The 57,671-nt window shown below is 67.8% G+C and carries 45 protein-coding genes (1 of these 45 running past the window's edge); 17 read left to right on the top strand and 28 right to left on the bottom strand.

Annotated features, from left to right (window positions below; translation table 11 throughout):
* The 5 genes from ACFVHY_RS22665 to ACFVHY_RS22645 all read right to left on the bottom strand — a co-directional run.
* The coding region annotated (locus ACFVHY_RS22665) for an amino acid adenylation domain-containing protein (protein ID WP_390275594.1) crosses the window boundary (this coding region is incomplete at its 3' end): on the bottom strand, nucleotides 1-9,781 show 9,781 of its 11,717 nt. Its footprint begins 1,936 nt before the window's first position.
* A gap of 58 nt (nucleotides 9,782-9,839) precedes the next feature.
* Nucleotides 9,840-17,975: an amino acid adenylation domain-containing protein gene (locus ACFVHY_RS22660; protein WP_390275593.1), complete on the bottom strand. Its 8,136-nt coding sequence runs from the start codon at nucleotides 17,973-17,975 to the stop codon at nucleotides 9,840-9,842.
* Between the two features lie 342 nt (nucleotides 17,976-18,317).
* Nucleotides 18,318-19,136, bottom strand: coding sequence for an ABC transporter permease (locus ACFVHY_RS22655; RefSeq protein ID WP_390275591.1), 819 nt, complete (start codon nucleotides 19,134-19,136; stop codon nucleotides 18,318-18,320).
* Complete coding sequence (locus ACFVHY_RS22650; protein ID WP_390275596.1) at nucleotides 19,133-19,909, bottom strand: ABC transporter permease; 777 nt, start codon at nucleotides 19,907-19,909, stop codon at nucleotides 19,133-19,135. Before ACFVHY_RS22650 ends, ACFVHY_RS22655 begins: the two co-directional genes overlap by 4 nt.
* A 62-nt stretch (nucleotides 19,910-19,971) precedes the next feature.
* Entirely contained in the window at nucleotides 19,972-21,411 is a 1,440-nt protein-coding gene (locus tag ACFVHY_RS22645) for an ATP-binding cassette domain-containing protein (RefSeq protein WP_390275589.1), read from the bottom strand.
* A gap of 599 nt (nucleotides 21,412-22,010) precedes the next feature.
* On the opposite strand from ACFVHY_RS22645, the gene ACFVHY_RS22640 reads away from it, so the two are divergent.
* The 3 genes from ACFVHY_RS22640 (at nucleotide 22,011) to ACFVHY_RS22630 (ending at nucleotide 24,193) form a co-directional block, all read left to right on the top strand.
* Nucleotides 22,011-22,856 carry a glycosyltransferase gene (locus ACFVHY_RS22640; RefSeq protein WP_390275588.1) on the top strand — a complete coding sequence of 282 codons (846 nt, stop codon included), beginning with the start codon at nucleotides 22,011-22,013 and terminating at the stop codon, nucleotides 22,854-22,856.
* 462 nt (nucleotides 22,857-23,318) lie between these two features.
* On the top strand, nucleotides 23,319-23,816 hold the full coding sequence (locus ACFVHY_RS22635) for a phosphoribosyltransferase (RefSeq protein ID WP_311277082.1): 498 nt from the start codon (nucleotides 23,319-23,321) through the stop codon (nucleotides 23,814-23,816).
* Complete coding sequence (locus ACFVHY_RS22630; RefSeq protein ID WP_390275587.1) at nucleotides 23,813-24,193, top strand: GNAT family N-acetyltransferase; 381 nt, start codon at nucleotides 23,813-23,815, stop codon at nucleotides 24,191-24,193. Before ACFVHY_RS22635 ends, ACFVHY_RS22630 begins: the two co-directional genes overlap by 4 nt.
* 2 nt (nucleotides 24,194-24,195) lie before the next feature.
* Here the strand turns inward: ACFVHY_RS22630 and ACFVHY_RS22625 are convergent, their stop codons facing one another.
* From ACFVHY_RS22625 to rpsJ, 13 genes are all read right to left on the bottom strand, one after another.
* The gene (locus ACFVHY_RS22625) at nucleotides 24,196-25,299 is read right to left on the bottom strand and encodes a hypothetical protein (protein WP_390275586.1); all 1,104 of its coding nucleotides are present in this window, start codon (nucleotides 25,297-25,299) and stop codon (nucleotides 24,196-24,198) included.
* The gene (locus tag ACFVHY_RS22620; RefSeq protein WP_390275584.1) at nucleotides 25,296-26,615 is read right to left on the bottom strand and encodes a sensor histidine kinase; all 1,320 of its coding nucleotides are present in this window, start codon (nucleotides 26,613-26,615) and stop codon (nucleotides 25,296-25,298) included. Before ACFVHY_RS22620 ends, ACFVHY_RS22625 begins: the two co-directional genes overlap by 4 nt.
* A 215-nt stretch (nucleotides 26,616-26,830) precedes the next feature.
* Nucleotides 26,831-27,121 (bottom strand): 30S ribosomal protein S17, encoded by a 291-nt coding sequence (gene rpsQ / locus ACFVHY_RS22615; RefSeq protein WP_058252339.1) that lies wholly within the window; start codon nucleotides 27,119-27,121, stop codon nucleotides 26,831-26,833.
* Nucleotides 27,118-27,351, bottom strand: a complete 234-nt coding sequence (rpmC, locus tag ACFVHY_RS22610) for a 50S ribosomal protein L29 (protein ID WP_004020547.1) — start codon at nucleotides 27,349-27,351, stop codon at nucleotides 27,118-27,120. Before rpmC ends, rpsQ begins: the two co-directional genes overlap by 4 nt.
* Nucleotides 27,351-27,767 carry a 50S ribosomal protein L16 gene (gene rplP, locus ACFVHY_RS22605; RefSeq protein WP_004020548.1) on the bottom strand — a complete coding sequence of 139 codons (417 nt, stop codon included), beginning with the start codon at nucleotides 27,765-27,767 and terminating at the stop codon, nucleotides 27,351-27,353. Before rplP ends, rpmC begins: the two co-directional genes overlap by 1 nt.
* A gap of 3 nt (nucleotides 27,768-27,770) precedes the next feature.
* The gene (gene rpsC / locus ACFVHY_RS22600) at nucleotides 27,771-28,577 is read right to left on the bottom strand and encodes a 30S ribosomal protein S3 (RefSeq protein WP_004020549.1); all 807 of its coding nucleotides are present in this window, start codon (nucleotides 28,575-28,577) and stop codon (nucleotides 27,771-27,773) included.
* Between the two features lie 2 nt (nucleotides 28,578-28,579).
* Complete coding sequence (gene rplV, locus ACFVHY_RS22595; RefSeq protein ID WP_004020550.1) at nucleotides 28,580-28,990, bottom strand: 50S ribosomal protein L22; 411 nt, start codon at nucleotides 28,988-28,990, stop codon at nucleotides 28,580-28,582.
* Nucleotides 28,990-29,271: a 30S ribosomal protein S19 gene (rpsS, locus tag ACFVHY_RS22590; protein WP_004020551.1), complete on the bottom strand. Its 282-nt coding sequence runs from the start codon at nucleotides 29,269-29,271 to the stop codon at nucleotides 28,990-28,992. The genes rplV and rpsS overlap by 1 nt, the downstream gene beginning before the upstream one ends.
* A gap of 17 nt (nucleotides 29,272-29,288) precedes the next feature.
* Nucleotides 29,289-30,125 carry a 50S ribosomal protein L2 gene (gene rplB / locus ACFVHY_RS22585; protein ID WP_004020552.1) on the bottom strand — a complete coding sequence of 279 codons (837 nt, stop codon included), beginning with the start codon at nucleotides 30,123-30,125 and terminating at the stop codon, nucleotides 29,289-29,291.
* 30 nt (nucleotides 30,126-30,155) lie between these two features.
* Complete coding sequence (rplW, locus tag ACFVHY_RS22580) at nucleotides 30,156-30,461, bottom strand: 50S ribosomal protein L23 (RefSeq protein ID WP_058252341.1); 306 nt, start codon at nucleotides 30,459-30,461, stop codon at nucleotides 30,156-30,158.
* A gap of 1 nt (nucleotide 30,462) precedes the next feature.
* Nucleotides 30,463-31,152 (bottom strand): 50S ribosomal protein L4, encoded by a 690-nt coding sequence (gene rplD, locus ACFVHY_RS22575; protein ID WP_058252342.1) that lies wholly within the window; start codon nucleotides 31,150-31,152, stop codon nucleotides 30,463-30,465.
* A complete protein-coding gene (rplC, locus tag ACFVHY_RS22570) occupies nucleotides 31,149-31,805 on the bottom strand; it encodes a 50S ribosomal protein L3 (protein WP_058252343.1) in 657 nt (218 codons plus the stop codon). Before rplC ends, rplD begins: the two co-directional genes overlap by 4 nt.
* A 19-nt stretch (nucleotides 31,806-31,824) precedes the next feature.
* Nucleotides 31,825-32,130, bottom strand: coding sequence for a 30S ribosomal protein S10 (gene rpsJ / locus ACFVHY_RS22565; protein WP_003938093.1), 306 nt, complete (start codon nucleotides 32,128-32,130; stop codon nucleotides 31,825-31,827).
* 405 nt (nucleotides 32,131-32,535) lie between these two features.
* Between rpsJ and ACFVHY_RS22560 the strand changes: the two genes are divergently transcribed.
* From ACFVHY_RS22560 to ACFVHY_RS22515, 10 genes are all read left to right on the top strand, one after another.
* Nucleotides 32,536-33,012, top strand: a complete 477-nt coding sequence (locus ACFVHY_RS22560; RefSeq protein ID WP_390275580.1) for a hotdog fold domain-containing protein — start codon at nucleotides 32,536-32,538, stop codon at nucleotides 33,010-33,012.
* A 121-nt stretch (nucleotides 33,013-33,133) separates the two neighbouring features.
* Nucleotides 33,134-34,933, top strand: coding sequence for an N-acetylglutaminylglutamine amidotransferase (locus ACFVHY_RS22555; protein ID WP_390275578.1), 1,800 nt, complete (start codon nucleotides 33,134-33,136; stop codon nucleotides 34,931-34,933).
* A complete protein-coding gene (locus ACFVHY_RS22550) occupies nucleotides 34,930-36,843 on the top strand; it encodes an alpha/beta hydrolase family protein (RefSeq protein ID WP_390275576.1) in 1,914 nt (637 codons plus the stop codon). The genes ACFVHY_RS22555 and ACFVHY_RS22550 overlap by 4 nt, the downstream gene beginning before the upstream one ends.
* A gap of 8 nt (nucleotides 36,844-36,851) precedes the next feature.
* Entirely contained in the window at nucleotides 36,852-37,544 is a 693-nt protein-coding gene (locus tag ACFVHY_RS22545; protein ID WP_390275575.1) for a GntR family transcriptional regulator, read from the top strand.
* 122 nt (nucleotides 37,545-37,666) lie between these two features.
* Nucleotides 37,667-39,310, top strand: a complete 1,644-nt coding sequence (locus tag ACFVHY_RS22540; RefSeq protein WP_390275574.1) for an NCS1 family nucleobase:cation symporter-1 — start codon at nucleotides 37,667-37,669, stop codon at nucleotides 39,308-39,310.
* A 138-nt stretch (nucleotides 39,311-39,448) separates the two neighbouring features.
* Nucleotides 39,449-40,456 (top strand): alpha/beta hydrolase, encoded by a 1,008-nt coding sequence (locus tag ACFVHY_RS22535; RefSeq protein ID WP_390275573.1) that lies wholly within the window; start codon nucleotides 39,449-39,451, stop codon nucleotides 40,454-40,456.
* On the top strand, nucleotides 40,453-41,313 hold the full coding sequence (locus ACFVHY_RS22530) for an SDR family NAD(P)-dependent oxidoreductase (RefSeq protein ID WP_390275571.1): 861 nt from the start codon (nucleotides 40,453-40,455) through the stop codon (nucleotides 41,311-41,313). Before ACFVHY_RS22535 ends, ACFVHY_RS22530 begins: the two co-directional genes overlap by 4 nt.
* Before the next feature lie 43 nt (nucleotides 41,314-41,356).
* Complete coding sequence (locus ACFVHY_RS22525; protein ID WP_390275570.1) at nucleotides 41,357-42,316, top strand: ferritin-like domain-containing protein; 960 nt, start codon at nucleotides 41,357-41,359, stop codon at nucleotides 42,314-42,316.
* 10 nt (nucleotides 42,317-42,326) lie between these two features.
* The gene (locus ACFVHY_RS22520) at nucleotides 42,327-43,820 is read left to right on the top strand and encodes a flavin-containing monooxygenase (protein ID WP_390275569.1); all 1,494 of its coding nucleotides are present in this window, start codon (nucleotides 42,327-42,329) and stop codon (nucleotides 43,818-43,820) included.
* A gap of 4 nt (nucleotides 43,821-43,824) precedes the next feature.
* Nucleotides 43,825-44,640 (top strand): MerR family transcriptional regulator, encoded by an 816-nt coding sequence (locus tag ACFVHY_RS22515; RefSeq protein WP_390275567.1) that lies wholly within the window; start codon nucleotides 43,825-43,827, stop codon nucleotides 44,638-44,640.
* Here the strand turns inward: ACFVHY_RS22515 and ACFVHY_RS22510 are convergent.
* From ACFVHY_RS22510 to mftE, 5 genes are read right to left on the bottom strand one after another with little or no spacing between them, the layout of a single operon-like run.
* Complete coding sequence (locus ACFVHY_RS22510) at nucleotides 44,599-45,255, bottom strand: hypothetical protein (protein ID WP_390275565.1); 657 nt, start codon at nucleotides 45,253-45,255, stop codon at nucleotides 44,599-44,601. The genes ACFVHY_RS22515 and ACFVHY_RS22510 overlap by 42 nt on opposite strands.
* Nucleotides 45,242-45,673, bottom strand: coding sequence for a PPOX class F420-dependent oxidoreductase (locus tag ACFVHY_RS22505; protein ID WP_390275563.1), 432 nt, complete (start codon nucleotides 45,671-45,673; stop codon nucleotides 45,242-45,244). The genes ACFVHY_RS22510 and ACFVHY_RS22505 overlap by 14 nt, the downstream gene beginning before the upstream one ends.
* A 56-nt stretch (nucleotides 45,674-45,729) precedes the next feature.
* Nucleotides 45,730-47,070: a mycofactocin system GMC family oxidoreductase MftG gene (gene mftG, locus ACFVHY_RS22500; RefSeq protein ID WP_390275561.1), complete on the bottom strand. Its 1,341-nt coding sequence runs from the start codon at nucleotides 47,068-47,070 to the stop codon at nucleotides 45,730-45,732.
* Nucleotides 47,067-48,596, bottom strand: a complete 1,530-nt coding sequence (gene mftF, locus ACFVHY_RS22495) for a mycofactocin biosynthesis glycosyltransferase MftF (RefSeq protein WP_390275559.1) — start codon at nucleotides 48,594-48,596, stop codon at nucleotides 47,067-47,069. The genes mftG and mftF overlap by 4 nt, the downstream gene beginning before the upstream one ends.
* Entirely contained in the window at nucleotides 48,593-49,303 is a 711-nt protein-coding gene (gene mftE / locus ACFVHY_RS22490; RefSeq protein ID WP_390275557.1) for a mycofactocin biosynthesis peptidyl-dipeptidase MftE, read from the bottom strand. The genes mftF and mftE overlap by 4 nt, the downstream gene beginning before the upstream one ends.
* A 179-nt stretch (nucleotides 49,304-49,482) precedes the next feature.
* Between mftE and ACFVHY_RS22485 the strand changes: the two genes are divergently transcribed.
* Nucleotides 49,483-50,595 carry a CaiB/BaiF CoA-transferase family protein gene (locus tag ACFVHY_RS22485; protein ID WP_058252357.1) on the top strand — a complete coding sequence of 371 codons (1,113 nt, stop codon included), beginning with the start codon at nucleotides 49,483-49,485 and terminating at the stop codon, nucleotides 50,593-50,595.
* 393 nt (nucleotides 50,596-50,988) lie between these two features.
* Here ACFVHY_RS22485 and ACFVHY_RS22480 read toward each other — a convergent pair whose 3' ends face one another.
* The 5 genes from ACFVHY_RS22480 to mftA form a co-directional block, all read right to left on the bottom strand.
* Nucleotides 50,989-51,801, bottom strand: coding sequence for a mycofactocin-coupled SDR family oxidoreductase (locus ACFVHY_RS22480; RefSeq protein ID WP_390275556.1), 813 nt, complete (start codon nucleotides 51,799-51,801; stop codon nucleotides 50,989-50,991).
* A gap of 76 nt (nucleotides 51,802-51,877) precedes the next feature.
* Entirely contained in the window at nucleotides 51,878-53,077 is a 1,200-nt protein-coding gene (gene mftD / locus ACFVHY_RS22475) for a pre-mycofactocin synthase MftD (protein ID WP_390275555.1), read from the bottom strand.
* A 102-nt stretch (nucleotides 53,078-53,179) separates the two neighbouring features.
* Nucleotides 53,180-54,475 carry a mycofactocin radical SAM maturase gene (gene mftC, locus ACFVHY_RS22470; protein WP_058252360.1) on the bottom strand — a complete coding sequence of 432 codons (1,296 nt, stop codon included), beginning with the start codon at nucleotides 54,473-54,475 and terminating at the stop codon, nucleotides 53,180-53,182.
* Nucleotides 54,476-54,548: 73 nt separating this feature from the next.
* Complete coding sequence (mftB, locus tag ACFVHY_RS22465) at nucleotides 54,549-54,899, bottom strand: mycofactocin biosynthesis chaperone MftB (protein WP_390275553.1); 351 nt, start codon at nucleotides 54,897-54,899, stop codon at nucleotides 54,549-54,551.
* Nucleotides 54,899-55,006, bottom strand: a complete 108-nt coding sequence (gene mftA, locus ACFVHY_RS22460) for a mycofactocin precursor MftA (RefSeq protein ID WP_058252362.1) — start codon at nucleotides 55,004-55,006, stop codon at nucleotides 54,899-54,901. Before mftA ends, mftB begins: the two co-directional genes overlap by 1 nt.
* A 158-nt stretch (nucleotides 55,007-55,164) precedes the next feature.
* On the opposite strand from mftA, the gene mftR reads away from it, so the two are divergent.
* The 3 genes from mftR (at nucleotide 55,165) to ACFVHY_RS22445 (ending at nucleotide 57,414) form a co-directional block, all read left to right on the top strand.
* Nucleotides 55,165-55,782, top strand: a complete 618-nt coding sequence (gene mftR, locus ACFVHY_RS22455; protein ID WP_390275551.1) for a mycofactocin system transcriptional regulator — start codon at nucleotides 55,165-55,167, stop codon at nucleotides 55,780-55,782.
* Nucleotides 55,783-55,913: 131 nt separating this feature from the next.
* On the top strand, nucleotides 55,914-56,972 hold the full coding sequence (locus tag ACFVHY_RS22450; protein WP_390275549.1) for a 2Fe-2S iron-sulfur cluster-binding protein: 1,059 nt from the start codon (nucleotides 55,914-55,916) through the stop codon (nucleotides 56,970-56,972).
* Between the two features lie 52 nt (nucleotides 56,973-57,024).
* Nucleotides 57,025-57,414: a hypothetical protein gene (locus tag ACFVHY_RS22445; RefSeq protein ID WP_390275547.1), complete on the top strand. Its 390-nt coding sequence runs from the start codon at nucleotides 57,025-57,027 to the stop codon at nucleotides 57,412-57,414.
* Nucleotides 57,415-57,671: the final 257 nt, after the last annotated feature.

Here is a 57,671-nt window from a genome sequence, read left to right as displayed (position 1 = left end):
CGGTTCCCGCGACGTTGCCGAGGTAGTTGAAGCCGATACTCGGCAACGGTCGCCGGGACAGCTCGGTGTCGCCGTAGCGGAGGAGTCCGTAACCGATCCCGTTGTCGGGCTGGCCGACCCGCTCCTCCTTGGCGAGCTTGACCGTGTGGACGGCGTCACCGCGGACGTCGACGGCCATCGGCGCGATGGTCGTGAACCACCCGACGGTCCGGGACAGATCCACGGTCCGCGGATCGGTTCCGCGTAGCAGGGTTTCCTCGTATCGGCCGTGACCCTCGAGCAGGATGGTCACCGGCCGGTCGTCGGCGATGCCCCGGGCCTGCTGCCACGACCGGACAGCGCGCGCCAGAGCAGCCACGAGAGCGTCGTTGACGTTGCCGCGGAAGGCGGTCGGCACCGACGTCAGCAGCGCCTCGGTCACCGACGAGCCGACCGTGTGCACCACGGTCTCGGTGGTCGACATGCGGTCACGCGTGCGGTCGACCTCCGCCCCGAGGTCGGTGACCCGTTCCGGCGACCGTTCGAGCCAGTAGCGCAGCTCGTCGGATCGCCCGGCCCGCTGGGCATCGAGCGCGGCGGTGAAGGCGCGCGCCGAGGTGACCTCCGGTCGCAACGAATACGCCTGACCGCCTTGATGTTGCGCCCACGCGGTCAGCAGGTCCTCGATGATGACCCGCCACGAGACGGCGTCGACGCCCAGGTGGTGGATGACGACGACGAGCCGTGCGGCGGCGTCGGGGTCGGTGACCAGAACGGCCGCGACGAGCTGCCCGGTGGTCGGGTCGAGACGCCGCGAGGCGTCCTCGAAGGCCGCGACGACGGTGTCGGAGAAGCCGAGGTCGGCGGTCCGTACCGGACTCGCGAGGGCGGTGACGGCGCCGGGATGCAGTGGGGCGACGCCGGTGCGCATGAGCCATTCGCCATCGGCCTGCCCGGGTTCGACCGCCGCGCTGAGCATCGGATGCACGGACACGACCTGCGCGAGGAGTTCCTGCGCGATCTCGACGGTGAGTCCGGCCGGCGCGGTCAGCACCATGGACTGGGAGAAATCGGCGAAGTCGGTGACCACGTCGGTCTGATCGAGGATCCACGAGACCACCGGCGGCACGGCCATCGGGCCGATCCCGCCGCCGGCCGGTTCCTCGAGGGCGGGCACCCGCTCGCCACGGGCGCCGACGGCGCGGGCAATCGCCCGAACGGTCTTGTGCTCGAAGATGTCTCGAGGCGACACATCGATCCCGGCGGCCCGCGCGGCCGAAGCGACCTGAATGGACATGATGGAATCGCCGCCGAGGGCGAAGAAGGAGTCGGTGACGCTGACGCGTTCGAGACCCAGGAGTCCGGCGATGATCGTGGCGAGCTGCTGCTCGACCGGCGTCTCGGCGTCGACGTGATCGGAGTCGACCTCGATGGTCGGCGCGGGGAGTGCCCGACGATCGAGCTTGCCCACCGGGGTCAGCGGCAGTGCGTCGAGCACGACGATCCCGGCCGGCACCATGAACAACGGCAACCGGTCGGCGAGATGCTCACGCAGCGTGGCGATGTCGACTGCGTCGCGCAACACCACGTAGGCGGCGAGCGCCGCGACGACCGACTGTCCACTCGCGGCGAGCCCGCCGTCGGAGTCGACGCCGACGACGACCGCGGAGGCCACCGCGGGGTGATCGCCGAGCGCACTCTCGATCTCGCCGAGTTCGATACGCAGACCGCGAAGCTTGATCTGGTCGTCGCTACGACCGACATAGTCCACCGAGAGCGACCCGTCGCGGTCACGGGCCCAGCGGACGATGTCCCCGGTGCGATAGATCCGGTCGCCCGGCGCGCCGAAGGGGTTGGCGACGAAGCGCTCCGCGGTCAGACCGCGGCGCGCGCGGTAGCCGCGCGCCAGGGCCGGGCCGCTCACGTACAGTTCGCCCGCCACCCCGACCGGAACGGGGCGGAGCCGGGAGTCGAGCACCAGCAGGTCGACGCCGCCGATCGGCGGTCCGACGAGGACCGGTTCCTCGACCCGCATGGGCGGGCCGATCGCGACACCGATCGTGGTCTCGGTGGGTCCGTAGAGGTTCTGGAAGCGCACCAGTGGTGCCCAGCGGTCACGCAAGGTGTCCGGGACCGCCTCACCGCCCGCGTAGACGGTGTGCAGATCCGGGAGGTCGGCCGGATCGAGGGAGGCGAGCACTGTCGGGGTGAGGAATGTATGGGTCACGCGGTGCTCGCGCATGAAGTCCGCGAGCGGTGCACCGGCCACCGCGTCGCGGTGCCGGTACACGACGGAGGCACCCACGGTGAAGGCGAGCAGATACTCGAGTACGAAGGCGTCGAAACTGGGTGAGGCGAAACCCAGGACGCGTGAGTCCGGGGTGATTCCGGATTTCTCCGCGGCCTCGACGCCGAAGTTGCGCAGGCCGCCCGCGGTGACCTCGACGCCCTTGGGCGTACCGGTCGATCCGGACGTGTAGATCACGTAGGCCGTGTCGTCGGCCCCGACCGCGCTCGGCCGGTCGGCGTCGGTCACAGGCGAATCACTGGCCGCCGCGACGGCTTCGATGAGCTCCGGCGAGTCCAGTTCCAGCCACTCGCTGCCGGGAATCCCGGGCCCGGCCACGTCGCCGAGCGTGAGCCCGAGCCGCGCACCGGAATCGGTGATCATGTGCGACACGCGATCCGCCGGGTAATCCGGGTCGATCGGTACGTACCCGGCCCCGGTCTTGGCCACCGCCCAGATCGCGACCATCAGTTCCGCCGACCGCGGGATGAGCAGCGCGACCAGGGTGCCGCGGCCGATGCCCCGATCCAGCAGGTGACGAGCCAGCCGGTTCGACGCGGCATCGAGCTCGCCGTACGTCAATGACCGCTCGGGGTCGACGACCGCGGTCCGGTCCGCTCCGCCGCGCCGGACCGCGACGGCGAACAGCTCGGCCAGCGGCACGGCCGGCGTCGCGGGCTGACGGCCCACGGGGGTCAGCAGCTCGCGCTCGTCGGTGTCGAACAGGTCGGCGTCACCGACCGGCACGGTCGCGTCGGTGACCAGCTCGTGCAGCAACCGCGCGAATCGATCCATCATCCGCGCGACCGTCGCCTCGTCGAACAGGTCCGTGGCGTAGTTGACCCGGCCGATCCAGGACCCGGCGCGACCCCCGCGGAGTCCGACCGTCAGGTCCACCTTGGCCGAGTTCTCCTCGGTCTCCACCACTTCCACCGCGAGCTCGTCGATGTCGGCGACGAGAGTGGACGGATCCGCGGGAGTGGGGTCGACGGTCAGCAGGATCTGCGTCAGCGGCGCGAAGGCCTCCGAACGTGACGGCGCGAGTGCGTCCACGACCGCCTCGAAGGGGGCATCGGCGTGGGCGAAGGCGTCGAGATCGGTGACCCGCACGGCGTCGAGAAGGTCGGCGAACCGCTGCGCCGGGTCGACCACGGTCCGCAGCACGAGCGTGTTCACGAACATGCCGACCAGCGGATCCAGCGCGGCGTCGCCGCGTCCGGCGATCGGGGTGCCGATGGCGATGTCGTCGGTGGCCGAGAGTCGCGACAGCAGCACCGCCAGTGCCGCATGGATGACCATGAACTCGGTGACACCACGCTCGGTGGCGAGATTTCGGACGAGATCTGCTGTCGCCGAGTCGATCTCGAAACCGACTTCGGCGCCGGCCATCGACGCGACCTTCGGACGCGGACGGTCGGCGGGGAGTTCGAGCACCTCGGGAAGCCCGGCCAGCGCGGTGCGCCAGTAGTCGACCTGCGCCGAGACCCGCGAATCCGGGTCGTCGATCGAACCGAGCTCACGACGTTGCCAGAGCGCGACGTCGGCGAACTGCACCTCCAGCTCGGCGAAGTCGGGCGAACGACCTTGGGAGCGCGCGACATACGCGGTCACCACGTCGGTGACGAGCGGGCGCATCGATTCGCCGTCGCCGGCGATGTGGTGGATCACGATGAGGACGATGTGCTCGAGGTCGTCGACGCGATGCACGCGGATGCGGATCGGTCGCTGCACGGCGACGTCGAAACCCGCACCGGCGGCGGCGAACAGGTCGGATTCCTCGTCGACGACAGCCCAGTCGAGTTCGGCGCCCACACCGGTCGCGTCCCCGATGACCTGTCGCGGTGCGCCGTCGATCGACGGGAACACCGTGCGGAGCACTTCCTGACGCTCGACGACGTCGACCATCGCGGCACGCAGCGCGGCGAGGTCGAGCTTGCCACGCAGGCGCAGGGCAATCGGGATGTTGTAGGCCGCCGAGCTGGTGTCGAACTGGTTGATGAACCAGATACGTTGCTGCGCATAGGACAGCGGGATCTTATCCGGGCGCGGGCGCACCGCGGTGACCGGCGGGAGGCCGGGTACGCGGTCGGCGACGCGCTGCGCGAGCTCACGCACGCTCGGTGCGTCGAAGAGGTCGCGGACGCTGACCTCGACGCCGAGCGCCGCACCGGCGCGGGCCGCGACCCGCATCGCGGCCAGGGAGTTGCCGCCGAGATCGAAGAAGGAGTCGACGACCGAGACCCGCTCGACCCCGAGGACCTCGGCGACGACAGCGGCCAGGGCCTGCTCGGCCGGCGTCGTCGGCTCGACGATCTCGGACTTGGACACGGTGGGCGCCGGCAGCGCGCGCCGGTCGACCTTGCCGGAGGCGTTACGGGGCATCTCGTCGAGGACGACCCACAGTGTCGGGCGCAGGTGGGTGAGCAACCGTTCCGCGGCGAAGGCGCGGACCGTGTCGACGTCCACGGTGTCGCCCGGATGGCCCGTCAGGTAGGCGACGAGCGCATCACCCGCGGAGGTGGTGGTCACCGCGGCAGCAGCGGCGACCACGCCCGGCGCGGCGGACAGGACTGCCTCGGTCTCGCCGAGTTCGATGCGCTGTCCGTGGATCTTGACCTGGAAGTCGGCGCGGCCGAGATACTCGAGTTCACCGTCGGCGCGCCAGCGTGCGAGGTCGCCGGTTCGGTACAGCCGCGAGCCCGCTGGGCCGGCCGGGTCGGCGACGAACGCCTGGGCGGTCAGCGCCGGCGCGCCGGCATACCCGCGGGCCATCTGCGCGCCACCCAGGTACAGCTCGCCGGGAACGCCGGGCGGCACCGGGCGGAGGCGGTTGTCGAGGACCCGGGCCGTCACGCCCGGTGCCGGGCGGCCGATGGTGACGACCTCGACCGGTTCGACCAGGGGCCGGATCGTCGCGTCCACCGTCATCTCGGTCGGCCCGTACTGGTTGACGACCACCGCGTGCGGGGCGGCCGCAAGCGTCTCCTGCGTCACCGCGGGGGTGAGTGACTCACCGCCGGTGAAGATCTGACGCACCGAGGACAGACCGGTGGCGGGATCGAAGCTCTCGTCGAGGAACACCGCGAGCAGCGATGGCACGAACTGGACGGAGGTGACCCGCTCGTCGGCGATGACGCGGGCGAGATGCGCCGGATCACGGTGGCCGTCGGGTGCTGCGACCACGGCGGTGGCGCCCGCGACGAACGGCCAGAACAGCTCCCAGACCGAGGCGTCGAAGGTGTAGGGGGTCTTCACCAGCACCCGTTCGTCCGCCGGGTCACCGGTGTAGGCCCCGAACCAGGACAGCATGTCGTGCAGGCCCCGGTGGGTGACCGTCACACCCTTGGGCTGTCCGGTCGAGCCCGAGGTGAACAGCGTGTAGACCGGGTGCCCGGCGCGCAGCGCCACCGGACGATCCGCGGGGGTGAGGGGAGCCGACGCAGCGGTCGCGAGCGCGTCGAGATCGACGGTGACGAAGGTTTCCGGAACGGCGGACGCGGCCTCGGCCCAGCTCGGACGTGCCCCGGCGACGACCACCGTCGACGCACCGGACAGCGCCAGCTGCCGGCGGACGACCTCGGCCGGCGCCTCTGGGTCGATCGGCACGTAGGTTCCGCCGGCGAGCACGATCCCGTGGATCGCGACGAGCATCTCGACCGACCGCGGAACGGCAACCGCGACTGCCACATCCGGCCCGACACCCTGCTCGAGCAGTCGTCGTGCGAACGCGTGGACCAGCGCACCGTACTCGGCATGGTCGTAGGTGCGCCCGCCCGCGCGAACGGCGGGGCGGGAAGCGTTGCGGACGAACGAGTCCGCCAGCGCATCCGCGACCGTGACGACCTGCCCGGGACCGGCGTCGGTGTCAGCCGCACCGACCCATCGTTCGATCGCCTCGTGCTCGGCCGAGGTCATCAGCTCGGCGTCGCCGACAGGCGCATCCGGGTCCGCGGTCAGGGCGTCGAGAAGGCGGACGAACCGATCGGCGAACAGGCGCACCGATTCCGCGTCGTACAGGTCGGTCGCATAGAGCACCGAGCCCTGCCAGTTGTCGCCGTTGTCGGCGATGCCGACGGTCAGGTCGACGCGCGCGGAGAGTTCGTCCGGTTCGGCCGGGGTCACGGCCAGGCCGCCGGCCTCGCCGATCGTCCCCCCGCCGATCGTCAGCGTCTGCGAGGCCAGGTCGGCGATGGCGGACTGGTCGAAGGCGAGCCACACCTGCGCGAGGGGCGCGTAGGCCTCGGTGCGCAGCGGGTTCACCCGTTCGACGACCGCCTCGAAGGGGATGTCCGCGTTCGCGAAGGCCTCGAGATCGGTGCGGCGGACGTCGTCGAGCAGCTGGCCGAAGCCGGCCGAGGAGTCGACTCCGGTCCGGAGGACCAACGTGTTGACGAACATCCCGACCATCGGGTCGAGGATCGACTGGCCACGACCGGCGATCGGCGTTCCGACGGTGATGTCCTCGGTCGCGGACAGGCGCGACAGCAACACCGCGAGCGCCGCATGCGCGACCATGAACGGGGTCAGCCCGCGATCGCGGGCCAGACGCGCAACGCGCTCCGAGACCTCCTGCGGCACACTGAATTCGACGCGTGCACCGCGCTGTGAGGCCACGGCCGGACGTGGACGGTCGGTGGGCAGCTCGAGCACGTCGGGCGCGCCGTCGAGTTGCCGCGCCCAGTACTGGAGCTGTGCCCCGATGAGCGAGGAGTCGTCGGTGGCGGCGCCGAACACCCGACGCTGCCACAGCGCGACGTCGGCCATCTGGACCGGCAGCGGTTCGAACGCGGGCGCACGCCCGGCGACCCGTGCGGTGTACGCGGTGATCAGGTCGGTCACCAGCGGCGCCAGTGATTCGCCGTCACACGAGATGTGGTGCACCACCATGCCGAGGACCGCCTCGGTGTCCGAGATCCGGGAGAACCCAACGCGCACCGGCAGTTCCGCGACCAGGTCGAACCCGCCGAGCATCACCTGCGGCAGCGCCGCTTGCGGCACCTCGCGCCAGTCGAGCATCGCAGCCGCCGCCGAGGGGTCGTGGACGAGTTGGTAGGCGTCGCCGTCGGCTTCGGGATAGGTGGTCCGCAGGACCTCGTGGCGCGTCATGACGTCGAGCAACGCCGCACGCAGCGCGTCGGCGTCCACGTCGCCCGACAACCGCAGGACCATCGGGATGTTGTAGGCGGGCGAGGCCGGGTCGAACCGGTTGATGAACCACATGCGCTGCTGTGCAAGCGACAGCGGGATGCGGTCCGGACGGTCGGCGACGGGCTCGATCGGGGGCAACCCCGGGCGCTTCGACGCCGCGGCCAGTGCGAGGTCGCGAACCGTCGGGGCGTCGAAGAGGTCACGGACGGTGAGGTCGACGCCGAGCGTCTCCGCGGCGCGGCCGACGATGCGGGCGGCCAGCAGCGAGTTACCACCGACGTCGAACACCGACTCGACGACACTGATGTCCTCGAGACCCAGTACCTCCGCGAAGATGTCCCGCAGGGCCGCCTCGGTGTCGTTCTCGGGCGCGACGAACTCGGTCGTCGACGCCAGCACCGGCCGCGGCAGTGCGCCGCGGTCGAGTTTGCCGTTCTGGGTCAGCGGCAGCCGCTCGACCGCCATGACGACGTCGGGGACCATGTATTCCGGCACCGTGGTCGCGACTCGGCGGCGGACGAGTTGTTCGTCGAGTTCGACGCCCGGCTCGGGAACCACGTAGGCGGCGAGGATCTCGCCACGGTCGGGCAGGTCCACGACGTTGGCCGCACCCGCCGAGATCCCGTCGAGGCCCAGCAGCGCGGCCTCGACCTCGCCGTATTCGATGCGGAAGCCGCGGAGCTGGACCTGGGCGTCGCCCCGACCGAGGTACTCGATGTCGTCGCCGACGCGGCGCGCCAGATCGCCGGTCCTGTACATCCGGTCGCCGGAACCGTTGGACGCGAACGGGTTCGCAACGAACCGGGTGGCGCTCAGACCGGCTCGACGCAGATAACCCTGCGCGAGTTGCGTTCCGGTGACGTACATCTCGCCGATGACACCCTCGGGCACCGGCCGCAGCCGCGAATCGAGGATGTGGATGTCCAGCGACGACAGCGGCCGTCCGATGAACGACGCGTCACCCGCCGACACCGCGTCGCGGTCCAGCGCGCGATAGCTGACGTGCACCGTGGTTTCGGTGATGCCGTACATGTTGACCAGCTGCGCACCGTCGGCCGGGTTGTCGTCGAACCACCGCCGGACCTGTTCGAAACTCAGCGCCTCACCACCGAACACGATGTAGCGCAGCGCAAACGAGGCCTGCTTGTGCCGCTGTGCGGTGATGAGCTGGTAGAAGGCCGACGGCGTCTGGCTCAGCACCGTGACCCGCTCGGTCTCGAGCAGCTCGACGAAGGCGTCCGGATCGCGCGTGGTGTCCTGGTCGACCACGACGACGCGTCCGCCGGTGACCAGCGGTCCCCAGATCTCCCAGACCGAGAAGTCGAACGCGTAGGAGTGGAACAGCGTCCACACGTCGTCCGGACCGAACGAGAACTCCTGCGCCGCGGCCTTCATGAGCGCGACGACCTCGTGATGCGAGACGACGACGCCCTTCGGCCGGCCCGTCGAACCCGAGGTGTAGATCAGGTAGGCCGGCAGCCGCTCGTCGAGGGCCTCCCCCGCTCCCTGAACAGCCCCGGAGCTTGCGGAGGGGCGTGCCTCCTCTGCCCCCTGAGGAGCCCCGTAGCTTGCGGAGGGGCGTGCCTCCTCTGCCCCCTGAGGAGCCCCGGAGCTTGCGGAGGGGCGTCTCGAAGGGTCCCCGGCCGCCAACTCCTCGGGCGCCGCGAACCGCACGTCGATGACGTCCCACGCCGCGGCGAGGTCTGCGTCGGCGAGCACCAGCAGCGGTGCGGCGTCGTCGATGATCGACTGCGCGCGCGCGACCGGCTGGGAGCGGTCGAGAGGAAGGTATGCGGCCCCGGTCTTGAGGACGGCGAGCAGGGCCACGATCAGCTCGGCACGGCGCGCGAGCGCGACGCCGACGAGGCCGCCCGAACCTGCGCCGATGGCGCGGAGTGCGCCGGCCAGCACCTCGGAACGATCGTCGAGCTCGCGATAGGACAGTACGGTGCCGGTCGCGTCGCTGACCGCGGGCCGGTCGGCGTGGCGGGCCACGGCGGAACGGAAGAGCCCGGGCAGTGAGCCGAGGTCGGTACTGCCGATCAGCTCCAGGGCCCGCTCTCGGATCAGCGCGATCGCGCGCCGGGTGGCGTCGGCGATCTCCGCGGGCGCGCGACCGGCGGCGGCCTCGGTCTGGGTGACCCCGGCGCCGACGGCTGCCTCGGTGTCGAGCCCCTGCGCGATGAAGATCTGGGCCGTTGCCGAGACGCGTGCGTACAGCTCACCGAAGGTGACCGGACCGGACGCCGCCTCGTAGGCGGTCTCGGAGGGTGCGACGCCGGCCGAGAAGGCGATCAGGTGCAATGTCGAAGGCCGCGAGCCCCAGGTGAGAGAAATGTTGGAGGCCGTTGAATCGACATCGGTCACGTCTGAGTCATTCCTTTGGTCGACTGCACTGCTTCGTTCCCGCGGGACCCGCCTCCGGTCACGGCGCGCCATCCAGAACCCGGAGGGCGTTGGTGCGGAGCTCTCCCAGTACGTCACCGAGTGCGTCGGGCCCCGACACCGCGAGGCCGGGCAACAAGCTCATCAGCGCGGTGGTGAGGGCAGAGTCCGGGTCAGGGAGTGCGGCAGCCATCGCATCACTGATCGACGACAGCACCGTGAACGTTACCTGCGCATCCTGATGTGCGGCCGCCACCGCATCCGGCTCTGCGACGGTGGCACGGGCCACCAGATCGGGGAGCGAGACGGCGCGTTCGGCGTCGGCGATGTCACCGGCCGCCGCCTGTTCGGCCGCGGTGACGATGTCGATGTCGCCCACCAGCACCTGCGGGTTCTCCGACACCTCCTCGAGTACTCGCAGGTACCGCTGCGCACAGCTCTCGACCGTGTTCTTGGTGAAGATGTCGGCGGCGTAGATCAACTGGCCCGTCATTGAATCAGCGTCCTTTGCTGCCGGTGCACCGAAGTCGTTCGGGAACAACGTGAGCTGGAGATCCACCTTGGCTGGGGTCAACTGCTCGGATACCGGTGCGATCGTCATCGAGTCCATGTCGAGCGAGGGGATGGTGAAGTTCTGGTAGGCGAACATCACCTGATAGATCGGGTTGTAACTGGTGGGCGGCGAGGAGAGAACAGATGACACGATCGTATCGAACGGGATCTCGGCGTTCGCCATGTCCGCCAGGTCCTCGTCGCGGACCCGCTGCAGCAGCTCGGCGAACTTCTCTTCGTCCTGGAGCCGCGACCGCAGGGCCAGGGTGTTGACGAACATGCCGACCACGCCGTCGAGTTCGGGCTGACCCCGCCCGGCGAACGGGGTGCCGATCACGATGTCGCGCTGGGTGGTCAGCCGACTCAGAAGCACCACCAGTGCGGTCTGCATCACCATGAACAGTGTCGCGTTGTGCTGGCGCGCGACCGCCTCGAGCTTGTGCACCAGGCCGCCGTCGATGTCGAAGCGCACCTCCTCGCCGACGAAGGACGGCGTCCGCGGGCGGGGACGGTCGGTTGGCAACTCCAGCCGGGCCGGCGCGTTGTGGAGCCGGTCGGCCCAATAGGCGAGCTGTCGGTCCGCCTCGGTCGTCCCGTCGGGCCCGGGGACGGCAAGGGCCTCCTGCTGCCACAGCGTGTAGTCCAGGTACTGGACCGCGAGCGGCTGCCACTCCGGCCGGCGGCCGGCCGCCCTCGCCGAATAGGCGGTCATGACATCGGTGGCCAGTGGCAGCATCGAGGCGCCGTCCGCGGTGATGTGGTGGACGACGAAGACCAGGATGTGCTCGGTCTCGGTGAGCCGCAGCAACATCATCCGCAGCGGCGGCGCGATCGTGACGTCGAAGCCACGGCCGGTGAACTCCGCGATCACCGGCACGGGGTCGCCATCGACGTCGACGACGCTGCGCTCGAGCAACTCGAGTGCCGCGTCCCGGTCGAGCACGAGCTGGATCGGCTCGCCGTCGATCAGCGGATAGCGCGTCCGCATCGACTCGTGGCGGTCGATGAGGTCCTCGATGGCGCCGCCGATGGCGTCGGTGTCCAACTGTCCCGACAGTCGCAGCGCCATCGCGACGTTGTAGGCCGGCGACGCCGGATCGGCCCGGTTGATCAACCACATGCCGCGTTGTACGGCGGACAACGGCGCGCGGTCCCCGTGCGTGCGAGCCACCAGACGTGGCCGGCGCGAGGGAGTTCCGTGGTCGCTGGCGAATGTCGCCATCGCGCGCACCGACGGCGCGTCGAACACCGCGGCGACGGGGATGTCGACCTCGAGGTCGGCCGACAACCGGGCCGCGACCTTGGTCGCGCTCAACGAGTTCCCGCCGAGGTCGAAGAACGACTCGGCCACGCTGATCCGGTCCACGCCCAGGACATCGGCGAACACCCGGGCGATGACCCGCTCGGTCGCGGTGCTCGCGGGCACGAATTCGGCGGTCTCGATCACCGGCGCGGGCAACGCTTTTCGATCGACCTTGCCCGCCGAGTTGAGCGGCATGCCCGACAGCGGCATCCAGATCGTCGGCACCATGAACTCCGGCACCGTCCCGGTCAGATGCGACTGGGCCTCGGCCGGGCTGACGGAGTCGGGCGAGTAGTAGGCCACCAGGCTCTGTCCGGCGGCGAGGTCGGCGACCGTCACCGCCGTGTGGACGATGCCCGGCACCGACATCAGCGCCGACTCGATCTCGCCGAGCTCGAGGCGCTGACCCCGAAGCTTGACCTGGAAGTCGTTGCGGCCCAGGTACTCGATCTCTCCGGCGGGGCTCCACTTGCCGAGATCGCCGGTGCGGTAGAGCCGCGACCCGGACGGCCCATACGGGTCGGCCACGAAGCGTTCGGCGGTGAGCCGGCCCTGCGAGACGTATCCACGCGCCAGTTGGACGCCGCCGAGATAGATCTCACCGGGCACGCCGACCGGGAGCGGACGCAACCGGTGGTCGAGGACGTGGATCGTCGTGTTGGGCACCGGTCGCCCGATCGGTACGACCGTCTCCGAACCGCGGACGTTGTGCTCGGTGACGTCGACCGCGGCCTCGGTGGGCCCGTACAGATTGTGCAACCCGACGGCGGGCAGCGCGGTGCGCAGGCCACTCGCGGTCGAGGCGGTCAATGCCTCCCCCGAGGTGAACACCTGACGCAACGAGCTCAGTTCGGCCAGCCGGTCCGCACCGACGACGTCGAGGAAGGTCGACAGCATGGACGGCACGAAATGCAGTGTGGTCACGTCCGCGTCCTGGATGATGTCCACGAGGTACGACGGATCCCCGTGCCCGCCGGGCTCGGCGACCACCAGCCGAGATCCGGAGATGAAGGGCCAGAACAATTCCCACACCGACACATCGAAGGTCACCGGCGTCTTCTGCAGAACCACGTCGCGCTGGGTGAGCGTGTAGTTCTCCTGCATCCAGTCGAGGCGGTTGACGATCGCGCGATGCGACACGACGACACCCTTGGGGCGTCCGGTCGACCCGGACGTGAAGATCGTGTACGCGGCGTTCTCCGGACCGAGCGGCCCGCGACGCTCGGTCGAGGCGAGCGGTGCCGCGCCCGGATCGACCTCGGCCGCGGCGTCGACCACGGTGACCGTGACGCGGTCGGCGAGGTCGTCGACCACGGCGGGGCGGGGCCCTGGTCCGACGAGTACGCGCCGGGTACCGGCGGTCTCGAGCATGTAGTCGGCGCGATCGACCGGCGCCTCGGTGTCGAGCGGAACGTACTGACCACCTGCCAGCACGATGGCGTGCACCGCGACGAGTAGTTCCACCGAGCGCGGGACGCACACGGCCACCGCGACGTCCGGACCCACACCGTCGTCGATCAGCTGTCGCGCGAGAGCAGTTGCACGAGAAGCGAATTCGCCGTAAGTGACCTCGCGGCCCGCGAAGACCAACGCCACCGCGGCGGGATCCCGCCGATATCCGGTCAGCAGCGCAGCCGACAGATCCGGCGCGGACAGTTCCCGCGCGGCGCCGCGGGACCAGCCCCGGACCGTGTCCACCTCGGCCTCGGGGAACGCGAAGAGATCATCGACGCGCAGCGCTTGTCCGGCATCGTCACGCCCGAGCGAGCCCGCGATCGTCCCCAACACATCGTGGAGGTAGCGTGCGAACCGTTCGATCGTGCGCTCGTCGAACAGATCACGCGCATATCCGAACGCCACCGAGATCTGACCGGCGTGGTCGCCGGCGTCGGAGAACTCGACGACACTGAGCGAGAGGTCGTACTTGGCGAACGGTGCCCGCGCGTCGATGAGGCTGATGCCGGCCTCGTCCTCGAACAGCCGCTCGACCTGATCGTGCTGCATCACCAGCTCGACCTGGAACAGCGGCGAATGCGAGGTGGAGCGGCGCGCACCCACCGCGTCGACGACCTGCTCGAACGGCACATCGGCATTGCTGAGGGCCTGCGCGCGAGTGTGATTGGCCTCGCGCAGCAGACTGTTGAGATCGGTGTCGGGGTGCACCCGGGTGCGCAGCACCAGCGTGTTGACGAACATGCCGATCAGGTCGGCGAGTTCCGGCTCGTCCCGCCCGGCGATCGCGGTCCCGATGGCGACGTCGTCGCTGCCGCTGAGACGCGACAACACCACGGCGAGCGCAGCATGGAAGATCGCGAAGACGGTCACCCCGTGCTGAGCGGCCACCGCGTGCAACCGGGCGACGGTGTCGGCGTCGAGGAGGGTGTCGACGTAACCGCCTGCGCCGGAGGGCCTGATGGGCCGAGCCCGATCGGTGGGCAGCGAGATGAGCTCGGGCATCCCCGCCAGTTCGGCGCGCCAGAAATCGAGCTGCGCCGACATGAGCGAGGTGTCGTCGGCGGCCTCCCCCAGGACGTCGCGCTGCCACAACGCGTAGTCGGCGTACTGCACCGGCAGCGGGCGCCATGCAGGCTGCTCGTGAGCGAGCCGCGCGGCGTAGGCCGTCAGGACGTCGGTGATCAACGGTCCCAGCGAAGCGCCGTCGCCCACGATGTGGTGCATGACGACGATCAGGACGTGATCGAGCGTTCCGTCGGGCGCCACGGAGCGGAAAAGTCGTGCGCGGACCGGATATTCGTAATTCAGGTCGAAACCGGTCACCGCGAAGTCGGCGAGCCTGCGTTCGGTGTCCGCGGGTGCCACATCGACCACGTCGAACAACCGGGCCGCGGCCGCCGCCTGCGCCGAATGGATGAACTGGTAGGTCTCCCCGTCCTCGTCGGGGAACGTCGTCCGCAACGGCTCGTGCCGCGCGATGACGTCGTCGATCGCCGCGGCCAGCGCGGTGGCGTCGACGTCGGCGCCGAGCCGCACCGCTCCCGGGATGTTGTAGGCCGGCGAGGTCGGGTCCAGACGGTTGATGAACCAGAGACGACGTTGGCTGAACGCCAGCGGAATCCGGTCCGGGCGCGCCTGCGGCACGAGCTCCGGCCGGCGCGCGGCGGCGTCGTCGGTCACCGGTGTCGCAACCCGGATGATGTCGCCGAGGCTCTGACTCTCGAAGACGTTGGCCAGCTTGATGTCGAGCCCGACGACGGTGCGCAGGCGCGACGCCAGTCGGGCCGCGGTGAGCGAGTCCGCGCCGAGGGCGAAGATGTTGTCCTGCAGCCCGATCGGCTCGATGTCGAGCAGCTCTTCGACGATGGCGACCACTTCGCGTTCCCGCGGAGTCGACGGCGCGACGTAGGCGACCCGTTCGTCACGCGCGAACACCGGCGCGGGCAGCGCCTGCCGGTTCAGCTTGCCGTTCGCGGTGAGGGGCAGCTCGTCGATCAGCATGACGGTGTCGGGCACCATGTATCCGGGCACATGGGCGCGGACCTGCTCGCGGATTTCGGCTTCGTCGAGCTCGCAGCTGTTTTCGGCGACCGCGTATCCCACCAGTTTCGCCCCGCCGACCGATGCCGCGTCGGTGACGACCGCAGCGGCCGCGGCGACGCCGTCGACGGCACGCAGCGCCGTCTCGACCTCGCCCAGTTCCACACGGAATCCCCGCAACTGCACCTGGGTGTCGGCGCGCCCCAGATACTGGACATCGGTACCGATCCGCCGGCCGAGATCGCCGGACCGGTACATCCGCTCGCCGGTGCCGTACAGGTCGGCGACGAATCGGGTCGCCGTGAGGCCGTGGCGGTTGCGGTACCCGCGCGCGAGTTGTCCGCCGACGACGTAGATCTCGCCGACCGCACCCTCGGGCACCGGACGCAGGCGGTTGTCGAGGACCCGCAGGCCGAGCGAGTTCAACGGACGGCCGATGAGGCTCGCACTCTCATCGCGCACCAGATCGGGATCGAGCGGACGGTAGGTCACGTGGACCGTCGTCTCGGTGATGCCGTACATGTTGACGAGTTCGATCTCGTCACCGAACGCCTCGTACCAGTTGTGCACCTCGTCGAAGCGCAGCTCCTCGCCACCGAAGACGATGTAGCGCAACGCCAACGACGTTCCCGTCCGGCGCCGGACGTCGGCCACGATGCTGAACGCCGAAGGCGTCAGGGACGCCACGGTGATCTGCTCGTCGGCGAGCAACTGCAGGAACTCGGCGGGCGCGCGGGCGACCATTCGGTCCACGATCACGGCACGACCGCCGGTGAGCAGCGGGCCGAAGATCTCCCACACGGAGAAGTCGAAGGCATAGGAGTGGAAGACCGACCACACGTCCTCGGGCGTGAACTCGAAGTCGGCGGACGCCGCGTCGAGCAGCGTGGCGACGTTCCGATGAACGATCTCGACACCCTTGGGCGCCCCCGTCGATCCGGAGGTGTAGATGACGTAGGCCGTCGCCTCCGGGGTCCGCGGGCCGCGCGGTACCGAGACCGCGGCGACTTCCGGAGTCCCCGCCTCGTCGAGGAGATGTCCGGCCTCGACGACCTCGCACTCCCCCGCCCACCCGGGCCGATCGCCGTCGGAGACGATCAGGCACGCCGGCGCGGCGTCGTCGACGATGTAGCGCAGACGCTCTTCCGGATTGCCGGTGTCGAGTGGCAGGTATCCCGCTCCCACCTTCAGCACGGCCAGCATCACGACGACGAGACTCGTGTCGCGCGCCGTCGCGACGCCGACCAGGTCGCCTGCTCCGATACCGCGAGCGTGCAACGATCGCGCCATCGCGTCCGAGCGGCTCGCGAGTTCGGCGTAACTGAGGGTCGTGCCGCCGGCGTCGGAGACCGCGCCCCGGTGACGATGAGCGGTCGCGACCTCGTCGAACATCTCGACGAGGGTCGGCGTGGTCGCCCGCGGTCGTGGCTGTGGAAGTGCCTCGAGCAGACGGCGATCGGTGTCCACGAGCAGGCCGACGTCGGCGACGGGGGTGTCGAGTGCCTCCTCCGACAGGAACCGGTCCAGGAACGTCAGGAATCGCTGGTGCAGAGCGTCGAGTTCGGCCGGTGCGTACAGATGCGGGTTGCCGTGCAGGTCCACGACGAGCGGTGCGCCGGGGCTCGACTGGTACAGGTTGATCAGCAGATCCTCGAGGATGCCCGAAGTCAGGATCCGGTACTCCATCTCGGTGCCGTCGATGGCGACCTGCTCGTCGAAGAACACCATGTTGATGGTGGGTCCGAACGAGACCGAACTCTGATCGAGACCGGCGTCGCGGCGGATGTCGTCGGAGCGGTAGCGCTGGTGCCGCAGTGCGCCGGTCAGTTCGAGCTGCGCGGTCTGGATCAGCTCTCGCACCGACTTCGAGGCCACCTCACGCAACCGTATCGGCAAGATGTTGGACACCATGCCACCGGAGATCTTGATCTTGGCGGTGGCCCGGCCGGTGACCGGGAGGCTGAGGACGATGTCGTCGTGGTTGCTCATGCGCGCCAGGAACGCGCCGAACGCCGAGGTCATCAGGACGGCCAGCGAACTGTTCAGCTCACCGGCGAGGGCCTCGTACCGGCGTTGCCGGTCCGGGTCGAGAGCTGCACTGGCCACGACATTGTCGAACGACAGCGAACCGGTGGTGCCGACCTTGGACAGCGTCACCCGCTCCGGCAGGTCCGCGACGCGTTCGAGCCAGTGCGCGCGGTCGGTTTCCCGCCGGGTGCTGCCCTGGTACGCCTCCTCGTAGGCGACGATGTCGGCCATGGTGGCCGGCGACTTGTCGCGCGGTTCGTCCCCTCGGCGGAGAGCGTTGTAGCGGTCGACCGTGCGCCGCAAGATCGACAGCGCGGCGTAGCCGTCGATGATGATGTGGTGGGCGCGGTTGTACCAGAACGTGCGATCGTCGGCGATCAACAGGATCGAGACGACGATGAACTGGTCGGTGAGGAGATCCACCGGCTGGCGGTACTCGGCCTGCATCCAGGCCATCGCCGCGGCGACCGGGTCGGCCTCGGAACGGAAGTCGAGGATGTCGACGGTCTGGTCGAAGTCGACATCGACGTACTGCATGGGGATGCCGTCGATCTCGGTGAGACGGACGAACGGCGACTCGACGAGTTTGCCGACCTCTTCACAACACCGGGCGAAGAGGTCGATGTCCAGTCCGCCCGGCGCGTGGCGGATGTCCACGTACTGGGCGATGTTGACCGAGTATTCGGACGACAGCGATTCGGCGAACCACATGCCGCGCTGCGCCGCGGTGAGCGGGAGGACCTGAATGGTCTCGTCCACGTCACCCGGCGTACCGGCACGGTAATCGGCGATTGCCACGTCCTCTGAACACTCCCTCGTTAGTCCTGCAGTCGATCAGGACCTCGCACGATCCCGGCCGGTGAACCATCGAACGCACCATTCCGAACGCCTACACAAGTATTCGATCCTATTTCACTTACGGGTGGGTGCCGCGCCCGGGAGCGTCGGGTGACGCCTCTATCTATCGTGCATGGTAGGAGCACCGTTACAGCGGAACCGTCAGCTCATCGACTTACCCACCAGGTGGAATAGCAATCCCCCTTTCACGGTCCGATGTCGGCGGTTACGACACTATGGTCTTTTTCCCGTTCCAGAGTGCAGCACCACGCACGAATGGCCCAAGTCGCGTCGAACATCGACTCATCGATCGCGCGCGGCTTTCCGATAGCCGCGCAGCGCGGGATAAACGGATAAAGAGAGAATCACCAAAACCCAGATCGTGACCTTCGTCAGGCTCTCGGTGAGCGGCCCACCTGCCGCGAGACTTCGCATCGCGTCGATCGCAGGTGTCATCGGCTGATTGGCCACTACCGGCTGAAGCCACGACGGATACGCCTCTACCGGCGAGAATCCGGAGTTGAAGAACATCAAAAGGCTGGAGAACAGGCCGAGATATGGCACGAGTGGGGCGCCGGGTCGCGTGTTCACCGCGAGAGCCAGGGTCATACAGGCGAAAGCCGCCCCATACGCCAATGCGACCAGGAAGAGTCCGATCGCCGGACCCAGGCCCTGGGTAAACCGGAACCCGATGAGGTGCCCGGCTGCCAGCAACGCGGCAGTAGTGAACAGAATCCGGATCATCTCAGAGGCTACCCGGGACGTGAGATCCGCCGCGCGGTTGATCGGCAGCACATACAGCCGCGCCAGCAGACCAGTCGATCGTTCACGGTTGAGCCGCGTGGCCGATGCGATGGAACCGAACATCGCCGCGACAAGGATCACCAGGGGGACGGTGCCGTATGCCGAGTTCTGCCCAGTGGCCGCACCGATCGTGTCGCCGAGCACCACTTTGAACATGACCATACTCAACGCGGGGAACAGCAGCGACTGCACGAGCGTCGGCCAATCCCGGAGGTACACCAGAACCTGCCGGCCGATCAGCGGCCGCGTATGCGCCAACCATCCAGAGAACGAGCTCTCCGAAGCCGGGCGAGCTGCCACCGGCGAGTGTGTCGTCATGTCTGAATCCTCCGGTTACCCAGAGCCAGGAGCGCGACCGCGGCGGCGGCCAGCCCCGCGCACCACCAGACCGATGGGCGAAGCAGCTCCCAGGTCGCCACTCCACTGTCAAGCGCTCTCATCGCCGTGGTCAGTTGGGAGATCGGCTGGTTCCGGACGAATGGCTGAATCCATTCGGGGAACTGTGAGAGCGGCACGAACCCGGTCGAGAGCATCCCCAGGATGAGCGTCGGAAGTGCCATTGCCTGGCTCGTCGCCTCAGGTGTGCGGGCCACCAGACCGATACCGTCGGCGAGGAGCGCAATCAGGATGCCGATCAGACCGGTGAGCGCAAACAGCGCGACGGTGTCGACCGGGCCCCCTTGCGGTCGCCATCCGATCACGATGCACGCGACCGCGCCGCACGCCAGCGAGATTGCAAGAAGTGACGCGTTGGTCGCCGTTCGAGCCAGCATCGGGACGGCAGCGGGCATCGGCAGCACGCGGAAGCGGGTGTTGATGCCCTCGGCGCCGTCGAATGCGGCACGCATTGCTGCCGAGGACGCGGCGAAACCGACCGACTGAAGCAGGATGATCGGCATCAGGAACTGCCCGTAGTTCATGCCCGGAGCGGCATCCATGATGTTGCTCAACGGGAGGTAGAAGCAGACGGCGAGGAACATCGGTGAGATGAACGCGAAGACCGCCTCGCCGTTACGGAAGACCTTGGAGACCCCTCGGCCGGTCAGCGCCCACCACTGCTGCACGGGACGCGTTCGTGCGACGGAACCCATTTGCGTCGGATCGATCGGCGAAGGAGTCCCGGTCGCGCCGGCTGTGTCTGGCACACCGACCATCATGGCGACGGTCTCCGGTCGCGCCGGGGATCAGTGAGCGCAAGGAACACCTCGTCCAGAGACGGCCGCCGCATGGCCACGTCCGACAGCTCGATGCCCTCCTCGGAAGTACGCCGGATGACCTCGACGAGAGTCTGCGGTCCACCCGGAGCAGGCACTGCGACCACGTGCAGATCTCCCGTCGACTCGGCGGGCCGTGGATTCAGATCGGCCAGGACGTCGCGCAGGCGGGCGAGATCGAACGCGTGGGAAGGGGTCACCTCGCAGTATGCGGCGCCGATTGATTCTTTGAGCTCGTCGGATGTGCCCTCGGCGATGACGCGTCCCTTATCGATCACCACAATGTTGTCGGAGAGGGTGTCGGCCTCTTCTAGATACTGGGTGGTCAGCAGGATCGTCACACCGGAGCTGCGAAGCGTCTCGACAAGCGACCACACCTCTTGCCGACTGCGCGGATCGAGACCAGTGGTGGGCTCGTCCAGAAACACGACTTTCGGTGACGTCACCAGCCCGCAGGCGATGTCGATGCGCCGACGCATGCCGCCGGAATACTTGCCGACCTTCTTCGAGCCGGCATCCACCAAAGAGAACGTGTCGAGCAGCTCGTCCGCCCGGGTGCGGGCAGCCTTCTTGGACAAGCCGAGCAAGCGACCGAACAGGATGAGGTTTTCCCGGCCGGTGAGCGATTCGTCCAGCGCTGCGAACTGGCCGGTCAACATGATGGAACGGCGGACCGCCGCCGCCTCGTGCTGTACGTCGTGGCCATTCACCGACGCGGATCCGCTGTCCGGCTTGAGAAGGGTGCACAGCATGTTGACAGTGGTGGTCTTACCGGCGCCGTTGGGCCCCAGGATGGCGACGATGGTGCCCGGAGCTACGGAGAAGCTCACGTCTTCGACTGCCACAGTGTCTTTGAATCGCTTCTGCAGGTTGGTTGCCTGGATGACAGGCCGATCTGACGCCGGGCGCTCGACACCGGGGACGATCGCGCTCAGGTCGGCCGTGGGTGGGGCCGTTGACAGTGCAACGCTGCCGTTCGGTGGCAATTTCGCACCATTGAAACCGAGGGCAGATGCGGCTTTCGGGGATGGCCCGCCAGCCAGCGGGCCATCGAGCCGGGCTGGCGACACCGACGGGTTCGTGACGAATCTAGACCGCTCTGTGGCCTCGAAGTGAGTGGTCGGTTCGGCTGACTCGCGCGTGTCCGACCCAGACCTCGGCGGGGAGAGATGCGGCGCAATCCGCGCCGCGTCACCCGGACGGTCTTGCTGAATGACTTCTGCATCATCACTAGAAGGATCGCCGTGCCTCGACCGCTCGTCTCTCCATTGACGCAACTTCTCCGCCACCGGGTCCGGCACAGCAAACGGGTCGGACCCACCTTCCGTTCGCTGATGCCGCGGCCTGTATGTCTCAACCGGCTCTGTGGCCTCGGGCATGACTTCCTAACGCTCGCACGGACTGATCATCAGGACACCCACAACTATGATCGCTGGCTACCCCAGACTAACCACTAGCGAATGGAGTACCGAGGTAAGACACAAGACCGACGCGCATCCATACGATCTTGCCAGCGAGCACGGCTCGGACGCCTGTCCGAAGATCGCAGCGGCACCGCCACCTCGTTACAAGAGTTGTGCACCCGCGACCTCTTGCCCTGCACAGTCGTAGTCGGCGAGGTTTGGCAGATCGCCGGGCTATTGGCCCTGGTCCATCCCATGTGTGTGGAGATTCGCACTCGAATATTGAACGGCCCCCACGGCCGCTGTACATTCGCTTCCCTCACTCTCGTGGCCTTCAGATTGCCGGCCCTGAGATCTCGGAGCGGATCATCGGTGATCTCCGCGCGGGCGGCCGGTAGCGTCTGACGTCGGACAGACGTCACAGACCTGGGCTCCACTGCGACTAGAACACCGATTCGATGCGCCTGAAGCCGCCCACGACTCGACGCTTCAGACCGCCGTGTCTACTGTCTGAGCGTTCGGCGGACGTTACGCTCACAGCACACCTTGGACAACGTCCCGACGATGGAGAAGATATGCGGGTCAGTATCGTCATCCCAGTCTTCAATGAAGAGGCCGCAATTCGCGATTGTCTGTCGTGCATCGTGAACCAAACCGTTCCGGTTCACGAGTGCGTGATCGTAGACAACAACTCAACGGATCACACACTCGAAGTAGTCAAAGAGTTCGCGCAACTATTACCGTTGGTCATAAGATCAGAAGACCGACAAGGCGTTGCGTGGGCACGACAAAACGGCATGTCGGCGGCCTCCGGGGATCTGCTGGGTCAGATTGACGCCGATTCCCGTCTCGAATCGGACTGGGTAGAGGCCGCCTCGAAGTACATGTCCGCCAATCCGGACGTAAGTGGCGCCAACGGTCCATTCTATTTCTTTGATTCTCCGTTCACACCGAAGGCGCGCGCCGCAGTCCGTGCGGCATCCAGCAAGTACGAACTCCGAGACGTCGGCCGTGCGTCGGGCCTATCAGGCGGAAACTCAGTCGTCCGGCGCGAGGCGTGGCACGCCGCGAGCCGACACTTGATAAATGCCCCGGGAACTCACGAAGACGTAGACCTTTCTTATGCGCTCAAGCGGTCGGGAGCAGACATCCGGCAGCTTCCGGCGATGATCGTCTCCATCTCGACGCGCCGCTATCGAGCATCACTGGTTTCGAACTGGAAGTACCTGAGAGCGACGATACGCACCCAGCGCGTACACGGGGACGTCCGGGCGGCAATGTTTCAGACTCTTGTTCTCCCCATCAACCTCGTGCAGTTCTCGATCGCGGGCGTCATCTTCCGGAGTTACGATTCAGACTCGGGGCGCTGGCGCCTGTTTGGTCGACAACGACGAGAACGGACATCGCCCGTCACCGAGTAATTCCCGCAATTGTTGCGCTCCGCTTCAGAACCTCTCACGTTTGAGAGGTCCGCGGGACACCCCGAGCGCCAGTCTTGTCGAGACCTGAGCACCCGCCTCACCACCGGCAAGCGTGCGCCGACGCTGAAGCTGCACCACGAAACATTCGGTCGTCGTCTGTATGTTCCGCGTCTGATCCCACGGAAACAAGAGCTGTCGCATCCGAGGTGGATGTGCGCACGCGGCAACACCTGTTGATTGGCGGTGCCCAGGTCCGTCGATTCTTTTCGAGATCAGTTGTGAATCTGCAGGCCCAAATCAGACTCGGCCGGCGATCGTCACGATGTATACGACAGCGTGAAGATCCGTTTTCGGATGGAAGAGACGGGCGGGGCTGGTTCCCTCTACCGGCGTCGGGGCCAGTCGCCGTCGCGTATCCACTCCGACACCCCCTGCCGAACAGACTCTGGAAGAGTGTCTCCCATGACCACTCCATCTCCCGAGCGCGAGGTGCTCACCTGGGAGCTCAACGGCGTCGCCTGCCGTGAACTCGCCGAGCAGGTGGCCGCCGACGCGTTCGTCCCGGACATCATCCTCGGCATCGCCCGCGGCGGCCTGATCCCGGCCGGCGCCCTCGCCTACGCCCTGGACTGCAAGCTGATGATCTCGTTGAACGTCGAGTTCTACACCGGCGTCGGCGAGACACTGTCCGAACCGGTGATGCTGCCCTCGCTCCTGGAGTCGAGCGGTCTGACCGACCAGCGGGTGCTCGTCGTCGACGACGTGGCCGACACCGGCAAGACCCTCAAACTGGTCAACGATTTCTGCCAGGAGCAGGGACGGGTCGCCGAGGTCCGCAACGCCGTGCTCTACAAGAAGCCGCACACCATCACGATCCCCGACTACAGCTGGCGGACCACCGACAAGTGGATCGACTTCCCCTGGTCCGTGCACGGCCCGATCGTGGCGGTGCAGCGATGACCGCGGACAAGACCGGCGCCGAGACCACGGTCGGCGACAACCCCGCCGAACGCCGCTACGACATCCACGTCGACGCGCCCGGTGGTGAGGCACTGGCCGGCTTCGCCGAGTACCGCGACCGGGCCTCCGGGACCGACGACGCTCCGACGACCGAGCGGGTGTTCTTCCACACCGAGGTCGACCCGGCGTTCGGCGGACGCGGTCTCGCGACGATCCTGGTGCGCGAAGCCCTCGACGACGCCCGCGCACGCAACCTCACGATCGTCGGCGTGTGCCCGCTGGTGGCCGCATTTCTGAAAAAGCACCCGGAATATGCCGACGCGACCGCTCCGGTGACGCCGGCCGTCCTCGAGTGGTTACGCAACGACGGCGCCTGACATCACCGACCCGACGCGGGCGTCCCCTGCTCGGTGGCACCGACGAGGATGACCCGTCGATCGAACTCGATGCGGTCGGTCCGTCGGTCGGAGTCCACTCCGACCGACGCGAGCACATCGCGCCCCGGTGGTTGGATGCGTACCGTCACGCGGCCGTCCTCGACCTCGTCCAGCAGCTCGGCGACCGCGTTCGCCAGCCGTTCGCGCGCCACGTCCGCGTACGCGTCGTCGAGCTCGGCCAGCCCGCCGTCGTCGAGCAGAACGACGCGCACACCCCGCTGACGCGCCCGCCACGCCGCGTCCCGGACCATCGGGAGGTCGAGCCCGGAGGCACGGATGCCGTCGCGCAACTGCGCCTCGAGCAGTCGGGCCGTGGCCACCTCGTCGGCGGTGAAGGTCTCCCGGCGCGCGATGCGTGTGAGGACGGGGCGTGCGCGTTCGTCGAGAGCGGCGAGACGTCGGTCCCGCACCTCGGTGGCCGCCGCGGCTGCGGCGTCGAGCGCCACCTGGCGCTCGTTGGCCTCGCGTAGTTCGTAGATGGTGCGGGCCATCGGGCGCAGCATGACGGAGAACAGCGACCCCATGATCATGATCGCGTATCCCGGCAGGGTGATCGACAGTCCCCACACCGCTCCCGCGGTCGAGACGGCGCCCCACACGCCCGCGATGACGCTGATGCAACCGCTCGCGAGCCACGCCGCCAGGGGACGACCGCGCACCGCGACGAAGGCCAGGATGATCACCGATGCCCCTATCGGCGGCCCGGTCTGCATCACGTGCGACGGCGGCGACGGCAACGAGAACAGCGTCACGGCCACGGCCGAGACTGTCATCGCGGCGATGACGGAGGTCGTCGAACCGGGCAGCGGATCCCCGGGCGAATCGAGGATCGTCATCCCGGCCACGACGAACAACACGAAACCGGCGAACACCCCGGTCCACTGCCACCACCCGGTGATGGACGAGTCGGCATAGAGCGTCACGGCGAAGTAGCCACACGCGAACGCGCCCATCATCAGCCACAGGGGCCGCGACCCGATGCCGAACGCATTGACGACCTCGCCGCGTTCGGCGTCGTCGACGCCGCGAGAACACTCTCGTCTCACGGCCGCACCCATCGGATCTGGACCGTGGTCCCCCGCCCGGCGCGACTGTGCACCCGCGCGTGGCCGCCGGGCAGCCTCGCGAGACGACCGCGGATGCTCACCGCGATTCCCAGCCGGCCGACCGCCACCGACTCCGGATCGAACCCGACGCCGTCGTCGACGACCGCCATGCTCAGCGCGTCGGGAGCCAACTGCACGATGACGGCGCATTCGGCATCGTCCCCGGCGTGGCGCAGCACGTTCCGCAACGACTCCGACATCGCCTCGACGACCGCGTCGAGGACCTCGACGGGATACGAGGCCGCCTCGGCGCGCGAGTCGTCCACGCCGTCCTGGTCACCGGGGTCCGGGTCACCGGGGTCCTGGCCATCGGGGTCCTGGTCATCGGTGTTCTGGCCACCCACGACCGCCACGTCGAAACGTTCGGAGATGTCGGCGGCGGCCGACCTGATGCGCCGGACCACCTCGACATCCGTCACGGTGTCCGCATCCCCGGGTCCCGGTACCCGGGCGAGTTCGTCGAGGGCCGACGCGGCCTGGGCGGCGAGCCGCTCATCGGGACGCCCCGGCCGGACGGCCAGGAGTGAGGCGATGACCCGGTCGTGCACGATGGCATCGAACCGCTCCTTCTCCACCTCGCGGGCCGACGCCGCGGCCACGCTGGCCGCGGTGCGGTAGGTCTCCTCACGCGTCTCGTCGAGCTCACGGCCGGTGCGGGTCGCGACCATCACGACCGCGAGGAACACACCGGTGAACACCAGCGACCACAGGATCTCCACGGGCGCATCGGAAGTCACCTCACCGAACCGGCCGAGCTGCTGGGAGATGTGCGCGAGTGTCGACGACACGAGCAGACCCGCCACCGCGAGACGCGGCCGCACGAGCATCAGCACCATGCTCGGCATACCGCAGAAGGCGACCATCCACTGCGCCGAGTCGTCGGGATTCGTCAGGGTCTGCCCGTTCCAGGCCACGAACCACAGACCCAGGCCGAGGATGTACCCGGCCCAGCTCGTGAGGGCGAGCGGGGTGAGCCACGCCGTGCCCGGTCGAAAGGTCGCCGCGATCAACAGGATTCCCGGTCCGACCGACAGCAGGATGCTCAGCGGTGGCCACCAGGTGTCGGTCAGCGGCGCCGAGGCGAGGATCGACGCGGCGGAGACCACGGGGTAACCGATGAAACCCAGGCCCAGGAAGCGGGCGCCCACCCGGCGGACGCGGTCCAGATCCGGCTCCGCCGAATCCGATTCGAATGCGCGCCGCACCCAGGCGGGTCGTGCGGGGGTGTCGCCGCTCGCGAGATCGGTGGTGGGCATCGCATCTCAGCCTCACACCGTCCGGCTCGACCGGTCAATCCCCTGTTGAGACCAACCCTTCGTGACGCTCCTCCGCAAGCTCCGGAGCTCCTCAGGGATCGGAAGCACACACTCCTCCCCAACGCTCCCGGAGCTCCTCAGGGATCGGACAGACGAAACCGGCCCGCTCCATGTGGGGAACGGGCCGGTGACGGTAGAACTCGTTGGGAGAAGCCTTACTTGGCCTTCTCCAGCACCTCGACGAGACGCCAGTGCTTGGTCGCCGACAGCGGGCGGGTCTCCATGATCCGCACGCGGTCACCGACGCCGGCATCGCCGTTCTCGTCGTGGGCCTTGACCTTGCTCGTGGTCCGGATGATCTTGCCGTAGAGCGGGTGGCTCTTACGATCTTCCAGCTCGACCACGATGGTCTTCTGCATCTTGTCGCTGACCACGTAGCCGATGCGCTCCTTGCGGCGTGCGCGCACCTCGGTCTGGGTTTCGGTCACCTTCTGGTCCTCACTCATGCGTCATCACCATCCGGTCCGGACGCCAGGCCCAGCTCCCGCTCGCGCATCACGGTGTAGATACGCGCGATCTCGCGACGCACGGTCCGCAGGCGACGGTTGTTGTCGAGCTGGCCGGTGGCCATCTGGAACCGAAGGTTGAACAGTTCTTCCTTCGACTCTTTCAGGCGATCGACCAGATCAGCGTCGTTGAGCTCACGAAGCTCGTTCGCAGCAACTCCGAGTGCCATCAGAACTGCTCCTCTCTGGTCACGATCCTGGTCTTGATGGGGAGCTTGTGCTGCGCGCGACGCAGGGCCTCGCGAGCGATCTCCTCATTCGGGTAGGTCATCTCGAACAGCACGCGACCCGGCTTGACCGGGGCGACCCACCACTCGGGCGAACCCTTACCCGAACCCATGCGGGTCTCGGCCGGCTTCTTGGTGAGCGGGCGGTCCGGGAAGATGTTGATCCAGACCTTGCCGCCACGCTTGATGTGCCGGTTGATCGCGATACGAGCGGACTCGATCTGACGGTTGGTGATGTACGCGCCTTCCAGAGCCTGGATGCCGTAATCGCCGAACGTCACCTTGGTGCCGCCCTTGGCCTGCCCCTTGAGGCTGGGGTGGTGCTGCTTGCGGTGCTTGACCCGACGTGGGATCAACATGGCCTAGCCCTCCTGCTTCTCAGCCGCACCAGCGGTGGCCTCGGCGGGAGCGGCCTCGGCCGCGCGAGCGGCGTCGGTGCTCGTCGCAGTGGTGCCCGAGGCACCGCTACGCCGGGGCCGGCTGGGCCGGCGCGGACGGCGATCCTCGGCTGCCGGAGCGGCCGCGGCCAGCTCACGACGTCCACCGACGATGTCGCCCTTGTAGATCCACACCTTCACGCCGATCCGGCCGAAGGTGGTCTTGGCTTCGTAGAGTCCGTAGTCGATGTCGGCGCGCAGCGTGTGCAGCGGCACGCGACCCTCGCGGTAGAACTCACTGCGGCTCATCTCAGCGCCGCCCAGACGACCCGAGCACTGGACCCGGATGCCCTTCACGTTCGGCTGACGCATCGCCGACTGGATCGCCTTGCGCATCGCGCGGCGGAACGCCACACGGTTGCTCAGCTGCTCGGCGACGCCCTGGGCCACCAGCTGCGCCTCGGACTCGGCGTTCTTGACCTCGAGGATGTTCAGCTGGACCTGCTTACCGGTCAGCTTCTCCAGGTCGCCGCGGATGCGATCGGCCTCGGCGCCACGGCGACCGATGACGATGCCCGGACGCGCGGTGTGGATGTCGACGCGAACCCGGTCACGGGTGCGCTCGATCTCCACCTTCGCGATGCCGGCCCGCTCGAGCCCCGTGGAGAGGAGCTTGCGGATGGCGACATCCTCTTTGACGTAGTCCGCGTACTGCTTGTCGGCGTACCACCGCGACTTCCAGTCGGTGGTGATGCCCAGACGGAAGCCGTGCGGGTTGATTTTCTGGCCCACTACTAGGCTCCCTTCTTCTTCGGCTGACGCGAACGGCCACGGCCCCCGGCTGCCTTCTCCGGCAGGCTCTCCACGACCACGGTGATGTGGCTGGTGCGCTTGCGGATACGGAACGCACGACCCTGCGCGCGCGGCTGGAAGCGCTTGAGGGTCGGACCCTCGTCGGCGAACGCGGTGGCGACGACCAGGGTCCGGCGATCCAGATCCAGGTTGTTCTCCGCGTTGGCCACGGCACTCGCCAGGACCTTGTACACGGGCTCGGACGCCGACTGCGGTGCGAACCGCAGGATGTCGAGGGCCTCGTCCACGTTCTTGCCGCGGACCAGGTCCAGGACACGACGCGCCTTCATCGGCGTGACGCGCACGAACTTGGCGGTCGCCTTTGCTGTCGGATTATCGGTCTGCGTAGTCATTACCGGCGCTTCGCTTTCCGGTCATCCTTGATGTGACCCTTGAAGGTACGGGTGGGGGCGAACTCGCCCAGCTTGTGCCCGACCATCGAATCCGAGATGAACACCGGCACGTGCTTGCGGCCGTCGTGGACGGCGAAGGTGTGACCGATGAAGTCGGGAATGATGGTCGAACGACGGGACCAGGTCTTGATGACCTGCTTGGTGCCCTTCTCGTTCTGGACGTCCACCTTCTTCAGGAGGTGGTCGTCGACGAACGGGCCCTTCTTGAGGCTGCGTGGCATTCTCTTACCTCCTCCTGTTATCGCTTGTTCTTGCCGGTACGACGGCGGCGGACGATCAGCTTGTCGCTGGCCTTGTTCTTGCGGGTACGGCCCTCGGGCTTGCCCCACGGGCTGACCGGGTGGCGACCACCGGAGGTCTTGCCCTCACCACCACCGTGCGGGTGGTCGACCGGGTTCATGACCACACCACGGACGGTCGGGCGCTTGCCCTTCCACCGCATACGGCCGGCCTTGCCCCAGTTGATGTTGCTCTGCTCGGCGTTGCCCACCTCGCCGACGGTGGCGCGGCAGCGCACGTCGACGCGACGGATCTCGCCGGAGGGCATACGCAGGGTGGCGTAGGTGCCTTCCTTGCCCAGCAGCTGGATCGACGATCCCGCGCTGCGGGCCATCTTCGCGCCGCCACCCGGACGCAGCTCCACGGCGTGGACCTGGGTACCGGTCGGGATGTTGCGCAGCGGCAGGTTGTTGCCGGGCTTGATGTCGGCGGTCGAGCCGCTCTCGACGACGTCGCCCTGCTTCAGGCCCTTGGGCGCGATGATGTAGCGCTTCTCGCCGTCGACGTAGTGCAGCAACGCGATCCGCGCGGTGCGGTTGGGGTCGTACTCGATGTGAGCGACCTTGGCGTTGATGCCGTCCTTGTCGTTGCGACGGAAGTCGATCAGACGGTAGGCGCGCTTGTGGCCGCCACCCTTGTGACGAGTGGTGATGCGGCCGTGAGCGTTTCGGCCACCACGCCCGTGCAGCGGACGCACCAGCGACTTCTCCGGGTGGTCACGGGTGACCTCGGCGAAGTCGGAGCCGCTGGCCCCGCGACGACCCGGGGTCGTCGGCTTGTACTTACGAATAGCCATGAGTCTCTAGTCCTTCTCTGGGCGCCCCGGTCAGCTGACCGAGCCCCCGAAGATCTCGATGGGCTTGCTGTCTGCGGTCAGCGACACGATGGCGCGCTTGGTGGACTTGCGCTGGCCGTAGCCGGTGCGGGTCCGCTTGCGCTTGCCCTGTCGGTTCGCGGTGTTGACGCTGGCAACGCTGACACCGAAGATCTTCTCGATCGCGATCTTGATCTCGGTCTTGTTGGACTCCGGGTGAACCAGGAAGGTGTACACGTTGTCCTCCATGAGCCCGTAGGACTTCTCCGAGATCACGGGCGCCAGGATGATGTCGCGCGGGTCGGCAACGGTCGCCATGTCAGGCCTCCTCTGCTGTCTTCTCGACGGCAGCCTTGGCATCCGCCGTGTTCTGCTCGATGAAGGCATTGAGCGTCTCGACGCTGAACACCACCTCGTCCGAATCCAGGACGTCGTAGGTGTTGAGCTGATCCGGCGCGATCGGCAGCACGTTCTGCAGGTTCGCGACACTCAGCCACGCCGTCAGGTCCTCGCGGCCGAGCACGACCAGGAACTTGCGGCGATCGGAGAGGCTCTCCAGGAACTGACGCGCCGACTTGGTCGAGGGCTTCTGCCCGGAGACCAGTTCGGTGATCACGTGGATGCGCTCGTTACGAGCGCGGTCGCTCAGCGCACCGCGCAGTGCGGCCGCCTTCATCTTCTTGGGGGTGCGCTGGCTGTAGTCGCGCGGCTGCGGGCCGTGGACGGTGCCACCGCCGGCGAACTGCGGGGCGCGGGTCGAACCCTGACGCGCACGGCCGGTGCCCTTCTGGCGGTACGGCTTGGCGCCACCGCCGCGGACCTCGCCGCGGGTCTTGGTGGAGTGCGTGCCCTGGCGTGCCGCGGCCTGCTGGGCCACGACGACCTGATGCATCAGCGCGATGTTGGCCGGGGCGTCGAAGAGCGCGGCGGGCAGGTCAACGGTTCCGTTGGTCTTGCCGTCGGCGGTCTTGACGTCCAGCGTCAGCTTGGTAGCCGTCTCGGTGCTCATTTGGCACCACCCTTCACTGCGTCGCGAACCATCACGATGCCGCCCTTGCGACCCGGGATCGCTCCCTTGATCAGCAGGAGACCGGCCTCGGCGTCCACCTTGTGGACGGTGAGGTTCTGCGTGGTCACCTTGTCGTTACCCATGCGGCCTGCCATGCGCATGCCCTTGAACACGCGGCCCGGGGTGGCGCAGCCACCGATCGAACCCGGAGCGCGGTGCACGCGGTGGGCACCGTGGCTGGCGCCCAGACCGGCGAAGCCGTGGCGCTTCATGACGCCGGCGAAGCCCTTGCCCTTGGAGGTGCCGGTGACGTCGACCAGCGCGCCGTCGGCGAAGATCTCGGCGGTCAGTTCCTGACCGACCTCGAACTCGGCGACGTCGTTGACGCGGATCTCGGCCAGGTGGCGGCGCGGGGTGACCCCGGCCTTGCCGAACTGACCGGCGACCGGCTTGGTCACCTTGCGGGGATCGACGGCGCCGTAGGCGAGCTGGACGGCCGTGTAGCCGTCACGGTCCGCGGTGCGGAGCTGGGTGATCACGTTCGGGCCGGCCTGGATGACAGTCACCGGGACGACGCGGTTGTTCTCGTCGAAGACCTGGGTCATGCCGAGCTTGGTGCCCAGGATGCCCTTGGTCGAACTCTGATTGCTCATGTGTTATCTCGCCCCCGTCCTACTGGATGTTGACGTCGACGCTGGCCGGCAGGTCGATGCGCATGAGCGCGTCGACCGTCTTCGGTGTCGGGTCGAGGATGTCGATGAGTCGCTTGTGGGTACGCATCTCGAAGTGTTCGCGGCTGTCCTTGTACTTGTGCGGCGAACGGATGACGCAGTACACGTTCTTCTCGGTGGGCAATGGCACCGGGCCGACGACGCGTGCCCCGGTACGGGTCACGGTCTCCACGATCTTGCGCGCCGAAGCGTCGATCGCCTCGTGGTCGTAGGCCTTGAGCCTGATGCGGATCTTTTGTCCCGCCACGCTGTGTCCTCTTCCGTCAGTTGTTCTCGACAGACAAACACCGCGTGATCTGGACCGACCTCTCGCCGACTGAGCACATGACCACCGTGTGAGATACGGCAATCGACGCTGTTCATCTGTCGTTGTACGTTGGCTCGCACCTGGTACGAGCCGGTTTGCTCCGGCACCCGCGGTCGGGCGTGTCGGGACCGTGAACCGATATCGGGGCACGCGTTACACGCCCAGTCCCCGTAGACCGGGCCTGGGAGTCATTCACCTGATCGCGACCGCGGGTCTGGCACATGGCACAACCTGCGTCCGCCGGTCAAGGCAACCCGAACAGTATGCATCAGGTCGGGAGCACGATCAAATCAGCGCCGGCGACCGTCGGCCGAACCTTACCTGACCGATGAGTAAGATACCGCCATGAGTTCCACGAACCCCACCTTCGCCCTGCGCAAGAAGCTGCCCGCCAATCCGCTGGGCAACGTCCTCTTCTCACTCGGCATGGTCGCGAAGGTCCCGTACTTCGGCACCGTCCTGCCCCTGGTGCAGGAGATGGAGCCCGGCTACTGCAAGGTCACCGCGCCCAACTGGTTCGGCGTCCACAACCACATCGGTACCTTCCACGCGATCGCGGCGTGCAACCTGGCCGAGGCCGCGATGGGGATGCTGATGGAGGCCACCACGCCCACCACCCACCGTTGGATTCCCAAGGCGATGCAGACCAGCTATCTGACGAAGGCAACGACGCGCCTGACCGCCGAGGCGCGACTGGCCGACCCCGTCGACTTCGACGCGATCACCGCCGGCACCGACGTCACCGTGTCGGTGAGCATCGTCGACACCGAGGGCGTCGAGGTCGTGCACTGCGACATCACCACCTGGGTGACGCCGAAGTAGCCGCCCTGCCCGGGGTGCCGTCCCGACCGGCTGCTCCTAGGGTGGGAGGATGCCTCCGCCCGGGGCACCAGGGCACCATCGGCACCGGAGTACGACAGCTAACGAGGAGGACCAGCGACCCATGTGCGGAATCTGCGGCGAGATCCGATTCGACGGGACGGCTCCGGATGTCTCGGCGGTCGACGCCATGACCTGCGAGATGACGCGTCGCGGCCCTGACGGCTCGGGTGTCTTCTCGAAAGGTGCTGTGGCGCTAGGTCATCGGCGCCTGAAGATCATCGACCTGACCGAGAAGGGCAGTCAGCCGATGATCGACCCGGCACTCGGCCTGGCACTGGTCTTCAACGGCTGCATCTACAACCACCACGAACTGCGCGCCGAACTCGAGGGCAAGGGTTACTCGTTCTTCTCCCACGCCGACAGCGAGGTCATCCTCAAGGCGTTCCATGCCTGGGGCCCCGACTGCGTGGACCATTTCATGGGCATGTTCGCGTTCGCCGTCGTCGACACCGACACCGGCGTGGTCACCCTGGGACGCGACCGGCTCGGCATCAAACCGCTCTACCTGGCCGACACCCCCGGTCGACTCCGGTTCGCGTCGTCGGTGCAGGCACTCCTGCGCGCCGGCGACGTCGACACCTCGATCGACCGGGTGGCGTTGCACCACTACTTCAGCTTCCATGCCGTCGTCCCGGCACCGCACACCATCTACAACGGCATCCGCAAGCTGCCGCCGGCCACCGTCATGACCATCCAGCCCGACGGACGCCGCACCGAACGCCGTTACTGGGAACCGGCTTTCGAACCGCATCCCGACCGTCGGGACTGGGACGAGAAGCGATGGCAGCACGAGCTGCTCGACTCGCTGCGGACGTCCGTGCGCCGGCGCATGGTCGCCGACGTCCCGGTCGGCGTGCTGCTGTCCGGGGGCGTCGACTCCTCACTGGTGGTCGCGCTGCTCGCCGAACAGGGCCAGACCGACCTCGCGACCTTCAGCATCGGATTCGATTCCGCGGCCGGGGAGTCGGGGGACGAGTACGCCTACTCCGACCTCATCGCCGACACCTTCGGTACCGACCATCACAAGATCCACATCGGGACCGACCGGTTGCTGCCCGCGATCCCGGACACGATCGCGGCGATGGGCGAACCGATGGTCAGCCACGACTGCGTCGCGTTCTATCTCCTGTCGCAGGAGGTCAGCAAGTCCATCAAGGTGGTCCAGTCCGGTCAGGGCGCCGACGAGATCCTCGGCGGGTACAGCTGGTATCCCCCGCTGCTGGACGTGACCCGGGAAAAGACGACGCGCGCGTACGCCGACGCGTTCTTCGACCGCGACGATGTCGACATCCGCGGCATCCTCGCCGACGACTACCTCACCGAGGCCGGTTACGACCCCAGCTTCGAATTCGCCTGGGCCCACCAGTCCGCACCGGGCGCGGCCACCGCCGTCGACGCCGCCCTCCGCCTGGACACGACCGTCATGCTCGTCGACGACCCGGTCAAACGCGTCGACACCATGACGATGGCATGGGGCCTGGAGGCCCGCGTCCCGTTCCTCGACCACGAGTTCGTCGAACTGGCCGCCACGTGTCCCCCCGATCTCAAACTGGCACACGGCGGCAAGGGTGTCCTCAAGGAGGCGAGCCGGGCACTACTGCCGTCGGCGGTCATCGATCGCACGAAGGGGTACTTCCCGGTGCCGGGAATCCGCCATCTGACCGGCGACGTCCTCGATCTCGTGTCGGACACCCTGCGGTCGAAGGCGGCCCGCGACCGCGGCCTGTACCGGCCCGCGGCCCTCGACCGACTGTTCGCCGACCCCAACGGGATCCGCACGAGACTCGACGGCAACGAGCTGTGGCAGGTCGCCCTGCTGGAGATGTGGTTGCAGACGATGGAAGCGAACGCCCGACGGTGACCGCTCTGCGTTTCGACGACCGCGGCTGGAAGACCTACGGCGCCTCGCTCTCCCCCGACGGGAGTGCCTTCGCCTACATCGTCGACGAGGGCACCGGTTATCCGCGGGCCGCGCAGCGATCGCTCTCGCGGGACGGCGTCGGCGAGTTGCGCTGGGTGCAGCTCCGATCCACCGGTCCGGTCCGAAAGGTGGTGCACTCCACCGACGGTCGCTGGCTCGCAGTGGAGATCGCGCCGAGCGGCGGTGAGCACCACCAGGTGTGGGTCGTCACCACCGATCCCGACGACGACACCGCCCATCGCATCGCCGCGACGCGCCCCGACGGGCGATCGTTCGGCACGGTGGGCCTGGTCGGCTGGGACACCGACTGGGTCCTGATCACCGCCATCGATCAGGACGGCACCTCCCACGCGCTCCGCGTGCATCCGGGGACAGGGACGACACTCACCCTCGATCAGCGCGTGGGCAGCGTGCTGATCGACTCGTGGAAGGGTGCCACCCTCGTCCGGGTAGGCCCGCGTGGCTATCACGACATGCTGCTGTTGCGCCGCCATCCCGAGTCGGGTGACGACGAGATCACGATGACCCCGCTGCTGCCACAGGATCCGGGCGCGGTCACCGACCAGGGTTATCTCCTCGACCAGGGTTTCGATCACTCATCCCTGGTGTTCGTCCCCGCCCCGAACGAACCGGCGCGCGACCTCGACAGTGTCCAGGCGCTGGTGCGCAGCGATTTCGACGCCAAGTTCCCGCGGCTTCTGGGAGTCGAGGTCAGCAAGTTCGGCGTGCGCTTCCGGGTGATGGCCCAGCGCGTCGACATCGGGCTCGACGAGTTCGCGGTCAGCCACGACCAGTCGACCGTCGCCCTGCTGTGGAATGTGCGGGGCTGCAGCGAGTTGCAGATCCTGACTCTGCCCGATCAGACTCTGCACCCGCCCATCGACCTGCCCGGCGAGGTGGCCTCCGACCTGTCCATCAGTGCCGCGGGGTCGGTCGTGGCGGTGACGGTGTCGAGCCCGCAGCACTCCCCCCTCGTCCATCTCGTGGATGTCGCCAACCGGCAGGTGTTCCCGGTCCGCGACGACGTCGTCGCCGGCGAGGGTCCCTCGTGTCTGCTCCGGCCCGAACTGATGGAGTTCTCGGCGCGCGACGGTATGCCGTTGTCCGGCTTCCTGTTCCGCGCCAAGCGGGCCGCGGGCACGGCCGTGCCCGGCCCCACCCTGCTCTACTTCCACGGCGGACCGGAGGGACAGTCGCGCCCGGACTACCAGTTCCTGTTCGGTCCCCTCGTCGACGCCGGGATCACGGTCTTCGCCGCGAACGTCCGCGGGTCGTTGGGATACGGCCGGTTGTTCGCGCACGCCGACGACCGATACGGACGGTATGCCGGGATCGACGACGCCGCGGACTGTGCCGAGTTCCTGTGTCGACAGGGCATCGCCGACCCCGACGCGGTCTACTGCTCCGGCCGTTCGTACGGCGGTTATCTGACCCTGGCTTGCCTGACCTTCCATCCCGACCTGTTCGCAGCCGGGATCGCCATCTGCGGCATGAGCGACCTGGAGTCGTTCTTCCGCAACACCGAACCGTGGATCGCGGTGGCGGCCTACACCAAGTACGGACATCCGGAGTTCGACCGGGAACTCCTCGCCGACCTGTCGCCGATCCACCGGATCGACGCGGTGCGCGCGCCGCTGCTCGTCGTCCACGGAGCGCACGACACCAACGTGCCGGTGAGCGAGTCGCAACAGATCGTCGCCGAACTCCAGGCACGCGGCGCCGTGGCCGAGATGCTGATGTTCGACGACGAGGGTCACGAGATCGTCAAGCGGCACAATCAGCATCGGCTCACCGAGGCGGTCGCCGACTGGATCGCGCGTCACCCGTCCCGGACCCGGTCATCTCGATGAACAGGCGGATGACCGACCGTCTGCTCGCCCAGCTCGCCGAGACGCGCTCGGCCAACACACGCGCGAATGTGCTCGAGGAACTACGTCGCCTGATCCTGTCCGGTGGCGCGCCGCCGGGGACCCAACTCCCGCCGGGCGAGATCGCCGACGCCTTCGATGTCAGTCCGATCCCGGTCCGCGAAGCCCTGAAGACGCTGGTCGGCGAAGGCCTGGTGGTGCACCGTCCCGGAGTGGGGTACCGGGTGAGTCAGCTGTCCACCGAGGAGCTCCGCGAGATCTACTTCGTCCGAGGCACTCTCGAACAAGCAGCACTCGCCCGGTCGGTCGGCCTGATCGACGAGTCCGCGCTGGAGACCGCACACGCACGCCACATCGAGCTGCTCGCGGCGGTGAAGTACAACGACGGCAAGGCTTTTCACGACATCTCCCGCGAGTTCCATCGCGCTCTCACCGAGCCGTGCGCGATGCCGCGGCTGCTCAACATGTTCGAGGCGACCTGGAATCTCACCGAGCCGTTCCAGGTGATGAGATCGGTGACCGCCGAGACCCAGCAGGCACTCAACACCGACCACGCCGACCTGCTCGCGGCGTTCCGCGACCGAGACACCGCATCGGTCCTCGACGTCGCACACCGTCACCACCAGCGCCTCGAGAGCGCGGTCATCGAGACCGCCGCACTCCTCGACGTCCGCCACGACTGAGCCCCGGCGAAATATATCTGCCCGTTCATCGCGGGGTAACAATCCGTTCTTACATTTCTCCCATCAGCGTGCGCCCGTACGACATCCGACCCCGGCCGCTGACCAGGACCAGGAGAACGCCAATGTCCACACCACCCTCCGGGACGCCCGGACCGCAGGTACCCGCGGCTACGTCTCACACCGGCGCCGCCGGTGAGAGCGTCATCAAGTCCACCTACGACGAACGGCTCACCAACACCGATCTCGCGCCACTGAAGGAACAGAAGTGGACGTGGTACAACATCTTCGCCTTCTGGATGTCCGACGTGCACAGCGTCGGCGGCTACGTGTTCGCGGGCAGCCTCTTCGCGCTGGGCATCGCGGCCTGGCAGGTGCTGGTGGCGCTCGTGGTGGGCATCGTGGCCGTCAACATCCTGTGCAACCTGGTCGCGAAGCCCTCCCAGATGGCGGGCGTTCCCTACCCGGTGACGACCCGGGTCTCGTTCGGCGTCAAGGGCGCCAACATCCCGGCGATCATCCGCGGCGTGATCGCGGTCGTCTGGTACGGCATCCAGACCTACCTCGCCTCAGTCGCTTTCGGCCTCCTGGCGCTGAAGTTCTGGCCCGGACTCGAGCCCTGGGGCGATGTCGAACAGCGTGGTTTCCTCGGCTTGTCCGCGCTCGGCTGGGCGGGTTTCATCCTGATGTGGATCCTGCAGGCGTTCGTGTTCTGGAACGGCATGGAGACCATCCGGAAGTTCATCGACTTCTGCGGTCCCGCAGTGTATGTCGTCATGATCGCGCTGGCGGCCTACCTTGTCGTCGAGGCCGGTTGGGACAACGTGAGTCTCGACCTGTCGGTCGGCGACGGACTCTCCGGATGGTCGTCGTTCACGATGATGATCAGCGCGATCGCACTCGTGGTCTCCTACTTCTCGGGTCCGATGCTCAACTTCGGTGACTTCTCGCGTTACGGGCGCACTTTCGGCGAGGTCAAGAAGGGCAACTTCTGGGGCCTACCGGTCAACTTCCTCTTCTTCTCACTCCTCGTGGTGTGCACGGTCTCGGCGGCGGTCACGGTCATCGGGACCGACGAGGACGGCAACATCATCACCGATCCGGTGCACATCGTCGATCGCATCGACAACACGACCGCCGCGGTGCTGGGCGTGCTCACCTTCGCCATCGCCACGATCGGGATCAACATCGTCGCGAACTTCGTCTCGCCGGCGTTCGACTTCTCGAATGTCGCGCCCACCAAGATCAGCTGGCGAACCGGCGGCATGATCGCAGCGGTCGGCTCGGTGCTCATCACGCCGTGGAACCTCTTCAACAATCCGACCGCGATCCACTACACGATGGACACCCTCGGCGCGGTCATCGGTCCGCTGTTCGGCATCCTGATTGCCGATTTCTACCTCGTCAAGAAGCAGAAAATCGAGGTGGACGAGCTCTTCACGATGAGGCCCGAGGGCGCGTACTGGTACCGCAACGGCTGGAACCCGGTTGCCGTCGGCGCCACCGCCATCGCGTCGATCCTCCCGATCGGTGTCGTCATCTTCGGCACCGTGTATCAGGCCAGCTTCACGTGGTTCATCGGCGCGGGCATGGGCATGCTCCTCTACTGGCTCGGGATGAAGTTCGTGCCGACCCACCTGATCTACGGACCCGCGGCGCTCGCACGCATGACCGATGACATCCAAGTGATGTCGGCGGAGCCCGGGGCCGCGGGAACGCCGACCACGGAATCCGCGTCCTCCGTGCCCGAGGGCAGCACCCGGAACTGACGGGCGGTGAACCACCGGGCCGCGCGAGCATCTCGCGCGGCCCGGTCCGCTGTGTGTGCAGCTTCCGAACCCGCCGCCCGCACCTGACGCATCCATTGTGCCATTGACAAATGGCACGGTTGCTGATGGTGTGAGTTGATGCACACCAGCGCGACCACGACGCCGCTCCCGACCCGCGCATCGGCACGGGCCACCGTGACCGCCCATGCGACGAGGTGGGGGCTCGGCACGTTCACCGGCGCGATTCCATTGAATCCGCTGGGCATCCGACTCTCGCGCGGTCTCATCGCCGCGATCATGTGCACGCTCGGACGTACGCCATCCGGAACAACCGTGCATCCGGTCCGTGAGAACGGCATTCGCGGCGAGTGGGTTCTCGGACCTAATGTCCGACGGGGGCGCCGCGCGATCTACTACATCCACGGCAGCGCGTACAGCATCTGCTCGGCTCGCACACATCGCTCGCTGGCCGCGCGGCTCTCCCATGCGACCGGGCTACCGGTGTTCGTCGTCGACTACCGCCTGGCTCCCGAGCACCGATTCCCCACCGCCGCCGAGGACGTCGCCGACGGTTTCGACTGGCTGCTCCGCCAGGGCTTCCTTCCTGCCGACATCGTGGTCGCCGGCGACTCCGCCGGCGGTCATCTGGCCTGCGATCTGACCCTCCGGCGCGCGTACGGCGGCGCCGCCCAACCCGCCGCGGTCGTGGTGTTCTCCCCGCTCATCGACCTCACCTTCGAGCTGGCGCGCACCCAGGAACGCATCCGGCGCGACCCGGCGATCACGGCTGCGACTGCCGCCCGTCTGGTGGCGCTCTACACCCGCGACGTTGCCGCCGACGACCCGCGAGTCGCGTTGGATTTCGCTGCGGCACGGCACCTTCCACCGTTCCTCATCCAGGCGGGCGGCGCCGAGATGCTCAGCGCCGACGCCCGCCACCTGCACGAGCAACTCCGCGCACACGGCGGTGACAGCCGGCTGGAGATCTGGCCGGGCCTGATGCACGTCTTCCAGGCCCTCCCCCGACTCGGCCCCGAGGCCGACGCCGCACTGCGGCGGGTGGCGCAGTTCCTGGGCGACCAGGCGGCGAACCGGCCGTCTCCGGCGACGGTCCCGGCTTCGCCCACCGAGGCGGACGCGTCATGATCACCGCGGTCGACGGAATCCGGCGCCGGTTCCTCCGGAATCCGGTGTCGCAGAACGCTCGCGCGCTCGTCACCGGTGCCGGGAGCGGGATCGGCCGTGCGTTCGCGCTCGAACTCGGCCGGCGCGGAGGCGAGGTGATCTGCGCCGACATCGACGAGCAACGCGCCGAGGAGACCGCATCGCTCGTCACCGCCGGGACCGGCCGGGCGGCCCATGCGTTCACCTGCGATGTCGCCGACCGCGCCGCGATGGGCTCGCTCGCGGCGTTCACCCGCGACACCTTCGACGGTCCACCGACTCTCGTCGTCAACAACGCCGGGGTCGGCATCGGGGGCCGCCCGGTCGGCGACATCGGGTTCGACGACTGGGACTGGACGCTCGGGATCAACCTCTGGGGTGTGGTGCACGGGTGCGAACTCTTCGCGCCGATGTTGCGCGAAGCGGGCCGCGGCGGGATCATCAACGTCGCGTCGGCCGCGGGTTTCGCCGCTGCGCCGGTGATGGCGCCCTACAACGTGTCGAAGGCCGGCGTGGTCTCGCTGAGCGAGACACTCGCCGCCGAGCTGGCCTCCGCCGGCGTCGGTGTCACGGTTCTGTGCCCCACGTTCGTCAAGACCAACGTGGCTCTCGACGGTCGGATCACTTCGGACGCACAGGATCTCGCCGGGACGCTGATGCGCTGGACCGGGGTGTCCCCGGCCGGCGTGGCCGCAGCGACACTCGACGCCCACGATCTAGGACGTCTCTACGTCCTGCCGCAACTGGACGCTCGCGTGATCTGGCATCTCAAACGACACTTCCCGGCGTCCTACGTCCGCGGACTCGGACTCCTCAACCGCCTCCTGCCGTCGTCCTGACCCGGCGACCTCAGCCCACCGACCACTCGAAAGGACCACTCTCATGGCCATCGACCTCGACAACATGCTGCAGAAGATCAAGGACCGTCAATGGGCCCTGATCGACATCGATTGGGACGCACCGGGCGCCGAGCTCATCGACCCCGACCTCCATGCCAAGCTCAAGCCCTTCATGAGTGACCTGATGTGGATCGAGAACGTCGGCGCACGAGGCTTCGCGGCCATGGCCAAGAAGGCGCCGACCCCGACGCTGAAGAGCATCTACGAACACTTCCACGCCGAGGAACAGAAGCATGCCAATGCCGAACTGGCACTGATGCGCCGGTGGGGCATGCTCGACGGCGCCGGGAGCGGAGCGAGCGGGCCGCACGCAACAGGCGACGAGATCCCGTCACCGAATGTCAACGTGCAGCTGGTGATCAACTGGCTCGACCGACACTCCGACGACATGTCCCTGTCCTTTCTGGGAACCGTGATCCCGATGCTCGAGGTCGCGCTCGACGGCGCGCTGATCAAGTTCATCACCGACGAGGTCAAGGACCCGGTGGCCCAGGAGGTGTTCAGACGGATCAACTCCGATGAATCGCGGCACCTCGCAGTCGACTTCGAGGTGATGGAGATCCTCGGACACGCGGGGTTGCGCAGACGGACGATCGATTTCGTCGGCGGGTGGGTCAAGCCGACCTTCCTGATCGGGGCTCTCAGTTATGTCCCGCTCCTGAACAAGATGCGCGACAACATCGTCGCGATGGGGGTCGACGAGGAACGGTTGTACAGCGCGATGAAGCGCTACCGGGCGGTGGGTGATCGAAGTGAGTACGTGCGGCGCCTGCCCATGTTCCAGGTGGTCGCGTACCACGGTGCGGCGGTGATCAATCGAGGCAACGTGCCCTACCACCTGTTCGCCGACTCGATGGTGAAGCTCACCGATCGCATCCCGTTCGGCCTGGTCCACCGAACACCCACGTGGTCGCAGGAACTCACCTACGAGCCGACGGCCTGAGGCGGCGGTGATGTACACGTCGGTGGCCATCATCGGAGCCGGATTCGCCGGCATCGGCGCGGCGATCCGTCTCCGGGAGCGCGGAATCGACGACCTCGCGATCTTCGAACGCGACGACCGGGTCGGCGGCACGTGGCGCGACAACACCTATCCGGGTGCCGCGTGCGACATCCCGTCGCGCCTGTACTCCTACAGCTTCGCGCCCAACCCGGACTGGTCGCACACCTACTCGCGCAGTGCCGAGATCCTCGACTACATCCGGTCGATGGTCGACGACTCCGGGATCGGACCGCACATCCGGTTCGGCCACACGGTGTCCGGGATGGAGTACAGCGCCGACGACGGTCTGTGGACCATCACCTTCGACGAAGGGCACGAACCGGTACGGGCGCGCACCGTCGTCCTGGCCTCGGGTCCGCTCGCGAACGTCTCCTTCCCCGACATCCCCGGCATCGAGGACTACGAGGGGCACAAGATCCACAGCGCACGGTGGGATCACGACTACGACTTCGCCGGCAAGAAGGTCGCGGTGGTGGGCACCGGCGCGAGCGCGGTCCAGATCGTGCCGGAGCTGGTCGAGAAGGCCGCGTCGGTGAAGGTCTTCCAGCGCACGCCCGGCTGGGTCCTGCCCCGCGCGAACGTCCGGATCCGTGCGACAACCAAGCGGCTCTATCGGGCGGTGCCCGGCGCCCAGCGACTGGCGCGTTCACTCTGGTTCTGGGGTCACGAGACGGTGGCGCTGGGCGTCGTCTGGAACACTCCCCTGACCCGCGTCGTCGAGGCGGTCAGCAGAGTGCACCTGCGGTCGCAGGTCGACGACCCGTGGCTGCGCCGGCAACTCACCCCCGACTTCGCCGCGGGATGCAAGCGACTACTCATGACCAGTGACTACTACCCCGCGCTCCAGCGACCGAACTGCACACTGGTGACCTGGCCGATCGCCCGCATCGCCGAACGTGGCATCCGCACCGTCGAAGGTGTTGAGCACCAATTCGATTGCATCGTGTTCGCGACCGGGTTCGACGTGTCCAAGACCGGGACGCCGATCCCGATCACCGGCCTCGACGGCCGCGACCTGGCGTCCGAATGGGGGCGGGGCGCGTTCGCGTACCGCAGCGTCGCCGTATCCGGGTATCCCAACCTGTTCTTCACCTTCGGACCCAACTCCGGTCCAGGCCACAGTTCGGCACTGGTCTACATGGAGGCACAGATCGACTACATCACCGACGCCGTCACCCAGCTGCTGGAGAACGGGTGGAAGGCGCTCGACGTGCGCGCCGAGGCGCAGGAGCGATACAACCGGGACATCCAGCGCCGGCTGACCTCGACCACGTGGAATTCGGGATGTCAGAGCTGGTATCTGACCGACGACGGGTTCAACGCGACGATGTATCCCGGCTTCGCGACCCAGTACGTCAATCAGCTGCGCCGCGTCGAACTGCGGGATTACCGGATCCTCGTTCACCGGGACGCTCGGACTCCGGCCGCCGCAGCGTTACAGTGAGGGGATGACCGAGTACCGGATCGACGACCTGGCGCGCGTGTCCGGGACCACGACCCGGAACATCCGCGGCTATCAGGAACGCGGGCTGCTGCCCCAGCCTCTCCGGCGCGGACGCGTCGCGATCTATACCGAGAAGCACCTGCGCAACCTCCGGGCCATCAACAAACTGCTCGGGAGCGGGTTCACCCTCAAGCACATCGCCACCTTTATGACGAACCCCGGCGCTCGCATCGGGGATGCGTTGGAGCTCAACGAGATCCTCGACGAGCACTGGTCGAGCACGTCACGCCCGGAGATCACCCGCGAGGAGCTCGACGATCGGTTCGGCCCGCTCGACGATGCCCAGGTCGCGGCTCTGGTGCGGGCCGGTGTGATCTCCGAGACCCCGCGCGATGGGGTGTACGAGGCCATCGACCCGCGCATCATCGGAAACCTGGCGAAGCTCGTGCGACGGGGAGTGCAGATCTCCGCGCTGGCAGATGTCCACGAGCGCTTCACCGCAAAGATCAACGAGGCCGCCGAGATCCTGCTTGCTGCCGCGCATGACGAAGTGGATCGACGCAAGGGCCCGGGCTGGCTGCCGGAGAACGACGACGACGTCGCCTGGGCGGTGAACCTCCTGGGGATGATGCGCCGCGTCGGAACCGAGAACGCCCACGCCGCACTCGACCGAGCCCTCGACACGGCGCTGGACCGGGAACTCTCGGCCCACCAGAGCGCCGTCGACGAGCGCGCCGACGCCGACGCGCCGCAGCCCGACCGGGAATCCGTCGAGCCCTCAGCCGGACCCGTTGTGCCGCTTCGGCAGAACGATCAATGAGGCGAGGAAGAAGCAGATCGCTCCCACGAACGTACCGACCGTCGCGGCCACCGCGTCGGCGGTGACGCCACCCTTGGTCACGAACGCTCCGACGGCCGACACCCCGAATGCGACACACCCGATCCAGTTGATCAGCACCGACCACCAGTCGCGATCGCGGACATCCCACCGGCGTCCGGTGGCGCGGGTGTACCCGGCGAAGGCGACCGCGCCACTGACGAGGAAGGCGATGGACCCGCCCGCGTCCGGGGTCCAGACCAGGTGCCGGTCACCCCAGATCGTATGCGCGACCAGGGCTCCCGTGGTCGACACGTTGAACAGGATCGTACCCACCGACTGCGTGGCGGCAGTGAGCCATTCGGCACGGATGACCGAGCCGGGCGCCGACGACCGCAGTTCGGCCACGGTACCGGTGCGGATCAGCTGGATGAATCCGGCAGCGGTGAAGAACCAGGCGCCGACGAAGTAGCAGCTGTTGGCGAACCCGGCGCCCATCACATGTGCCAGCCCGGGGGCCGACCCCAGCGCGAACAGCGCCGACCCGATCATGAACCCCCAGCACTGCTTGGGCAGCGTCGGCGTCAGGAACGCATGTGTGCGGTCATGCGGTGACATCAAGGCTCGCGATGACCTTGCTCGGCTCGATCCAGATCCCCAGCTCGCCGGGGACCCCGTTGCGGGCTCCGAACTCCTCGGCCCGCTCGGCACCCATGTATCGCGCCCCGCACATCGTCGCGATGCGACGCACCTCGTCGAGGTCTTCGGTGACCCGCGCGATGCCCTGCACCTGCACGAACCCGAACGGCGGTTCGGGCAGGTCGACTGCCATCACGACACGTGGATCACGCATCAGCGCACGGCCTTTGGCAGTCGTGGCGCCGGTGTTGAACGCGATCCGGTCACCGTCGAGGACGAACCACACCGGGACGACGAGCGGTCGACCGTCGGCGGCGGTGTATCCGAGGTGTCCGGTCTTCGTGCCGCTGGTGAGGAAGTCGCGGATGGCCGGATCGGACAGCGTGGGCGCAGACATGCCTCTCACCCTAGAGAGACCCGGCCACAACCGCGAGGTGTTCGGACTCGACCGCCTCACCGTTGCGCGAGTACATCACCGATCCGGCACGCCATCATCATGATCGTCGCGTGCGGGCCACTGCGCCCGCTGGTGGGCAGAATGGACCCGTCGACGATCCGGAGTCCGCGAACCCCGTACACCCCGCCGACCCAATCGGTCCGGACGCCCATCGGCATCGTCCCCCACGCGTGCTGGGAGAACCCCGCCCGGCTGGCGATCCGCACGCTCCCCGGAACGACGACGTCGGCGAACTCGGGCGCCCGCAGCATCTCCACGACGTCCGCGGCCGCCGCCCGCAGCGCGACGGCGGTGGCCGGGTCGGGTTCGTCGAACTCCATCCGTACAGCGGCTCCGTCGGCGACGATGCGTACCGCCGAATGCCTCATCGCGGTCACCTCGACGATCGGACCCCAGGCGCGCAGACCGCGAATGTACGAGGCGAAATCGTCTCGATAACAGCGTATTTCGATGGCGTCGTCGGTGTGCACCACGGTCGGCAACACCGTGCCCGGCCCCGCCGGTGTCCGCCTGGCGTACGACACCGCCAGGCCTCGATGCTCCCCGGCACCCAGCGAACGGGCATCTGCGCGACCCTCGATGTCGAGTTCGGGTGACTCCGAGCGCAACAGGATCCCCGCGGTGCCGAGGGTGCCCGCGGCGAGGATCACCTCACCCGCGCCGACCGTGAGCGACCCCGCGTGCACGCCCGTCACCGTCGTACTGCCGGCCGTCGCCACACGGTCCACCGCACATCCGGTCACGACCCGGAGGTTGGGGCGGGACAGCGCCGGGACGAGGTAGGCGTCGGCCGCCGAGCGGCGCGCGAGCCCGCTCCGATTGATCGGCACCCGGTTGAGCCCGACCACCGGCCACCGCTGCGCGAGCGGGCGCACCGGTGCCCGCGCCGTCCAGTAGCGCTCGAAAGCGGTTCCGGCGTCGCCGAGTTCGTCGTCGGCGACGGGTTCGACGCCCATGGTGCCGCCGGGCGCGTCCAGTTCGTCGTACGCGTCGGCGATGGCGTCGGGCCCCCACCCGGCCGGCCACGTTCCGAAGTCGTCGCGATGCCACCTGAGGAAGTACCCGCCGTTCACCGCCGACGAACCGCCGAGAGCCGACCCGCGGGCCGCCGACACCCCGAGGTTCGTGTCGTGGCGGACCGCGTGCGGCGCGGCGTCGTCGATCGGTAGCCGGGACAGCTCGAGGTCCGCCTGGGTCGGCAGGCCTTCCGGCCCGCGTTCGAGCAGCACGACCGCACGGTCGGGGTTCCGCGAGAGCCGCTCGGCGAGCACGCATCCGGCGCTGCCGGCGCCGACGATGACGACGTCGGCGGTGAGCGACCGGCCGGTCGTCGTCATCGAGAGATGACCGGGCGCAACGCTTCCGGGTCTCGATGGGTGATGACCCCTTGCCACAGGCCCGCACCGTAGGCCAGGTCGTCGAGCCGGTGCATGAGGATGTAGCGCAGCGGGCCGAGCGTGGGCGGACTGGTCGGATCGGCGAGCAGATCCCGGACCCAGGACACCACCCCCTCGACGATCGCCACCTGCACGGCGAGGGTGCGGAAACGCTTGGACACGAGGGCGAGCAACACCGCCACCGGCCAATAGTGACGGCAGATGGCGTCCGCCGCCTGTAGCAGTCCGAACCCGGCCGCTCGTCCGGTCATCTGCGCCGACACCAGCGGGGCCGACGGCAGGTCGCCCAGCCGGCGCCGCATCCGAACCGCCAGATGGGTGAGGATGATCATCGCCAGGGCGGCACCGAACCGAGTCCGCGACAGCAACGCGACCACCGCGGCGGCCATCGGAACCGACATCTTCATCGGCGCCGCCCGGTCACCGTGCCGGGAGGCCAGGTGCGCGGCGCCGGTGCCGTAGAAACAGCGACGCGAGAGCACCGAGCGCAGGTCGGCGCGGTGCTCATGGGCCACACGAGCCACCGGGTCGTAACGGATTCGCCACCCCTCCGCGTGCATCCGCCAGCACGCGTCGACGTCCTCGGCCACCCGCAACGACTCGTCGAAACCGCAGAACGCGCTGCGCCGCACCACCATCGCGGCGCTGGGCACATACGGGGTCCGGGTCGAGGGCGCCACCGCAGACTCCTCGGGGCCCATGTCCAGGGAGGACCACCCGTTCTCGTACCGCTCGGCCAGCGACGTCGCCATCGCCGCGTCGGACTGCAATCCGACGATGCGCGGCGCGACGAGCCCGACCGTTGGGTCGGAGAAGTGCGTCAGCAGGATGGTGAGCCAATCCGGGTCGGGTACAACGTCGGAGTCGAGGAATGCGACGAAGTCGGTCGTCGCGGCCTCCGCACCCGCGTTGCGCGCCGCGGACGGACCACGGTTGTCGTCGAAGCGCAGGACCCGCGCCGTGGGCCGGTCCGCCACGATCGGGGTCGCGGAGCCGTCGTCCACGACGATGACCGTCAGCCCGTCGAGGGCGTCGAGCAGGCGGTCGACGCCACCCTGGTTGTCCCGGACCGGGACGACCACGGTCACGTCCTGCGGCTGCGGCCCGAACATGGGCCGGGGATTGGCGATCCCCGCGTCCAGCAGTGCGCGCGCCAGTCGTCGGGTCACGTTGTCGCACACCTCGATCCGACCGTCCTCGGAGGTCATCCCGAGGGCGGTGTCGGACATGCGCAGCAGTCGCGTCGGCGAGCCGCCGACCAGATACCGGAAGTCGCCCGCCTTGGCACAGCGCAGGTCGATCTGCACCTGGAAGCCGTCGGGCAGATCGGTGCGCGGTCCCGGAGGCACGTCGGCGTCCGAGTGCGCTCCGGGTTCGACGGAATCCGAGTCGTGCCGGGCGGAGGCGTCGTCCGCGTCCTGGTTCCCGGCCCAGCGTCGTGGGGCCGAGTCGTCGAGGGCCGTCATCCCAGGCGCCCCAGATCGTCGACCTGCCACGACTCCAGGGCGGCCCACAGGCGGTCGGTGACCCCGTCGACCAGACCCGCCCCAGTCTCGGCGCTCGCGCCCTCCGGGTCGCCGAGGACACCGTTGGGACTCACGGCGGCGACACCGCCCGACCGCATCGCCCCCATCAGCGCCCCCACCGGCTCCCGGTTGCCCGCCACGGCACGGTCGGGATCCACGACGGACGGCGAAACATGCAGCAGCACAGATGTTTCGGTGAACCCCGCGTGCGCGTCGGCGCCATCGAAAGCGCACGGGAACCAGGCGACGTCCCGGCCCTCGTAGCGGAGTCGGGTCACCGCCTCGATCAGCGTCCGGGTGTTCCCGCCGTGTCCGTTGACGAACACCACGCGGGCCGCCCATCGGCACGCACTGCGGCCGTACTCGACGAGAAGGGCGCACAACGCCTCGTGTCCGATCGAGATGGTCCCGGCGAAGCCCTCGTGTTCGCCGCTGGCGCCGTAGTTCAGGTCCGGTGCGCACAGGAGTCCGGAGGCCGTCGATCGCCCGCAGACGCGCTCGGCGATCGCCGCCGCGATACGCGTGTCGGTGTCGAGCGGGAGGTGGGGCCCGTGCTGCTCGACCGAACCGAGGGGCACCAGCAGGGTGACCACCTGCCCATCGAGGTCTGGCCAGTTGCACTGCCCCAACGCCGATGGCACCGTCATTCGACCAATGCTAGCGATGGTGCCTGCGAGTGTGTCGGTCTCGCCCGAAAACGGAGCGAAAAACGCGTCCAGATGTCGCGAACCACCACTCTGACGAGCGTTCGATCGGTTGTGGAATGCTGAGAGCATCCAGTGACACCTGACACAGTGCGCGAACAACGATCGGGAGGACGACACCCATGAGCAGTGCCACACCACACGACAGCGGCAAGCCCGGCCCACTGAGTTCGATCCGGGTCATCGAGTTCGCCGGTATCGGCCCCGGTCCGCATGCCGCCATGCTGCTGGCCGATCTCGGCGCCGACGTCGTACGCGTTCAGCGCCCGGGGTCGCTGCCCAAGCCCGGCCGCAATGCCGACGCTCTGCTCCGCGGCCGACGCGTCGTCGAGGCCAACCTCAAGGACGACAACGACCGCGAGACCATTCTCGGCCTCGTCGCCAAGGCCGATGTGATCCTCGAGGGTTTCCGTCCCGGCGTGATGGAACGGCTCGGACTCGGACCCGACGACCTCGAGAAGGTCAATCCCGGCCTCGTCTACGGGCGCATGACCGGCTGGGGGCAGGACGGACCCCGTGCCAACCTCGCCGGCCACGACATCAACTACATCTCGCTCACGGGCATGCTGCACGCCATCGGACGCAAGGACGATCGTCCCGTGCCCCCGCTCAACCTGGCCGGCGACTTCGGCGGCGGTTCGATGTTCCTCGTCGTCGGTGTGCTCGCCGCACTGCTCGAGCGCGGGGTCTCCGGCCGGGGGCAGGTCGTCGACGCGGCCATGGTCGACGGCGCTTCCGTTCTGGGACAGATGATGTGGGCGTTCCGCGGCACCGGACTGTGGAGCGACACCCGGGGTGTGAACATGCTCGACACCGGCGCTCCGTACTACGAGGTCTACGAGACCTCCGACGGCAAGTACATGGCGGTCGGCGCGATCGAGCCGCAGTTCTACGCCGAGCTGCTCAAGGGCCTCGAACTCACCGACGCCGACCTGCCGGACCAGAACGACATCGCCCAGTGGGGGAAGCTGAAAGAGATTTTCACCGAGACCTTCAAGTCGCGTACCCGCGACGAATGGGCCGCAGTCTTCGAGGGCACCGACGCCTGCACCTCGCCGGTCCTCACCTTCGCCGAGGCACCCGCCGACGCCCACATGGCCGCCCGCGCCAACCTCGTCGACATCGACGGCGTGACGCAGGCCCAGGTGGCACCGCGCTTCTCGCGCACCAAGCCGGAGACCCCCACGGGCCCGACCACCGAGGCGACCGATCCGTCGACGCTCTGGGCCGACTGAGGATCGCGCCGCTCATTGCTCCCTGAGGTTCCAGGAGCGGTGGTGACCCGCCCAATGCTCCCTGAGGTTCCAGGAGCGGTGGGACCCGCCCATTGCTCCCTGAGGTGCGAGGAGCGAAAGCCGCCGGGCCGAGCAAGCGACGAAGGAGCGCGTCGAGGTCGACGAGCCACGAAGGGCGACAACTCACGTCGCCCTTCGTGGCTCGCTTCGTTCCCCGCCCGAGCACATTTCCCCGACGTACAACTGCCGCACACGATCCCATCCGGCGGGCGGCGATCCTGTGCGTCGAATGGTCATGACCGGTGGACTGCAACTCGACTGATGGACTTCGATCGAAGTCCACCAGTCGAGTTGAGGTTCACCGGTCACAGACCAGGTGCCGGCCGACCAGCGTCAGACCTTCGAATGACCCATGTCGATCTGGAACTCGGCAGCGGTGATCCCCTTGGCGCTGTCGGACGCGAGGTAGAGGACGGCGTCGGAGATCTCGTCGAGTGCGGCGACCGGGTGATAGTCGAGGATCGATGTGAAATGCGGGTTGACCCACGGGATTCCGAAGATCCGGTGGGCCTCGGTGTCAGCCATACCCATCGGGGTGTCGACCGCGTACGGGTGCACGCTGTTCACCCGGATGCGGTGATGCCCGAGTTCTTTGGCGGTCGTCTGCGTCAGTCCGACGAGGCCGTACTTCGACGCCGAGTACGACGCCTGCATCGGCATCGCCTTCAGGCCCGCAACCGAACTGATCACGGTGATCGAGCCGCCGTTGGCCGCCTCGAGCATCGCCGGGATGGTGGCCTTCAGTGTCTTCCACGCACCGACGAGATTGATGTCGACGACGTCGGTGAACTGTTCCTCACTGAGCTCCCAGACCTTGCCCCAGGTCAGCACGCCGGCGTTGGCGACGACGTGGTCGAGCCGGCCGAACTGTTCGACGGCGTCGGCCACGAGCTGCTGCTGGAAGGCGAGGTCACGCGTATCTCCCTGTCGCGCAAGGATCTTTCCACCGACGCCCTCGACGAGACGGATCGTCTCGGCGAGGTCGTCGGCGGTGGCCGCGGGGTAGGTCGCATGGTCGATGATCGGACCCGCGATGTCCAGGCCGACGATCGCGGCCCCCTCGCGAGCGAACCGGATCGCATGGTTGCGACCTTGACCTCGGGCGATGCCGGTGATGTAGACGACCTTGCCGTCGAACTGTCCCATGGCAGAACTGTAACACGTTCTAGTTCTGGTTTCCCCATGGTTCGCGGGCACATCCTCACCGCCACCGGCAGACGGCTCAGATGGTCCCGAACGAACGGGTGAAACCGTCGGGGACGACGAGGTCGGCAGCCGACAGCTCGTGCACGCTCTTGTGCCCGAGACCCATCAGCACACCGTCGAGTCCCATGCGCAGGAGATCCAGCACGTTCTCCACGCCGGCCTGGCCGTTGGCCGCGAGCCCCCAGAGGTACGCACGGCCGATCATGACCGCGCGGGCCCCGAGCGCCAGCGCCTTGGCCACATCGCTGCCGCGTCGGATACCACCGTCGAGCAGGACCTCGATGTCGTTGCCCACGGACGTCGCGATGTCGGGGAGAAGGCGGATCGTGGCGGGGGTGCCGTCGAGGTTGTTCCCACCGTGGTTGGACACCGACAGTGCCGTCGCGCCGATGTCCACCGCACGCTTGGCATCGTCGAGGCGGGTGATGCCCTTGACCATGAACGGCCCATCCCACTGCTCGCGCAACCACTTCAGGTCTTCCCAGGTGGGCGGCGGGGTGCTCATCCACGACCCGTAGGCGCCGAAGAACGTCGGTCCCGGCACCCCCTGCGGCGTCAGGTTGGGTGCGGTCAGGTCGGGGATGTTGATCTTCCCACCCTTGACCCAGTCGAGCGCGTACCGCGGCTTGACCGCGATCTCCGGACCCAGGCGCAGCAGCGCTTTCAGGTTCACCTTCTCGGGAATCTCGGGGCTTCCCCAGTCGCGCCCGACGTTGAAGACCCAGTCGGTGGTGACGATGAGACCCTTCGCACCGGCCGCCTTGGCGCGCTCGGCTCGGGCGAGGATCTCGTCGCGGCCGCCCAGCCAGTAGATCTGGAAGTGGACCTTGTCGTTGACCGCGGTGACCTCTTCGACCGCGTGCGAGGCGAAGCTCGACAGTCCCATCGCGGTGCCACGGGCGGCCGCCGCGCGGGCCACGGCCACCTCGCCCTCCGGGTCGACGGCCTGCACACCCGTCGGCGAGATCATCACCGGGAACGAGATCTCCTCTCCCATCACGGTTGTCGTCATCTCGCGATCGGATTGCGCACCGACGACATGCGGCGCCCAGCCCAGTTCGGAGAACGCGCGGACGTTGTCGTCGACGGTGACACCGGCCTGCGTGCCGGCGACCAGCGACGAGTACACCGACTTGGGCAGCCGCTTCTTGGCCCGGCGCTGCGCCTCGGTGACGGTCTCGAACCAGGGATTACGGGCCCAGGGGTTGGCAGACATGTTCTTCCTACTCATTGATCCATCCATGGAGACCGGCTGGCTCTCATGGAGACGGGGCGCAGGTTCTGACAACGGCGCGCCCCGTGGTGTACCGCGGGCGATCTACCGCGCGGCGGGGGTGAACCCGGCGAGCGGGTTCTCGTCACAGGACTTGGTGGGACGCGAGGCCACCGGGGTCAGGTCGCCGTCCGGGCGCCGGGTCATCAGGGTCAGTGGCGTACCGCGTGAATGGTCCTTGTTGGCGGTCGGTTTCGTGCGGTCGCCGGCGAGGAGTTCCTCACCGTAACCCTGCACGCACTCCGGGTCCGGGCCGGCGAGCGGGAGGCCGGTGAAGAACTTCGCAGCCATGCACCCGCCGCGGCAGGCGTCGAAATGCGCGCACTTCGTGCAGGCGCCGGCGTTCTGCGGTTCGCGCAATTCGGTGAACAGGTCCGACCGCTGCCAGATCTCCTGGAATCCGCCGTCGGACAAGATGTTCCCGGCGAGGAAGTTCTCATGGATCGCGAACGGGCACGCGTACACGTCGCCGACCGGGTCGATGAGGCAGACCACGCGTCCCGCACCACACAGGTTGAGGCCGGGGAGGCCGCCGCCGGAATCGGAACCGAACGCCGACAGGTGGAAGAACGAGTCGCCCGTCAGCACTCGATCACCGTGTGCGACAAGCCAGTCGTAGAGTTCGCGCTGCTGGTGCGGCAACGGGTGCAGGTCATCCCACACGTCGGCGCCCCGGCCGGAGGGACGCAACCGGGTGATGCGAAGCGTGGCGTTGTAGCGGTCGGCGAGCGCCTTGAACTCGTCGAGTTGCGCGACGTTCTGTCGTGTCATGACGACGCTGATCTTGGCGTCGGCGAAACCCGCCTCTGCCAGGTTCTCGAGTGCGCGGACCGCCATGTCGAACGAACCCGGACCGCGGACCGCGTCGTTGACCTCCGCGGTGGCACCGTCCAGCGAGATCTGGACGTCGACATAATCCGACGCCGCGAGTCTCGCGGCCACCTTCTTGTCGATGCGCAGGCCGTTGGTGGAGAACTTGACCCCCACCTGATGGCTGGTGGCGTAGTCGACGAGCTCCCAGAAGTCCGGGCGAACGGTCGGTTCACCGCCACCGATGTTGACGTAGAAGACCTGCATCCGCTGCAGCTCGTCGATGATCGCCTTGCACTGTTCGGTGGACAGCTCGCGTGGATCTCGTTTGCCCGACGACGACAGGCAGTGCACGCACGCGAGGTTGCACGCATAGGTCAGTTCCCAGGTGAGGCAGATGGGCGCGTCGAGACCCTTCTCGAACTGGTCGACGAGCCGGCCGACCTTCGGCACCTCGCCGGCGGTCGGTGCGGGCGCCCGGAGTGCACTCGCGAATTCGGTTGCTGTGGGCGGCATCTCGATGGTCGTCATCGTTGAGGTCCTTGCATTCGGGGCTGGCGGTTCGGGACTGGGACGTCCGGGCCGGGACGTCGGGCCTGATCGCTCAGGAGCGGGGCACGATCATGCCGCTGTCGGCGAGCGCGGTGAGCGCCTGCAGGTACAGGGGACGTTGGGCGGGCGAGATCCCGGCGGCGAGGAGGGCGGCCTCCGCCGAGTCGTGGTCGACGAGGGATTGCACGATGCCGACGACGGTGAGGTTCTTGAGGAACGACAGCTTGCGCGTACCGAAGTGATACAGCAGCGCTCCGAACGGCTCCGGCCGCAGAGCGACCTTCGGATTGAGCCGCCACGGCTCGAGCGTGTCGAAACCGGGGGCCTCGGCTGGGGTGTCGAACCGGACCCCGGCGACCGCGGAACGGTCGCCGGAGATCGGATTCGATGTCGGGGCTGACATCAGTAGACCCCGCACATCCCGTCGATCGAGACCTCTTCGACGAGTGACTCGGCGAGGAGTTCGGTGTCGTTCGAGCTGTGACTGGTCGCAGCGGACTGATCTGCCATGATCCATACCTCCTGGTTGGTGGGTTAGTGATGTGGATCACGACAGACTGTAGTGGCACTCGGTGCAGAAATCTAGCGCTCGCGAGCGAACTGTCCGAATGGCCAGGTGGACGGTTCTGTCGATCCGGACGACACCGGTCCCATAGGCTGAGGTCCCGATGACCACGAAGATGCGCGGTGACGAGCCCGCACGTACCCCGCCGGGCCGGCGCCCCATCACGTCGCGTGCGCAGATCAGCGCACTCGCGATCCGCCTCTTCACCACCCAGGGCTTCGAGGACACCAGCGTCGACGACATCGCCGAGGCGGCCGGGATAGCCCGGCGCACACTCTTCCGGTACTACTCGTCGAAGAACGAGATCCCCTGGGGCGAGTTCGACGACCATCTCCTCGAACTACGCACCCTCCTCGCCGGCATCCCGCCCGAGACGCCGATGGCGCAGGCCCTCGTCGACGCTCTCGTCTCGTTCAACCGGGTGCCCGCCGAGGAACTCGACAACCACCGGCGACGTATGTCTCTCCTCCTCGGGGTGCCTGCGCTGCAGGCACATTCGATGATCGTCTACGCCGACTGGCGTCAGGTCATCGCCGAGTTCTGCGCGACCCGGCTGGGCGTCGATGTCCGCGATCACCTGCCGCAGACCATCGGCTGGCTGTGTCTTGGTGCCGCCCTCGCCGCGTACGAGAAATGGCTCGACGACCCCGGTGCCGACCTGGAGACGCTCATCGCGTCCGGCGCGCGCACCGTGGCCGACGGCGTGGCGGCCCTGGCGTGACTACGCTGGCTAGGGCCGCACGGGATCGACCGGGAGCCCCTCGTGGGAACACCGGTCGTTGCGATAGGCTGAAGTAGAACGTGTTCTAATTTGGGCCGGGGTGCCGGTCCTCGACGGCGGAGACTGCGCACATGTCTGACCTGACCCCCCACGGTTCACGCAGCGTGATCCTCACGGTGTCCGAGGTGATCGACGAGACGGCCGAGGCCAAGTCCATTGCCTTCGAGGTACCCGAGGCCTCGCCGAAGCCGTTCACCGATTACAAACCGGGGCAGTTCCTCACGCTACGGATTCCGAGCGAGCAGACCGGTTCGGTCGCGCGCTGCTACTCCCTCGCGTCGTCGCCGTTCACCGATCCGCGGCCCAAGGTGACCGTGAAGCGCACCGCCGACGGCTACGGGTCCAATTGGGTGTGCGACAACCTCTCCCCCGGCACCCAGGTCGAGGTGCTGCCGCCATCGGGCGTGTTCACCCCGAAGTCCTATGACACCCCATTGCTGCTCATCGCGGCCGGCAGCGGTGTCACACCGGTGATGTCGATCCTCAAGGCGGCCCTCGAGAAGGGCGACGCACCGATCGTCTTCTTCTATGCCAACCGCGACGTCGCCGACGTGATCTTCGCCGCCGAGCTTCGAGAACTCCTGGCCGCCCACCCGGATCGGCTCACCCTCGTCCACTGGCTCGAATCACTCCAGGGTCTGCCGAGTGCGGCCGCTCTGGCAACGGCTTTCGCGCCCTACGCGACGTCGCACGTCGCCTACATGTGCGGACCGGGCCCGTTCATGGATGCCGTTCACAAGGGCCTGTCGGACGCGAATTTCCCGCACCACAACGTCCACACCGAGGTCTACAACTCGCTGTCCGGCGACCCGTTCGCCGACGTCGAACTCGGCGAGGTGAGTGAGGAGGAGCAGGCGGGTGCCGCCACCGTCGAGGTCGAGCTCGACGGTGAGACCCACACCCTGACCTGGCCTCGCTCGCGAACTCTCGTCGACATCATGCTCGCCGCCGGACTCGATGCGCCGTATTCCTGCCAGGAGGGTGAGTGCGGTTCGTGCGCCTGCACTCTCACCGAGGGCAGCGTCGACATGGACAACGCCGGCGCGCTCGACCCCGAGGACATCGAGGACGGATACATCCTCGGCTGTCAGGCGCATCCGACATCGGACACGCTGAAGGTCGAATTCTGAGAGAGTGGTTCGAGTTCGTGCAGTCACCGGTCCATCAAAGGAGAACGACGACGTGAGCACCATCCGCGGTTCCCGGCTCGACCCCGTCCAGCTCGCCCGTGGCCTCGCTACGATGCTCATCAGCATCGGAGTACTCCACTTCGTGGCACCCAAACCGTTCGACGAGATCATCCCGGAGGAGGTCCCCGGCGACCCCCGCACCCTGACCTACGCTTCCGGTGCTGCCGAGATCGGCTTGGGCGCTGCACTTCTCGCGCCGAAGACCCGACGCGCTGCCGGCGCGGCGTCGGTGCTGCTGTTCCTCGCCGTCTACCCCGCCAACATCAACATGGTCCGGCTGTGGTGGGATCGGCCGCTGCCCTACAAGGTCGTCGCCCTGGCCCGGTTGCCGTTCCAGTTCCCGATGATCTGGGCCGCCGCGAAGGTCGCACGCGAGGGCTGATCCTTCGAGGCTCGTCGACCTCGACGCGCTCCTTCGTCGCTTGCTCGGCCCGGCGGCTAACGCTCCTCACGCCTCAGTAGCTGCGGCCTGACGGCCGTCGTGGACTACGAAAGAACCCGTTGTGCTCGGCGCGAGCCCAACCACTGCTCCCTGAGGAGGCCGGAGCTTGCGGAGGCCGTCACGAAGGGTCCTGGTGAGTCGGGTTGCGAAGACCCTTCGTGACGCGCCCTCCGCAAGCTCCGGGCGCTCCTCAGGGA

Source organism: Gordonia sp. NPDC127522 (assembly GCF_042672305.1).
Lineage (GTDB): Bacteria > Actinomycetota > Actinomycetes > Mycobacteriales > Mycobacteriaceae > Gordonia > Gordonia hongkongensis.
This window is presented reverse-complemented; position numbering and strand designations above follow the sequence as displayed.

Coding starts and splice junctions, on each gene's coding strand:
- rpsS (WP_004020551.1), bottom strand. CDS start 29,271: ATGCCACGCAGCCTCAAGAAGGGCCCGTTCGTCGACGACCACCTCCTG.
- mftD (WP_390275555.1), bottom strand. CDS start 53,077: ATGTCTGCCAACCCCTGGGCCCGTAATCCCTGGTTCGAGACCGTCACC.
- ACFVHY_RS22540 (WP_390275574.1), top strand. CDS start 37,667: ATGTCCACACCACCCTCCGGGACGCCCGGACCGCAGGTACCCGCGGCT.
- ACFVHY_RS22655 (WP_390275591.1), bottom strand. CDS start 19,136: ATGACGACACACTCGCCGGTGGCAGCTCGCCCGGCTTCGGAGAGCTCG.
- rpsQ (WP_058252339.1), bottom strand. CDS start 27,121: ATGAGTGAGGACCAGAAGGTGACCGAAACCCAGACCGAGGTGCGCGCA.
- mftG (WP_390275561.1), bottom strand. CDS start 47,070: ATGACGACGACCGGCCGGTCGCTCACCGCCGACGTCGTCATCGTCGGC.
- mftC (WP_058252360.1), bottom strand. CDS start 54,475: ATGACGACCATCGAGATGCCGCCCACAGCAACCGAATTCGCGAGTGCA.
- mftF (WP_390275559.1), bottom strand. CDS start 48,596: ATGACGGCCCTCGACGACTCGGCCCCACGACGCTGGGCCGGGAACCAG.
- rpmC (WP_004020547.1), bottom strand. CDS start 27,351: ATGGCACTCGGAGTTGCTGCGAACGAGCTTCGTGAGCTCAACGACGCT.
- ACFVHY_RS22520 (WP_390275569.1), top strand. CDS start 42,327: ATGTACACGTCGGTGGCCATCATCGGAGCCGGATTCGCCGGCATCGGC.
- ACFVHY_RS22525 (WP_390275570.1), top strand. CDS start 41,357: ATGGCCATCGACCTCGACAACATGCTGCAGAAGATCAAGGACCGTCAA.
- rplP (WP_004020548.1), bottom strand. CDS start 27,767: ATGTTGATCCCACGTCGGGTCAAGCACCGCAAGCAGCACCACCCCAGC.
- rplB (WP_004020552.1), bottom strand. CDS start 30,125: ATGGCTATTCGTAAGTACAAGCCGACGACCCCGGGTCGTCGCGGGGCC.
- rplW (WP_058252341.1), bottom strand. CDS start 30,461: ATGGCGACCGTTGCCGACCCGCGCGACATCATCCTGGCGCCCGTGATC.
- rplV (WP_004020550.1), bottom strand. CDS start 28,990: ATGACTACGCAGACCGATAATCCGACAGCAAAGGCGACCGCCAAGTTC.
- ACFVHY_RS22485 (WP_058252357.1), top strand. CDS start 49,483: ATGAGCAGTGCCACACCACACGACAGCGGCAAGCCCGGCCCACTGAGT.
- mftA (WP_058252362.1), bottom strand. CDS start 55,006: ATGGCAGATCAGTCCGCTGCGACCAGTCACAGCTCGAACGACACCGAA.
- ACFVHY_RS22620 (WP_390275584.1), bottom strand. CDS start 26,615: ATGCCCACCACCGATCTCGCGAGCGGCGACACCCCCGCACGACCCGCC.
- ACFVHY_RS22530 (WP_390275571.1), top strand. CDS start 40,453: ATGATCACCGCGGTCGACGGAATCCGGCGCCGGTTCCTCCGGAATCCG.
- ACFVHY_RS22515 (WP_390275567.1), top strand. CDS start 43,825: ATGACCGAGTACCGGATCGACGACCTGGCGCGCGTGTCCGGGACCACG.
- mftE (WP_390275557.1), bottom strand. CDS start 49,303: ATGACGGTGCCATCGGCGTTGGGGCAGTGCAACTGGCCAGACCTCGAT.
- ACFVHY_RS22645 (WP_390275589.1), bottom strand. CDS start 21,411: ATGCCCGAGGCCACAGAGCCGGTTGAGACATACAGGCCGCGGCATCAG.
- ACFVHY_RS22480 (WP_390275556.1), bottom strand. CDS start 51,801: ATGGGACAGTTCGACGGCAAGGTCGTCTACATCACCGGCATCGCCCGA.
- ACFVHY_RS22510 (WP_390275565.1), bottom strand. CDS start 45,255: ATGTCACCGCATGACCGCACACATGCGTTCCTGACGCCGACGCTGCCC.
- ACFVHY_RS22545 (WP_390275575.1), top strand. CDS start 36,852: ATGACCGACCGTCTGCTCGCCCAGCTCGCCGAGACGCGCTCGGCCAAC.
- ACFVHY_RS22560 (WP_390275580.1), top strand. CDS start 32,536: ATGAGTTCCACGAACCCCACCTTCGCCCTGCGCAAGAAGCTGCCCGCC.
- ACFVHY_RS22635 (WP_311277082.1), top strand. CDS start 23,319: ATGACCACTCCATCTCCCGAGCGCGAGGTGCTCACCTGGGAGCTCAAC.
- ACFVHY_RS22640 (WP_390275588.1), top strand. CDS start 22,011: ATGCGGGTCAGTATCGTCATCCCAGTCTTCAATGAAGAGGCCGCAATT.
- ACFVHY_RS22630 (WP_390275587.1), top strand. CDS start 23,813: ATGACCGCGGACAAGACCGGCGCCGAGACCACGGTCGGCGACAACCCC.
- mftR (WP_390275551.1), top strand. CDS start 55,165: ATGACCACGAAGATGCGCGGTGACGAGCCCGCACGTACCCCGCCGGGC.
- rplD (WP_058252342.1), bottom strand. CDS start 31,152: ATGAGCACCGAGACGGCTACCAAGCTGACGCTGGACGTCAAGACCGCC.
- ACFVHY_RS22555 (WP_390275578.1), top strand. CDS start 33,134: ATGTGCGGAATCTGCGGCGAGATCCGATTCGACGGGACGGCTCCGGAT.
- mftB (WP_390275553.1), bottom strand. CDS start 54,899: ATGTCAGCCCCGACATCGAATCCGATCTCCGGCGACCGTTCCGCGGTC.
- ACFVHY_RS22505 (WP_390275563.1), bottom strand. CDS start 45,673: ATGTCTGCGCCCACGCTGTCCGATCCGGCCATCCGCGACTTCCTCACC.
- ACFVHY_RS22535 (WP_390275573.1), top strand. CDS start 39,449: ATGCACACCAGCGCGACCACGACGCCGCTCCCGACCCGCGCATCGGCA.
- ACFVHY_RS22650 (WP_390275596.1), bottom strand. CDS start 19,909: ATGGGTTCCGTCGCACGAACGCGTCCCGTGCAGCAGTGGTGGGCGCTG.
- rplC (WP_058252343.1), bottom strand. CDS start 31,805: ATGAGCAATCAGAGTTCGACCAAGGGCATCCTGGGCACCAAGCTCGGC.
- ACFVHY_RS22450 (WP_390275549.1), top strand. CDS start 55,914: ATGTCTGACCTGACCCCCCACGGTTCACGCAGCGTGATCCTCACGGTG.